At 48.5% G+C, this 57671-nt stretch carries 58 protein-coding genes, 1 tRNA gene and 2 pseudogenes; 18 read left to right on the top strand and 43 right to left on the bottom strand.

The window, feature by feature from the left end; translation table 11 throughout:
- The 23 genes and pseudogenes from Psfp_RS09945 to Psfp_RS10055 all read right to left on the bottom strand — a co-directional run.
- A pseudogene (locus Psfp_RS09945) lies at positions 1 to 3364 on the bottom strand (methyl-accepting chemotaxis protein); the annotation flags it as partial.
- A gap of 85 nt (positions 3365 to 3449) precedes the next feature.
- Positions 3450 to 4055, bottom strand: a complete 606-nt coding sequence (locus Psfp_RS09950) for a CheR family methyltransferase (RefSeq protein ID WP_134218392.1) — start codon at positions 4053 to 4055, stop codon at positions 3450 to 3452.
- A gap of 44 nt (positions 4056 to 4099) precedes the next feature.
- On the bottom strand, positions 4100 to 4597 hold the full coding sequence (locus Psfp_RS09955; protein ID WP_243120576.1) for a chemotaxis protein CheW: 498 nt from the start codon (positions 4595 to 4597) through the stop codon (positions 4100 to 4102).
- Positions 4598 to 4687: 90 nt separating this feature from the next.
- A complete protein-coding gene (locus Psfp_RS09960) occupies positions 4688 to 7870 on the bottom strand; it encodes a methyl-accepting chemotaxis protein (protein ID WP_134218394.1) in 3183 nt (1060 codons plus the stop codon).
- A 206-nt stretch (positions 7871 to 8076) separates the two neighbouring features.
- Complete coding sequence (locus Psfp_RS09965; RefSeq protein ID WP_134218395.1) at positions 8077 to 10392, bottom strand: chemotaxis protein CheA; 2316 nt, start codon at positions 10390 to 10392, stop codon at positions 8077 to 8079.
- Positions 10393 to 10649: 257 nt separating this feature from the next.
- Positions 10650 to 11015, bottom strand: coding sequence for a flagellar protein FlaG (locus tag Psfp_RS09970; protein WP_134218396.1), 366 nt, complete (start codon positions 11013 to 11015; stop codon positions 10650 to 10652).
- Positions 11016 to 11032: 17 nt separating this feature from the next.
- The gene (gene flgN, locus Psfp_RS09975; protein ID WP_134218397.1) at positions 11033 to 11518 is read right to left on the bottom strand and encodes a flagellar export chaperone FlgN; all 486 of its coding nucleotides are present in this window, start codon (positions 11516 to 11518) and stop codon (positions 11033 to 11035) included.
- A gap of 3 nt (positions 11519 to 11521) precedes the next feature.
- Entirely contained in the window at positions 11522 to 11917 is a 396-nt protein-coding gene (fliS, locus tag Psfp_RS09980) for a flagellar export chaperone FliS (RefSeq protein ID WP_134218398.1), read from the bottom strand.
- 23 nt (positions 11918 to 11940) lie between these two features.
- Positions 11941 to 13455, bottom strand: a complete 1515-nt coding sequence (gene fliD / locus Psfp_RS09985; RefSeq protein WP_134218399.1) for a flagellar filament capping protein FliD — start codon at positions 13453 to 13455, stop codon at positions 11941 to 11943.
- Between the two features lie 462 nt (positions 13456 to 13917).
- The gene (locus tag Psfp_RS09990) at positions 13918 to 14565 is read right to left on the bottom strand and encodes a lytic transglycosylase domain-containing protein (RefSeq protein ID WP_192895360.1); all 648 of its coding nucleotides are present in this window, start codon (positions 14563 to 14565) and stop codon (positions 13918 to 13920) included.
- A gap of 233 nt (positions 14566 to 14798) precedes the next feature.
- Positions 14799 to 16031: a flagellin gene (locus Psfp_RS09995; RefSeq protein WP_134218400.1), complete on the bottom strand. Its 1233-nt coding sequence runs from the start codon at positions 16029 to 16031 to the stop codon at positions 14799 to 14801.
- Between the two features lie 136 nt (positions 16032 to 16167).
- Entirely contained in the window at positions 16168 to 16395 is a 228-nt protein-coding gene (csrA, locus tag Psfp_RS10000; RefSeq protein ID WP_134218401.1) for a carbon storage regulator CsrA, read from the bottom strand.
- Positions 16376 to 16828 (bottom strand): flagellar assembly protein FliW, encoded by a 453-nt coding sequence (locus tag Psfp_RS10005; protein ID WP_190259202.1) that lies wholly within the window; start codon positions 16826 to 16828, stop codon positions 16376 to 16378. Before Psfp_RS10005 ends, csrA begins: the two co-directional genes overlap by 20 nt.
- A 43-nt stretch (positions 16829 to 16871) precedes the next feature.
- Positions 16872 to 17216, bottom strand: a complete 345-nt coding sequence (locus Psfp_RS10010) for a hypothetical protein (RefSeq protein ID WP_134218403.1) — start codon at positions 17214 to 17216, stop codon at positions 16872 to 16874.
- A 20-nt stretch (positions 17217 to 17236) separates the two neighbouring features.
- A complete protein-coding gene (gene flgL / locus Psfp_RS10015) occupies positions 17237 to 18226 on the bottom strand; it encodes a flagellar hook-associated protein FlgL (RefSeq protein WP_134218404.1) in 990 nt (329 codons plus the stop codon).
- 12 nt (positions 18227 to 18238) lie between these two features.
- On the bottom strand, positions 18239 to 19639 hold the full coding sequence (flgK, locus tag Psfp_RS10020) for a flagellar hook-associated protein FlgK (RefSeq protein WP_134218405.1): 1401 nt from the start codon (positions 19637 to 19639) through the stop codon (positions 18239 to 18241).
- A gap of 13 nt (positions 19640 to 19652) precedes the next feature.
- Positions 19653 to 20147 carry a flagellar protein FlgN gene (locus tag Psfp_RS10025; protein WP_134218406.1) on the bottom strand — a complete coding sequence of 165 codons (495 nt, stop codon included), beginning with the start codon at positions 20145 to 20147 and terminating at the stop codon, positions 19653 to 19655.
- 31 nt (positions 20148 to 20178) lie between these two features.
- Complete coding sequence (gene flgM, locus Psfp_RS10030; RefSeq protein ID WP_243120577.1) at positions 20179 to 20487, bottom strand: flagellar biosynthesis anti-sigma factor FlgM; 309 nt, start codon at positions 20485 to 20487, stop codon at positions 20179 to 20181.
- Positions 20488 to 20773: 286 nt separating this feature from the next.
- Positions 20774 to 21553 (bottom strand): flagellar motor protein MotB, encoded by a 780-nt coding sequence (locus tag Psfp_RS10035; protein WP_134218407.1) that lies wholly within the window; start codon positions 21551 to 21553, stop codon positions 20774 to 20776.
- A gap of 23 nt (positions 21554 to 21576) precedes the next feature.
- Positions 21577 to 22344, bottom strand: coding sequence for a flagellar motor protein (locus Psfp_RS10040; RefSeq protein WP_134218408.1), 768 nt, complete (start codon positions 22342 to 22344; stop codon positions 21577 to 21579).
- Positions 22345 to 22552: 208 nt separating this feature from the next.
- Positions 22553 to 23815: a GTPase HflX gene (gene hflX / locus Psfp_RS10045; protein WP_348981130.1), complete on the bottom strand. Its 1263-nt coding sequence runs from the start codon at positions 23813 to 23815 to the stop codon at positions 22553 to 22555.
- A 337-nt stretch (positions 23816 to 24152) separates the two neighbouring features.
- Complete coding sequence (clpB, locus tag Psfp_RS10050) at positions 24153 to 26741, bottom strand: ATP-dependent chaperone ClpB (RefSeq protein WP_134218409.1); 2589 nt, start codon at positions 26739 to 26741, stop codon at positions 24153 to 24155.
- A 100-nt stretch (positions 26742 to 26841) separates the two neighbouring features.
- Positions 26842 to 27294 carry an Hsp20/alpha crystallin family protein gene (locus Psfp_RS10055; RefSeq protein ID WP_134218410.1) on the bottom strand — a complete coding sequence of 151 codons (453 nt, stop codon included), beginning with the start codon at positions 27292 to 27294 and terminating at the stop codon, positions 26842 to 26844.
- A 580-nt stretch (positions 27295 to 27874) separates the two neighbouring features.
- On the opposite strand from Psfp_RS10055, the gene Psfp_RS10060 reads away from it, so the two are divergent.
- Together Psfp_RS10060 and Psfp_RS10065 are read left to right on the top strand one after the other, a co-directional pair.
- On the top strand, positions 27875 to 28291 hold the full coding sequence (locus tag Psfp_RS10060; RefSeq protein ID WP_134218411.1) for a hypothetical protein: 417 nt from the start codon (positions 27875 to 27877) through the stop codon (positions 28289 to 28291).
- 127 nt (positions 28292 to 28418) lie between these two features.
- Positions 28419 to 29051: a CBS and ACT domain-containing protein gene (locus Psfp_RS10065; RefSeq protein WP_134218412.1), complete on the top strand. Its 633-nt coding sequence runs from the start codon at positions 28419 to 28421 to the stop codon at positions 29049 to 29051.
- Positions 29052 to 29145: 94 nt separating this feature from the next.
- On the opposite strand, the gene Psfp_RS10070 is transcribed toward Psfp_RS10065, so the two are convergent.
- Positions 29146 to 29457 (bottom strand): hypothetical protein, encoded by a 312-nt coding sequence (locus tag Psfp_RS10070; protein WP_134218413.1) that lies wholly within the window; start codon positions 29455 to 29457, stop codon positions 29146 to 29148.
- Between the two features lie 169 nt (positions 29458 to 29626).
- Here Psfp_RS10070 and Psfp_RS10075 point away from each other — a divergent pair, with 169 nt between their 5' ends.
- From Psfp_RS10075 to acs, 3 genes are all read left to right on the top strand, one after another.
- Positions 29627 to 29833 carry a spore coat protein gene (locus Psfp_RS10075; RefSeq protein WP_134218414.1) on the top strand — a complete coding sequence of 69 codons (207 nt, stop codon included), beginning with the start codon at positions 29627 to 29629 and terminating at the stop codon, positions 29831 to 29833.
- A 17-nt stretch (positions 29834 to 29850) separates the two neighbouring features.
- Positions 29851 to 30258, top strand: coding sequence for a spore coat protein (locus Psfp_RS10080; RefSeq protein WP_192895361.1), 408 nt, complete (start codon positions 29851 to 29853; stop codon positions 30256 to 30258).
- 324 nt (positions 30259 to 30582) lie between these two features.
- Positions 30583 to 32559: an acetate--CoA ligase gene (gene acs / locus Psfp_RS10085; RefSeq protein ID WP_134218416.1), complete on the top strand. Its 1977-nt coding sequence runs from the start codon at positions 30583 to 30585 to the stop codon at positions 32557 to 32559.
- Between the two features lie 96 nt (positions 32560 to 32655).
- Here acs and larA read toward each other — a convergent pair whose 3' ends face one another.
- Positions 32656 to 33906, bottom strand: coding sequence for a nickel-dependent lactate racemase (gene larA, locus Psfp_RS10090; protein ID WP_134218417.1), 1251 nt, complete (start codon positions 33904 to 33906; stop codon positions 32656 to 32658).
- 285 nt (positions 33907 to 34191) lie between these two features.
- Here larA and Psfp_RS10095 point away from each other — a divergent pair, with 285 nt between their 5' ends.
- Positions 34192 to 35016, top strand: coding sequence for a carbon-nitrogen hydrolase family protein (locus Psfp_RS10095; RefSeq protein ID WP_134218418.1), 825 nt, complete (start codon positions 34192 to 34194; stop codon positions 35014 to 35016).
- 52 nt (positions 35017 to 35068) lie between these two features.
- Here the strand turns inward: Psfp_RS10095 and Psfp_RS10100 are convergent, their stop codons facing one another.
- Both Psfp_RS10100 and Psfp_RS10105 read right to left on the bottom strand, forming a co-directional pair.
- The gene (locus tag Psfp_RS10100; protein WP_153189516.1) at positions 35069 to 35290 is read right to left on the bottom strand and encodes a NifU family protein; all 222 of its coding nucleotides are present in this window, start codon (positions 35288 to 35290) and stop codon (positions 35069 to 35071) included.
- Positions 35291 to 35507: 217 nt separating this feature from the next.
- The gene (locus tag Psfp_RS10105; RefSeq protein ID WP_134218419.1) at positions 35508 to 35729 is read right to left on the bottom strand and encodes a NifU family protein; all 222 of its coding nucleotides are present in this window, start codon (positions 35727 to 35729) and stop codon (positions 35508 to 35510) included.
- An 871-nt stretch (positions 35730 to 36600) separates the two neighbouring features.
- Here Psfp_RS10105 and Psfp_RS10110 point away from each other — a divergent pair.
- Positions 36601 to 36686, top strand: a tRNA-Leu gene (locus Psfp_RS10110).
- A 168-nt stretch (positions 36687 to 36854) separates the two neighbouring features.
- On the opposite strand, the gene Psfp_RS10115 is transcribed toward Psfp_RS10110, so the two are convergent.
- The 4 genes from Psfp_RS10115 to Psfp_RS10130 form a co-directional block, all read right to left on the bottom strand.
- Positions 36855 to 38330 carry a tyrosine-type recombinase/integrase gene (locus tag Psfp_RS10115; protein WP_134218420.1) on the bottom strand — a complete coding sequence of 492 codons (1476 nt, stop codon included), beginning with the start codon at positions 38328 to 38330 and terminating at the stop codon, positions 36855 to 36857.
- Between the two features lie 102 nt (positions 38331 to 38432).
- Entirely contained in the window at positions 38433 to 38654 is a 222-nt protein-coding gene (locus tag Psfp_RS10120) for a helix-turn-helix domain-containing protein (RefSeq protein WP_348981132.1), read from the bottom strand.
- 554 nt (positions 38655 to 39208) lie between these two features.
- Positions 39209 to 39451, bottom strand: coding sequence for a helix-turn-helix domain-containing protein (locus Psfp_RS10125; protein ID WP_134218421.1), 243 nt, complete (start codon positions 39449 to 39451; stop codon positions 39209 to 39211).
- Positions 39426 to 39878 (bottom strand): sigma-70 family RNA polymerase sigma factor, encoded by a 453-nt coding sequence (locus Psfp_RS10130; protein ID WP_134218422.1) that lies wholly within the window; start codon positions 39876 to 39878, stop codon positions 39426 to 39428. The genes Psfp_RS10125 and Psfp_RS10130 overlap by 26 nt, the downstream gene beginning before the upstream one ends.
- On the opposite strand from Psfp_RS10130, the gene Psfp_RS21300 reads away from it, so the two are divergent.
- Entirely contained in the window at positions 39859 to 40065 is a 207-nt protein-coding gene (locus Psfp_RS21300) for a hypothetical protein (protein WP_153189517.1), read from the top strand. The genes Psfp_RS10130 and Psfp_RS21300 overlap by 20 nt on opposite strands.
- 53 nt (positions 40066 to 40118) lie before the next feature.
- On the top strand, positions 40119 to 40400 hold the full coding sequence (locus Psfp_RS10135; RefSeq protein WP_134218423.1) for a hypothetical protein: 282 nt from the start codon (positions 40119 to 40121) through the stop codon (positions 40398 to 40400).
- A gap of 86 nt (positions 40401 to 40486) precedes the next feature.
- On the opposite strand, the gene Psfp_RS10140 is transcribed toward Psfp_RS10135, so the two are convergent.
- From Psfp_RS10140 to Psfp_RS10150, 3 genes are all read right to left on the bottom strand, one after another.
- Positions 40487 to 40921: a hypothetical protein gene (locus Psfp_RS10140; protein ID WP_134218424.1), complete on the bottom strand. Its 435-nt coding sequence runs from the start codon at positions 40919 to 40921 to the stop codon at positions 40487 to 40489.
- A gap of 96 nt (positions 40922 to 41017) precedes the next feature.
- Entirely contained in the window at positions 41018 to 41782 is a 765-nt protein-coding gene (locus Psfp_RS10145; RefSeq protein WP_134218425.1) for a DUF4367 domain-containing protein, read from the bottom strand.
- On the bottom strand, positions 41775 to 42338 hold the full coding sequence (locus Psfp_RS10150; protein ID WP_134218450.1) for a sigma-70 family RNA polymerase sigma factor: 564 nt from the start codon (positions 42336 to 42338) through the stop codon (positions 41775 to 41777). The genes Psfp_RS10145 and Psfp_RS10150 overlap by 8 nt, the downstream gene beginning before the upstream one ends.
- 263 nt (positions 42339 to 42601) lie before the next feature.
- Between Psfp_RS10150 and Psfp_RS10155 the strand changes: the two genes are divergently transcribed.
- Together Psfp_RS10155 and Psfp_RS10160 are read left to right on the top strand one after the other, a co-directional pair.
- A complete protein-coding gene (locus Psfp_RS10155) occupies positions 42602 to 42859 on the top strand; it encodes a helix-turn-helix domain-containing protein (protein ID WP_134218426.1) in 258 nt (85 codons plus the stop codon).
- Positions 42860 to 43013: 154 nt separating this feature from the next.
- Positions 43014 to 43385 carry a sigma-70 family RNA polymerase sigma factor gene (locus Psfp_RS10160; RefSeq protein ID WP_134218427.1) on the top strand — a complete coding sequence of 124 codons (372 nt, stop codon included), beginning with the start codon at positions 43014 to 43016 and terminating at the stop codon, positions 43383 to 43385.
- A gap of 251 nt (positions 43386 to 43636) precedes the next feature.
- Here the strand turns inward: Psfp_RS10160 and tnpA are convergent, their stop codons facing one another.
- Positions 43637 to 44077, bottom strand: coding sequence for an IS200/IS605 family transposase (tnpA, locus tag Psfp_RS10165; RefSeq protein WP_134218428.1), 441 nt, complete (start codon positions 44075 to 44077; stop codon positions 43637 to 43639).
- A 203-nt stretch (positions 44078 to 44280) separates the two neighbouring features.
- On the opposite strand from tnpA, the gene Psfp_RS10170 reads away from it, so the two are divergent.
- A complete protein-coding gene (locus Psfp_RS10170) occupies positions 44281 to 44670 on the top strand; it encodes a phage holin family protein (RefSeq protein WP_134218429.1) in 390 nt (129 codons plus the stop codon).
- A 156-nt stretch (positions 44671 to 44826) separates the two neighbouring features.
- Positions 44827 to 45132, top strand: coding sequence for a hypothetical protein (locus Psfp_RS10175; protein WP_134218430.1), 306 nt, complete (start codon positions 44827 to 44829; stop codon positions 45130 to 45132).
- 175 nt (positions 45133 to 45307) lie between these two features.
- Here Psfp_RS10175 and Psfp_RS10180 read toward each other — a convergent pair whose 3' ends face one another.
- The 3 genes and pseudogenes from Psfp_RS10180 to Psfp_RS22235 form a co-directional block, all read right to left on the bottom strand.
- Positions 45308 to 46429: a DUF4179 domain-containing protein gene (locus tag Psfp_RS10180; RefSeq protein WP_134218431.1), complete on the bottom strand. Its 1122-nt coding sequence runs from the start codon at positions 46427 to 46429 to the stop codon at positions 45308 to 45310.
- Positions 46402 to 46977 carry an RNA polymerase sigma factor gene (locus Psfp_RS10185; protein ID WP_134218432.1) on the bottom strand — a complete coding sequence of 192 codons (576 nt, stop codon included), beginning with the start codon at positions 46975 to 46977 and terminating at the stop codon, positions 46402 to 46404. The genes Psfp_RS10180 and Psfp_RS10185 overlap by 28 nt, the downstream gene beginning before the upstream one ends.
- Before the next feature lie 218 nt (positions 46978 to 47195).
- Positions 47196 to 47324 (bottom strand): annotated as a pseudogene (locus tag Psfp_RS22235) (helix-turn-helix domain-containing protein); the annotation flags it as partial.
- A gap of 289 nt (positions 47325 to 47613) precedes the next feature.
- On the opposite strand from Psfp_RS22235, the gene Psfp_RS10195 reads away from it, so the two are divergent.
- Together Psfp_RS10195 and Psfp_RS10200 are read left to right on the top strand one after the other, a co-directional pair.
- Positions 47614 to 47997, top strand: a complete 384-nt coding sequence (locus Psfp_RS10195) for a sigma-70 family RNA polymerase sigma factor (protein WP_134218433.1) — start codon at positions 47614 to 47616, stop codon at positions 47995 to 47997.
- 119 nt (positions 47998 to 48116) lie between these two features.
- Positions 48117 to 48887 (top strand): hypothetical protein, encoded by a 771-nt coding sequence (locus Psfp_RS10200; RefSeq protein WP_134218434.1) that lies wholly within the window; start codon positions 48117 to 48119, stop codon positions 48885 to 48887.
- Positions 48888 to 48966: 79 nt separating this feature from the next.
- On the opposite strand, the gene Psfp_RS10205 is transcribed toward Psfp_RS10200, so the two are convergent.
- Both Psfp_RS10205 and Psfp_RS10210 read right to left on the bottom strand, forming a co-directional pair.
- Positions 48967 to 49560 carry a hypothetical protein gene (locus Psfp_RS10205; protein WP_134218435.1) on the bottom strand — a complete coding sequence of 198 codons (594 nt, stop codon included), beginning with the start codon at positions 49558 to 49560 and terminating at the stop codon, positions 48967 to 48969.
- A gap of 231 nt (positions 49561 to 49791) precedes the next feature.
- Positions 49792 to 50424 carry a hypothetical protein gene (locus tag Psfp_RS10210; RefSeq protein ID WP_134218436.1) on the bottom strand — a complete coding sequence of 211 codons (633 nt, stop codon included), beginning with the start codon at positions 50422 to 50424 and terminating at the stop codon, positions 49792 to 49794.
- 120 nt (positions 50425 to 50544) lie between these two features.
- Here Psfp_RS10210 and istA point away from each other — a divergent pair, with 120 nt between their 5' ends.
- The gene (istA, locus tag Psfp_RS10215) at positions 50545 to 51387 is read left to right on the top strand and encodes an IS21 family transposase (RefSeq protein WP_134218437.1); all 843 of its coding nucleotides are present in this window, start codon (positions 50545 to 50547) and stop codon (positions 51385 to 51387) included.
- On the opposite strand, the gene Psfp_RS10220 is transcribed toward istA, so the two are convergent.
- The 3 genes from Psfp_RS10220 to Psfp_RS10230 are packed head-to-tail and all read right to left on the bottom strand — an operon-like array spanning position 51379 to position 54960.
- Entirely contained in the window at positions 51379 to 52419 is a 1041-nt protein-coding gene (locus Psfp_RS10220) for a tyrosine-type recombinase/integrase (RefSeq protein ID WP_134218438.1), read from the bottom strand. The two genes, istA and Psfp_RS10220, sit on opposite strands and share 9 nt — an antisense overlap.
- Positions 52406 to 53383 (bottom strand): tyrosine-type recombinase/integrase, encoded by a 978-nt coding sequence (locus Psfp_RS10225; RefSeq protein ID WP_134218439.1) that lies wholly within the window; start codon positions 53381 to 53383, stop codon positions 52406 to 52408. The genes Psfp_RS10220 and Psfp_RS10225 overlap by 14 nt, the downstream gene beginning before the upstream one ends.
- The gene (locus Psfp_RS10230) at positions 53383 to 54960 is read right to left on the bottom strand and encodes a tyrosine-type recombinase/integrase (protein WP_134218440.1); all 1578 of its coding nucleotides are present in this window, start codon (positions 54958 to 54960) and stop codon (positions 53383 to 53385) included. Before Psfp_RS10230 ends, Psfp_RS10225 begins: the two co-directional genes overlap by 1 nt.
- A gap of 203 nt (positions 54961 to 55163) precedes the next feature.
- Here Psfp_RS10230 and Psfp_RS10235 point away from each other — a divergent pair, with 203 nt between their 5' ends.
- Positions 55164 to 55925 (top strand): hypothetical protein, encoded by a 762-nt coding sequence (locus tag Psfp_RS10235; protein WP_134218441.1) that lies wholly within the window; start codon positions 55164 to 55166, stop codon positions 55923 to 55925.
- Complete coding sequence (locus Psfp_RS10240) at positions 55926 to 56684, top strand: ATP-binding protein (protein ID WP_348981133.1); 759 nt, start codon at positions 55926 to 55928, stop codon at positions 56682 to 56684.
- The last annotated feature ends 987 nt before the right edge of the window (positions 56685 to 57671 follow it).

Below are 57671 nucleotides of genomic sequence, written 5' to 3' on the forward strand. Positions count from 1 at the left end.
TGGCAAGCTGGTTGGCCTGCATGGCGTTATCGGCGTTTTGTTTGGTCTGGGAGTTCATTTCATTCATGGAGGAAGTGAGCTGTTCCATGGTGCTGGCCGACTCTGCCGCGCCCTGCGACAGGGACTGGCTGGAGTCGGAAACCTGCCAGGCGCCGGTATTTACCTGTTCCATCGCGATGGTAACCTGCCCCATGGTTTCGTTTATAGCTTCAAGGGTCTTGTTTAGAGCGTCTTTAATGATAGCATGATCACCTTTATAATTACCGGTGACTGCGACGTCCAGATTGCCCCCGGCCATTTCTTTCAAGCATTCCACCGTTTCGTTAATCGGGTTGAGCACAGCGTCAAGGGTCTTGTTGAAACCGTCGATGATCTTGCGGTACTCACCTTCGTGCCTGGAGGCGTCTGCCCTGGTGTCAAGCTTGCCGTCTATGGCCGTCTGAACCAGTTCCTCCGCATCTTTGAGCAAGTGCCGGATGGCCTCGATCATATGAATACCGGCGGGCACTAATTTATCATTGTCGCTTCTTTGCCCGATTTTCTTGAGCCCATCCAGGTCATCCAGATTTCCATTTCCGATATTTACCAATACACGCTCTATATTCGCTACCTGGTCAATCGCGCTGTTGATATCGCCTTTCAGTTCATCCCATACGCCGCTGTACTCGTTCACCATCTTCCGGGTCAGGTCGTTAACCGCCAGCCGGTCCAACACCGCCTGCAATTCGCCGACCGGTCCGGCCACAGCCTCCATCAGGCCGTTCATCTCAGCGACCAGCTTGCCCCAGTGGCCGGCAAAGGCCGCCTCGTTGCCGCGGGTGTCAAGCTTACCCAGCCTGGCGTCGTGGACCAGGGTGTTGATCTCATTGATCAGGCTCAGGAGGTTGTTCCTGATCAGATCCATCTTTTCGTTGGCAATCACTTGCTTGCCCGGCAGCTTTTCCAGTATTTTTGAAAAGTCGCCCTCAGCATAAGCTGAAACTACTTTAAGGATTTTAAGGGTATTCCTGACGTGAATTTTAACCGACTGGTTGACGCCGGTGACCATTTGCTGGTAAAAGCCGCTAAAGCGCTCCTCCTGGATATAATAGTCGGCGTCGCCTGCGCTCTGCGCCTCGTATAAGTTGTTCATCTCGGTCACAACACTGCTGATGCTGTCGATACAGGTGTTCAGGTTGTTCTTGATCTCATTAAAGTCACCGCTGTAATTGTCGGTGATCTGCGGCGGCATCTCACCCTTGCTGATCCGGTCTATATACTCGGCTGCCACGTTCAACGGCCCGATCAACGCGTCGAGAGTGCCGTTGAACTCTTCAATGATCCTGCGGTACTCACCGTTGTGTTTGGTAACGTCGGCCCGGACATCCAACTTGCCGGCCATTGCCGCCCCGGTCAGCATCACAGCGTCGTCGGCCAGCCCCCGGATAGACTCCATCATTTTAATCATGGCCGGCATCAGCTCGTCATTTTCGCATCTCCGCCCAATCTTTTTATCGTTTTCCAGCTCGCTTACGTCACCGCGGCTGATTTTAATCACCGTATTTTGGATGTGTGTTATAATTCTTATGAAGCTGTTAACACCGTTCTTCAGGTCGTTCCAGGCGCCGCGATACTCTTTTTCCATCTTAAGGGTCACGTCATTCAAGGCTACCCGGTCAACCACCGCCAACATCTCATTTACCGGTTCGGAGACCGCATCCATGGTACGATTGAGGCCCTCGACAACCATGCGGAAGTCACCGCCATGCTTGGCATCATCGGCCCGTACGGCCAAATTGCCGGCCGCCACCGCCTCAGCCACCATGTTAGCGTCAGCCACCAGTTCTTTGATGGCTTCTATCATCTGAATATAGGCGGGCACCAATTCATCATTGTCACTTCTTTGCCCAATTCCTTTAAGCATATCCAGGTCGCTTAAGTCACCGTTGCTGATTTTTTTCGTTGTATTCTGGAGATCCCTAATCGCTGCGGTAACTCTGTTGGCATAAGCTTTCAGTTCATTCCAAACCCCGCTGTACTCTTTTTCCATGTTCAGGGTGAAATCATTTACCGCCATCCGGCCAAGCACCGCCATCAGTTCGTCAACCGGTTCGGCGACAGCTTCCATCAAGCTGTTCATATCGCCCACCAGCTTGCCCCAATCACCGTTAAAGGCCGCCGCGTCGCCGCGGGTATCCAGTCGGCCGTCTCTAACGGATAAGATCAGGTTTTCAGTTTCCTGCAGCAAGCCGTTTACGGCGTCAATACAGCCATTCAGGTTATTCTTGATCTCGTTGAAGTCGCCGCTGTAGCTGTCGGTAATTTTCGGCGGCATATCGCCCCTGCTGATCCGCTCTATATACTCGGCGGCCACGTTCAGCGGCCCGATCACCGCGTCCAGGGTATTATTGAACCCGTCAATGACCTTGCGAAAATCGCCCGTGTGCTTCGCAGCGTCAGCCCGGGCATCAAGCTTGCCCTCTACCGCCGCTTGAGCCAGAGCGTTCGCATCGGTTACCAGGCTGCGGATGGACTCCATCATCTGAACAAAGGTGGGTACCAATTCATCATTGTCACATCTTCGCCCAATTTGCTTCAGCTTGTCCAATTTGCTTAGATCACCGTTGCTGACCCTTTTTGCCGTATCCTGAATGTCGTTTACGAGCCAAACGACTCTGTTGCAACCGCTTTTCAGGTCATCCCAAATACCTACATATTCTTTATCCATCTTTTTGGTAAAATCATTTTCCTGGATCCGTGCAAAAACCGATATGATTTCGTTAACCGGTTCGGCTACGGCCTCCATTAAACCGTTCATGCCGCTCACCAGCTCGCCCCATTCGCCGTTAAAGGCCTCTGCGTTGCCGCGGGTATCCAGTTGGCCTTCCCCAACAGCCCGGATCAGGTTTTTAGCTTCTTGCAGCAAGCCCTTTACGGCGTCAATGCAGCCATTCAGGTTGTTCTTGATCTCGTTGAAGTCGCCGTTGTAGCTGTCGGTAATTTTCGGCGGCATGTCGCCCCTGCTGATCCGTTCTATATACTCGGCGGCCACGTTCAGCGGCCCGATCACCGCGTCCAGGGTATTATTGAACCCGTCAATGACTTCCCGACACTCTGCATTGACTTTTTTTGCATCCCCCCGGACATCCAGCTTCCCTTCCTGCGCTGCTTTCGCCACCCGGCCGCATTCTGCCGCCAGGTCACTGATGACGCCGGAAATACCGCGATTTAGGGAAAAAACCATGGCAAGCGCTAACGCGCTGCCGCCAACGAGCACCACCGCTAAAGCTATTCCGGATAACCCTAAATAACCTGCCAGGCTGATTAACATGGCTAGAGCAATGATTGCACAGAATGTCAAAATTACTCTGGTTGTCAGTTTCATTAAGGAGCTCCCCCATTTCTTTCTCGCTTAAAACTTATCGGCTTTTACTTTACACGTCCCCCGGTAAGGGCCGCGTCAGCGTTATTTAGACGCTTTTCCGGAACAATTGCCCGTCGGACGTTACCTGTTCGAACAAATGCTCAATCTCCTGCGGCATTTTCTGCGTCTGCTCCATGGCAAAGTAGCCGCCCGGCGCCAGGGCGCCATGGAACATCTTGATCACTTCAATCCGCTCGGAGGGCTGGAAATGCAACAGTACATTCTTGCACAAAACCAGACTGAAACCGTACCCAACCGGCTGCAAGGAGAGCAAATCGTGCCTTTGGTAAAAAACCTTGCTTCTAATCAGCTCGTTGATCTTGAAACAGCCGCTCATCCCGTCCGGCTGGAAATACTTTTTAAAATAATCCCGCGGGATCCGCCTGAGAGCGTCTTCCTTATATACTCCTTCGCAGATGCTCTTGCCAAACTGGTTGCTGGCATCCAAATCTGTGGCGTCAATATGAAAATTGCGGAAGGCAAAGTGTCCTAAATTTTCGGCAAACAGCATCGCCAGGGAATAGGGTTCGGGACCCATGGCGCAGCCGGCGTCCCACACGCGAACCTTGCTGCGTCCGGCAATATATGGGACCACATGCTTAATAATCAGTTCAAGTGTGTGCATATCCCGAAAAAAATACGTAAAAGCCATTTTTCTGTGTCACCTGACCTCAATTTTTTTTAAAGCAAGTGACACTAGTGATCATCTCCCTGAGTAAAATCAAAAAGCAATTGGTTGGCGTTTAATAAAATTATTACCTGTTCGCCGGCTTTGCCCATCCCCTGGATAAAACGGCTGTTTTCGCCTCTCTTCCCCTTTGGCGGCGGCTCAATATTACCCTTGGGGATATCCAGGACTTCGGACACACGGTCGACAATCAGCCCCACCGATTGCTCGTCGATACAGATCACCACAATACAGGTTCGATCGTCATAGGCGCGTTCCTCCATCTCGAAACGCAGCCGTACGTCCATGACCGGGATGACCTTGCCGCGCAAGTTGATTACTCCCTTGATATAGCGGGGCACATCCGGAACTTCAGTAATATTCTGTATTCCGATTATTTCCATTACGTAGCGGATTTCGATGCCGAATTCTTCCCTGTTTAGAAAAAAGGTCAGGAACTTGTCCTCCTGAGTGTCCTCATCATCGTCTTCCAGGGGCTCATCGTCCCATCTTTCTTTTAAACTCACAGATTTCACCTCCTTAATAAACTCCATAGAGGGGCAAGATAGCGCACGGCCAGCTTGCCCCAACCGGTATGGCAACGTTGAAATGGTTGTCTAAAAATTGCCGAATTCCGCATCGTCCAGGGAAATAATGTGTTGCGGCTTTACCCCGTCATCTTTTGTGGCGGCAACCTCCAGGGCGCCCATCCTAACCGGTTTATTCTTGCTGCTCCAGGTTTCTTTCTGAGAAGGACGCAAGTGTGACATTTGAGGGGCTCTACCTGCCGGCACATCTGGAGAAGCTTGTTTTTTAAGTTTAAACTTATCCAGCATTTGTTTTACTATGGCGGCCTGGCTGGACATCTCTTCGCTAGCGGCGGCCAGTTCTTCCGAGCCGGCCGAGTTCTGCTGCGTGACCTGGTCAACCTGATTTAAACCCTCGTTTATTTGCCCGATACCCAAAGCCTGCTCTTTCGAGGCAGAGGCTATTTCGCTGATCAGGTCAGTTACCTTGGTGGTGCCCAGTACGATTTCCTCCAGTGCCCTGGAGGTCTCTTCGGCGATCCTGGCGCCTACTTCGGTCTTCTTGATCGAGCCCTCGATCATCTCGGCAGTTTCCTTGGCCGCCTTGGCGCTACGCTGGGCAAGATTTCTCACTTCCTCGGCTACGACGGTAAAGCCCTTACCGTGCTTGCCGGCACGGGCTGCCTCAACCGCGGCATTTAAGGCCAGTATGTTGGTTTGGAAAGCGATCTCGTCGATCGCCTTGATTATTTTAGATATATTAGCAGCGGATTCATTAATGTCGCTCATGGCCTTGACCATCTGCGCCATCTGCTCATTGCCTTTCTCCGCGGTGCCTCTGGCCTGGGTGGCAAGCTGGTTGGCCTGCATGGCGTTTTCAGCATTTTGTTTGGTCTGGGAGTTCATTTCCTGCATGGAGGAAGTGAGCTCTTCCAGGGCGCCGGCCGACTCTGCCGCTCCCTGCGACAGGGCCTGGCTGGATTCAGACACCTGCCAGGCGCCAGTGTTTACCTGTTCGATAGCTATGGAAATCTGTCCCAAACTCTCATTAAGGTCGTTAACAGTTTTGTTAAGAGCATCTTTAATACAAGCGTAGTCACCCTTATAGTCACCGGTGATAGCAACGTCCAGATTGCCTTCAGCTATTTCCTGCAAGCATCTGACCGCCTCTTCTTTGATGATTTTATTAAGCGCTTCAAGTGTAGTATTGAGAGCATTTTTAATGATGGCATGGTCACCCTTATAATTACCTGCGACTCGCACGTCCAGGTTGCCGTTGGCCATCTCCTTCAGGCAACCGGCTGCTTCATGAATCGGGTTGATTACGGCGTCCATCATCCTGTTGACTCCGTCGATGATCTTGCGGTACTCGCCGTCGTGCCTGGCCGCGTCGGCCCGGGTGTCCAGCTTGCCTTCCACTGCCGCCCCGGCCAGCATGTTGGCGTCGCCGGCCAGCTTTTGGATGGCTTCTATCATCTTGATAAAACCGGGAACTAATCCGTCGTTTTCGCTTCTGCGCCCGACTTTCTTATAATCTTCCAGGTCAACAAGACTACCGTTGCTGATATTAATTACAGTTTCACGAATTTTTGTCATCCGCATATTAACATCATTGGTGGCCTTCTTCAGGTCGTCCCAGGCGCCGGAATATTCTTTGTCCATCCTTTTGGTTAAATCGTTAACCGCCATCCGTTTCAGAACAGCAATAAGTTCATTCACCGGGCTGCATACGGCCTCCATCATGCCGTTCATACCTCCCACCAGTTCACCCCAATCGCCGGCAAAAGCCGCTGCCTGGCCGCGGGTATCCAGTTTGCCATCCTGGACGGCCTGGATAAGGTGATCCACCTCTTTAAGCAGGCCGTTCACGACATCTATGCAGCCATTCAGGTTGTTCTTGACCTCGTTGAAGTCACCCCGGTAGGTATCCGTTATCTTCGGCGGAATGCTGCCCTTACTGATCAGATCCACATATTCAGCCGCCACGTTTAAAGGCCCGATTACCGCGTCCAGGGTCTTGTTAACCCCCTCGACAACCTTGCGGAAGTCGCCGTTGTGCTTCGTCACATCGGCCCTGGTGTCGAGCCTGCCTTCCACCGCAGCCGCTGCCAGCTTATTGGCGTCGGCCACCAGATTCTGGATTGCCTCCATCATCCCGACAATAGCAGAAATCAGTTCGTCGTTGGCGCTTCTCTTCCCAACTTTCTTCAGTTCGTCCAAGTCACTGAGATCGCCATTGCTGATATTATCTAAAATTTTCTGAATGCGAGTTAACTGTGCATGGACCAGGTTTGTCGCTTCCTTGAGGTTGTTCCATGCGCCGGCGTAATCTTTGACCATTTTCTGGCTGAAATCATTTACTGCCATTTTTCCGAAAACTGCCAGCATTTCATTAACAGGATTGGCTACCGCTTCAATCAGGCCGTTCATACCACCCAACAGTTTCCTCCAGTCGCCGGTATAGGCTGCCACGTTGCCGCTGGCGTCCAGCCTGCCGTCTTCGACGGCTTTGATCAGGCTGCCCGCTTCATGAAGCAGGCCGTTTACGGCGTCAATGCACGCATTCAGGTTGTTCTTAATCTCGTTGAAGTCACCGTTGTAAGTGTCTGTGATCTTCGGGGGGATGTCGCCCTTGCTGATCCGGTCCACATACTCGGCTGCCACATTTAACGGGCCGATTACCGCATCCAGGGTATCGTTTATACCCCGGAGGATCTTGCGATACACACCGGTTGTCTTGTCGGGATTTGCCCTTATATCCAGTTTGCCTTCGCGGGCGGCGTTAATACCCACGCCGACCTCACCGACAAGAGTAGCTATCTCCTGGATGCAGGCATTCAAGCTGTCCTTAATCCTATTGTAGTCACCGTTATAGCTTTCGGTAATCTTCGGCAGCGCTGTTTCACCCTTGGCGATATGCTCCAAATAATCAGCCGCCAAATTCAGCGGGACGGTCACCGCGTCCAGGGTTTTATTAAATCCATGGATAACTTCCTGAAACTCTGATTTGACTTTTTTTGCATCCCCCCTGATATCCAGCTTTCCTTCCTGCGCCGCTTTCGTCACCCGGCTGCACTCCGCCGCCAGATCACTTATGCTGACGGAAATGCTGCAATGTAAGAAATACCCCATTGCAAGCACCAATGCGCTGCCGGCGATAAGCGCCATCGCTAAATTTATCCCGGATAGCCACCAATAACCTGCCAAGCCGATTACCACGTTTAGAACAGTAATTGCACAGAATGTCAACATTACCTTAATTCCCAGTTTCATTAAGCGATCCCCCGTTCTTTCTTGCTGAAAAAGCAAATTGGCTTTACTTTTTACGCGCACCTGAGGGCCACTGAGTTAAGGACCTCGACGTTCCGCAATTATTGCGCGCCGGATGTCACTTGTTCAAGCAAATGGTTATTTTCTGACAGGGGCTCATCGTCCCGTCTTTCTTATAAACTCAGATTTCACCTCCACAAAATAACATTTTAGTTATTGGCGCCTTCTGCAGAGTTAATCAAATCGTCTACGTCAAGGATCATGCTTATATCGCCGTCACCAAGGATGGCGCACCCCGACACGCTTTTGACGTGCCCCAGGTAACTGGACAGCGCCTTAATCACTATTTGCTGCTGACCCAGCACTTCGTCCACGAACAGGCAGCATTTTTTTTCACTATTCTCCACAACGACCAAAATTCCACTGTCAAGGCTCCGGCAGTCCGACGCTACACCATAGAGTTCATGCAGGCGGATTACAGGCAAAAGTTCTCCGCGAATACTTACCACTTCCTGATTGTCCGGCATACAGGTAATCTGGCCGCCGGTAGGCTGCAGTGATTCCTTAATCGAATTGATCGGGATGGTGTACCGGTTGGGGCCAACTTTTACCACCATTCCCTCAATTATGGCCAGGGTCAGGGGAATGCGGACGGCAAATACGGTTCCGGCGCCTTTCACACTGCGGATATCCACCCTGCCTCGCAGTTTTTCGATATTGCGTTTTACAACATCCATACCGACACCCCTGCCGGATATGCTCGAGACTTTATCAGCTGTGGAAAACCCGGGTTCAAATATCAGCCGCCACACGTCCTCGTCTTTCATATCACGATCTTCGTCAATGACCAGACCTCGTTCTATAGCCTTTTGCAATATTCTTTCCCGGTCCAACCCTCTGCCGTCGTCTTCTATGGTGATCCACACCTCGCCGGCTGAGTGCTTCGCTTCAATGGTCAACTGGCCCGACTCCGGTTTTCCCGCTGCGATTCGTTCTTCGGGCTCTTCGATGCCATGGTCCACCGCATTGCGGATAAGATGCACCAGGGGATCGGAGATCTGTTCAATAATAGTCTTGTCTACCTCGGTCTCCTCTCCGATGATTTCCAAGCTAACTTTCTTGTTTACTTTTTGGGACAGGTCGCGTACCAGACGCACCATCTTGCTGAAGGTTCCACTAAGGGGAATCATCCGCATGGACATCGCCACTTCCTGGATATCCCTGGTTATTTTATCAAGATGTAATACGGCTTTTTCAAATCGATCCAGTTGAAGCCCTTTCAAGTCCTGGTTATTGGCCACCATTGCTTCAGAAATGACCAGTTCGCCAACAAGGTCCAGAAGTTTATCAAGTTTTTCAAGATCTACACGGATTACCTGCTGCTGAGCGAGCCTTTTTTCTTTTGCAACGCCCGGCTCTTGTCTCTCTCCAGCTTTCGCAGCTTCTCCATGTGCAGGAGTATCCTGCTGCTGCTTTTCCTCTACTGAATGCTCCTTTATATTTTCTTCTATTTGCCAGTTTTCAAAGTCCCCCGGTTTTTCGAGACAGCCCGGTTCGGATTCCTGCCCATCTTCACTTGCATCTTCGCCGGCGTCCCCGGCCATATTTTTTAAATACATGCATATCTCTTGTTTTCCAGATAATTCAGGGGTAATATTGTTTTCGATCTGGCGGACTCCGTCCCGCAGAACATCTATGGCAATCAGCAGGAAAGATACCGCCACCGCGTCACAAACTATGGCGCCTTCTCTGATCCTATCAAGGAGCGTCTCAGCATGATGGCTTACCTCCTCCAGTTCCGCGTACGCCAAAAAGCCTGCATTGCCTTTAAAACTATGCAGATCGCGGAAAGCTTGACCGGCGCTTTCCAAATTATCCGGTGTCTTCTCAAGTACCAGTAAAGCTCTCTCTGCGTCATCCAAAAGTTCTATACTTTCTTCAACAAAACGCCCGGTCATTTCCGGGACAATAGACAGGTCCATTCCTTCCAAACTATCATGGGGGATGTTTTCACCGGCTTCTCCGGCGCCTTCTGCGGGGTCAGGAGATGTATCTGCATCTATTTTAGGGCCGGCGACGTTTAAAGTCGGCTGTCCTCCGTCAATAGCTTGAATCGCTTTTTTAAAATCATCTATAATCACTTCCGCGCCGGCCTCGAAGCCCTCATCGCTTCGCTGCCGCTCTACTGTATCCAAAATATTTCTGATAAAGTCACTGGTACGGATGAGCAGGTCAATATGCCCGGGCTCCAAAACAGCTTGTCCATTGCGAAAAATATCCAGTAAAGTTTCTGCTTCATGTGTTACCCTGATCACTGTTTGAAGATCTAAAAAAGAAGCCGATCCTTTTAATGAATGGAAGAGACGAAATATCGCATTGAGTATTTCCTCGTCAATTTTTCCGAAAGAGACCGCGTCCCTCTCCAAAGCTATGATTTGTGGTTCAACGTCATCCAAAAGCTCCCGGCTTTCAGTTACAAAACAATTTACCATTTCTAACTTTTCGTTCAGATCGTCGTCAAACATATTTATGGCACCTCTTCAGCAGCGATGGATTACCCTAAGATCAATGGACCGCCTGCCGGCCTTTCCCTCCGCATTTGCCAATCACATTCTTATATCCCACTAAAGACAAAGTTTCCTTGAAAAGCTCAAGGAAACCAACATGCCCGGAGATTTCCCGCCGTACCAAGCAAGCGTCAATAAACGACCACTTCCGGAGACCAAAGGAAACTTGCTTTATATGAGCGCTGCCGTGCCAGTGAAGTTCACCAGGCACAGCGTTAAATCAATTTATCGATAATAATCCCCAGCATCTTCTTCACGTTCGCCACAAAATCGAGGACCCGCTCGGGCGGAATTTCCCTGATAACCGAATCATCCTTGGTATTGATGACTCTTACCATTATTTCCCCACTGGCTTCATGGATACTGAAACGCAGTTCGGTACCGTATGTTTCCAGAGTCCGGTTTGCTTTATCAACTGCTTCTTCCAATACCTCAGGGGAAGAAGTTTTTTCAGACTCGTCCTGGCTTTGAAACTGCGACTTAACATCCGTCGGATTTGTTTCCTGCCTTTCCGGAAAAGTTTTTGTTTTCAGATCCGGCTTCAGGGGAAGGGAAGTGGAGTCAATACTCTGAACTTTCATTGTAATTCACCCCGGAACTATTTTTTTTGATCTATAAAATATCCATCAGGCTGTAAGGCCGTCACGTGATAAGCTCTTAAGGATACCTTCCTGTCGCGCAAGGATTTTATACTTATTTTTAATTCCTCACACTTTGTGGAAATAGCCAGTCTATTGCTTTTATCCAAGATTTGCGTTTCCCGTAACAGCGCCTGGATGTCCCGCCGCAGGGCGTCGATTTTCTGCCAATCCGAGTTGTAAACGGTTTTTCCTGCCGGCCAGAACGTTATGCCGCATGCATCCAGGATTTTTGCTTCCGTCTGCAATAACTCAGCTTCAATTACAGTAATATCGTCGACGTACTTTTGCCTCTGCTTGACAAGCGTCAAAAGCTCCTGAACTTGACCTGGCTCCAATAACTCTGCTTGCGCGGCGGTCAACTGCAAAATTTCTTTTAACAGGTCTTTTTTCCTGTCCGTAAGCTCAATGGTTTTCCTTAGCCAGTCACTCAAATATTGTTCCATCACTCATTGCCCGCTGGCCATATTGGGTTTGGACAGTTTCAGAGACCCCGCCCACGCATTCCGCAAATCTTCCACCAGGCCCAGCGCCTCGCCTAAAATATCCTGATCTTTTTTCAGATTGCCTTCCACTAAGCGCCTGTTTATGTACTCATACAGCGAGGCCAGGCCCGCCGATAATTCATAATCCATATTCAACGTTTCATTGAGATGGGTAATGATTTCCTGCGCCCGGACAATTGCGTTATGCGCCCCCTGGATGTTTTTTTCCCCGGCCAGTTTCATTCCCAGCTTGATAAATTTTATAGCGCCATTATACAGCATCAGGGTCAACTCACCCCTGCCCGCGCTCTTCACTGCATTTTGCTGGTACTGCTGATACGGATTCGCACTATCGGCCATTGCGCCCTACCTCCCAAGCAATATTAGTCGGCGCCAAGCAGCGACGACAACGAGGCGCTCTGCTGGCTCAACTGGCTCAAAGCAGTCTCCAGGGCGGCGTACTGCTTATAATAGCGGGCCTCTATATTCTCCAGCCTGTCGTCCCACTCTGCAATCAGCTTGCTGTAACTGGTAATTTTCTTTCCCAAAACACTATTGTCCACCAGGCTGTAAGAGTCCTCGGCGCCTGCCTTATCGATAATCTGTTCGATTCCGCCCGTCAGATTATCATATAGCCTTACCGCCAGGCCTTTCTCGCCGATGACGTCGGAAGTTTTGGTAAACAGATCCATGACTGCCTGGGGATTGGTATCTATGGCTTTTTTGAGTTCCTCATCGTTTATTTTCAACTTGCCTTTTTCATAGTAAAGTTCCGTGGTGATCCCTATATCCGCCAGGCAGTTATAATCCGCATTCACTCCGCTAACAACGGAAGATAAGCTATACCGCATGCTACGGACAACTCCGCTTAAAATGCTATCGTTACGCAGCAGACCGGTTTTGGCTATCTCTTCCCATTTTTCCTGCTGCTTCTCACTGAGTTCTTCCCGCTCGTCATCGGTTAAGGGCAGGTAACTGGTGTCTCTTTCTTCGAATAGTTTGGTGTTCAGTTTATCGATGGTGGTATTATAAAGGTCTACAAATGACTTAATGTTTTCATAGATCCCATCGGTGTCATTGGAGAGGGTGATGTTTACCGTTTCAGTGTCCGACGTGCCGGTAAGGGTATATGTCACCCCGGCAATGGTAAACCGATTGCTGGCTTCTTCCAGGGTCATGCCGTTATAAACAATTATGGCGTTGGCGCCGTTTGATTCCAGTGTTGGCGGAGTTCCGGTGGGGGTTCCAAGGTTCAATGAGGCAAACAATCCGCAAGGATCCGTAATATTTTCGAACTTCACCTGCGCAGCCGAGCCGGTGGCCGTGGAAGAAATAAACATGCGCTGCAGGGTCTTGTCAAAAACGGCGCCGACTCCGGCGCTGCTCCCGTCGGCGGTTTTGGCCCCGTTTATTTTGCTGACCAGCGTATCGATATTGTCTTGACTGGTGTCGATGGTAATACTTTCGCTGCCGTTTACTGTAAAAGTAACCGTGCCGGCAGCCAGGCCCAACTGATCCGCCAATGTCGTCTTGCTAGAATCAAAAGCCACAGTGGAAGCGCTGTCCAACCTGGCGTTGGAAGCCAGCTGGGTCACTCTTATGGTATTCGACCCGGCCACGGCAGAGTTGGCTACCGTGACCTTGACAATCCCTTCGTTTGAAGAGGTCGCTTTCTTGGCCAGGTAAGTACCCTGCAGCTTCATCTGAAAAACGCTGTCCCGCAGGGTGCGCAGGGAATTATTCAGATCGCGGTAATCGCTTTTCTGCCACTCTGCAATTTGTTTGTTTTGCTTGATTTTGTCCTGCTTCATACGCTGGACTTTCATCAAATCCGAAACAATCTGGTCGACGTCCAGGCCGGACCCGGACAAGCCAAAAATTCTATTAATCGAACTCATCGACTTTCCCGCCTTTCCAGGCCAACCCAAAGCCGCATCACTTAGTTTTAATACGGAATCGCATTAGCGGCATGGGTTCCTATTGTAATATTCCTATTTTATTTATCGGTTAAATTTATCTATTCTTTAATAATCATGTCAAAATAATGTGTATTCTTTTAGGCTGCTTATCTCCACTGTTCCAACAAAATCTTTTTCCCACCGGTGGTAGTGAGCGTTATACTAACATCCGTAACTTCAATACCTGTTTGGGGCCGCTCCGGCCCCTATGGCTTATGTTGTACGCATGCCGGTTGGGGTAATCAGCATCCTGGGAGTTGAAGAAATAGTAAGAAGGTTAGCCCCGGCCTAAACCGAACTAGCCTTCAATAATCCTATCGAAACAATTTACCAGTGTTTCCCTTTCTCTCTATACCAAAGTGTTTTATCACACAGCCTGCCGTGCTCCTGTCACCCCTGCCGTTAAACAGTATAGTTTAATCTGTTGCCCAATACCTTTTGGACGTAATCTCTGGTTTCCCGGTAGCCCGGTATGCCGCCCGCCTGATCAACGGCGCCGGGACCGGCGTTGTACGCGGCCAGGGCCAGGGCGGCGTTGCCGCCGTAGCGGTCCAGCATCTGTCTTAGGTACCGCACGCCGCCGTCTATGTTCTGGGCTGGGTCATAGGGGTTCCTGACTCCCAAAGAATATGCCGTTTCGGGCATGAGTTGCATTAAACCCATTGCTCCTGCTGGTGACTTGGCATTTGGGTTGAAATTGGATTCTGCCTGGACAACCGATTTAACCAGGGCCGGGTCGACGCCGTACCTTCCGGCCGCTTCCTCAATCAAAGCTTCCAGTCCGGCGCCGCCACGCGCCCCGCCGCCTGTGCGGCCGGTGAGCGGCGCCGCGGCGGCCTGTCCGCCGGACGGGAACCCGGAGGCCCCGTGCTGAAGACCCGTCGCGCCGCCGGATTGCGGCGGCGTCCGCAGGCCGATCCCGGCGAGAGCAAGACTGAGAAGCGAAGCGAACTGATTTTCGTCTTCTGTTTTATGGACCCGGGCCGTTTTACCCTGCGCCGCGGCCAGGTATTCCAGCAGGAAAGCCCTGATGAACACGCTGATCTCCAACGGGAAAATCCTCCTAAACTTTGCTTAGAGAGCAGCCCCCGGCCTAAGCTCCCGCATGACGGAGACTGCTCTTTCAAGTGCGCCTTTTAATTTTTCTTCATCTGTAAAGATGGTTGGCCGGTTAATTCCCCTTCGCCACCACGGGAACCGCCCCCCTGGTTAGACGCATGGTTAACAGTGTAAAAAAGGCCCCAGGACGAGCCTGAGACCCCTTTTTGGTTGTTTGATAGCAATTACCGCAGGAGCTGGAGTACGCCCTCGGGTTGCTGGTTGGCCTGAGCTAACATTGCCTGAGCGGCCTGGGAGAGGATGTTGTTCTTGGTGAACTCCATCATTTCTTTGGCCATATCTACATCACGGATACGTGATTCAGAAGCAGTTAAGTTTTCGGAAGCAGTACCCAGGTTGTTAATGGTGTGTTCTAAACGGTTTTGGTAAGCACCGAGTTTAGAACGTTCGGCAGATACGCTTTCGATAGCACTTTGGATAGTGGTGATAGCTGCGTCGGCCGATGCTTGGTCGGATACGTTGATACCGCCGACGGTGATATTCATGTCACCAGTTGCGGCTGCATCTAATGTTAATACAGTATCTCCATCTACATTTGTGAATACTGTGTCATCAGCGGAAGTGGCAACAGTTTTGCCGTTGGAGTCTACAAGAGTAGATTCTCCAGAAACAAATTTAATGGTATAAGAACCTGCTTCTAATCCACCATTAACGAATTTAGACGTACCAGTAGCTTTCCCATCTTTAATTACGATTTTTCCTGAATCTACCTCTTGTGTGAACACGATTGTTTCGCTGTTAGCCGAAGAAGTGTAAGTTAAGCCATCAGCAGTCGTAGCAACCACATTTCCATCAGCATCCATTAAATCAGTTCCAACAATGGTGTATACCCCGTCTACAAAATCAGTAGTACCTGACGGTGTAACTGTTTCAGTAAATTCCACATCACCAGCAACTCCCAAACTAAATCCTCTCATATCACCAATTGCGAAAGAAATTGACTGGCCTTCATTAGCTCCAATGTGGAATTTACCACTAAAGCTACCATCTAACAGGCTTTTGGTGTTAAATTCGGTAGTATTACCGATACGACCAAGTTCTTCAGTTAACTGGTTAACTTCTTTTTGGATTTCGGCACGGTCAGTAGCGGTCAGAGTGTCGTTAGCACTTTGGTCAGCCAGTTCACGCATACGTTGCAGAATGGAGTGGGTTTCGTTCAACGCGCCTTCTGCAGTCTGGATTAAGGAAATACCATCTTGGGCGTTGCGGGTAGCTTGGTCTAAACCACGCACCTGGGCGCGCATTTTTTCTGAGATGGCCAGACCTGCCGCGTCATCACCGGCGCGGTTGATACGCATACCTGATGATAGTTTTTCCATTGATTTTGAAGCTGCAGCATTACCGGCATTCAACTGACGATAGGTATTCAGCGCCGCAATGTTGTGATTGATAATCATTTTCATTCCTCCATGAATTTTTCTTTTTACACCGCATCCATGCGGTTTGAGCAAACCGGGTCGGCCGCCCCGGTTTTGTTCTAGTATATATATCGGCGGTAAACGCCGGAGGTTTAGTAATCTAGGTGGATTTCTTTTATTCTTTACTGTTATTCTTCAGAAAACGTATTACTTCTTCAGTACTGGTAATGGCCTTTTTATTTTCTATTTGCAAATCCCTATATAATTCTTCACGAAAAATCTCCATATCCGGGGGGGCTTCAATGCCCAGCCGTACTGTTTCCCCGGTAACTTCCACCACAACCATTTTAATATCCCGGCCAATCATGATTGACTGCCCTTTTTTACGCGCCAGCACCAGCATCTTTGCGCTCCTCCTTTTTAGCCCCGCAGTTTAAAGGGGTGCGGAGGGAATACTTCTGATCATTTAAGACCACCTGTTTGGCCAGCAATTTTTCTCTGTTTATGATTATCGGCGCCAGCAGATTTACCGTAGCCGCACCATAACCCTGGCTGGTGTTTACGGTACATAAAACCGCTACCTGGTTCTCGTCATCTATCTTAAGTTGGCCGGCTATTTCTTCGCTAAGCTCAAACTCATAATGCTCAAAAAAAACATAAGGATTGACCAGCAATAATCCAATCTCCTGCTGTCCGGCAGCTTGCAAGAAACCAAAGGGAGAATCCTGGCCCAACGAGTTCAAGGTAAATTCGTGATAATCCTCCAGCCCTGGTAATCCCCAGGGAAATAGTAAATTTTCATATTGCCGGTTATTAACCCGATCAGCGTCCGCCACGATCCGCCCTCCTTGAGCAAAAAGTGACCATACGGTCACTTATTTATGCATATCCGTTTAAATTTCTGCCTTTGTTTTCATATAACTCCGCCAGCCAGGCTTCGGCCTCTTCCAGGGTAAATTCCCTGCCGGCCCCGCTGCGCCGGTCGCGCGCTTTGATCTTCGGTTTATCCTTTTGAACCTTAAAGTCCAGGGGCTGGTTATAGAATTCCGCCGCCCGGCGCATCCGCTCCACCGCCTGGTTTAATTCATACCGCATGCGGCGCATGGCCAGGTCCTCACCCTGCAGCAAGGCTTCTTCCATAGTTGGTTTTGAGCCGCCGGCGTTCAACGCCCGGGACACCTCCTGGGCGGCCATTGCCTGCAATCCCCCGGCCCCTATTTTCATACCGGATCACTCTTTTTTATTTAATCTAAATAATTCAAAAGGCTGGTCTGCAAGAGCTTCGTAGATACCAGCAGCGATGCCTGGTACACCAGGTCATTCTCGGCCGCTTCGACGGTTAATTTGGTAAAATCCGCATCCTGTATATTCGAGAGCACCTCTTGCAGCTTCGCGTTCTGATCATCCAGTTGACTCTGCACTGCTTCCAGGTGTTTGGTCCTGGCTCCCACGGCGACCCGCTGCACCAGTTCGGCGTCAATGGCCTCGTCCAGTTCCCCCAGAGACTCGTTGATACCGGTCATATCGTCGTTTTGCAGCCTTTCTCTGAGGTTTTTCAAAACCTCCAGCGGGCCGCCGGTCACTTTGGTCATCTTCTGGCCCGGATTCAGGGGATCGTCGATTTGGTTGGCCGGATCGGTCGGGTCTGCCAGCGTACCGAACACGCCGGCATTCGCTGAGCCAAAATCCGTAACCCCGGCAGCGTCCACCTCATAGCTGGAACCGAACACAATCTCTCTGGAAACCCGCTGGGTGTCCCCCCGGTAGTACACCTCGCCGGTAGCGGGATCCCGGTAAAACGGAGGCTGGCTGTTCTTTTTCCCGGCAAACAGATATTTCCCCCCCAGGGAACTGTTGCCGAGGTCTACCAGCGCATCTATCAGTTTATCGATTTGCTCGGCTATCGCCTTCCTGTCGTCGTTGCCCAGGTGACTGTTGGCGCCCTGCGACGCCAGCGTTTTGGCGTCGATCAGGGTCTCTCCGATGGTGCCGAGGGCCGAGTCGGCCTGGTTCAGGTAGGCCAGCCCGTCGTCGATATTGCGGGAATACTGCTCATTTCTTGAAATGGTGGAATTTACGGCCATCACGTGGCTGATTTGCCCGGGATTGTCGCTGGGGCGGAGGATGGTTTTTTCAGCCGCGATCTGTTCCTGCAAACGGGCCGACCGCTGAAGGTTATTTTGAATATATCGAATCGAGTTATTGGTTATCATCATATTAGACACGCGTCGCATTGAAAATCCCCCCTATATTATCCTGTTAATAAGATAATCCAGCATCTCATCCTGCATGCTGAGCATGCGGGCGCTGGCCTGATAGCCGTAATTGATCTGGATCACCATGGTTAATTCCTCGTCCAGGGATACGCCTGAAACCGATTGTCTAAGTGAGTCGATTTGCTGGGAAATGGCCTGCTGGTTATCGAGCATTCTGTCGGCCTTCTCTGCATTCGCCCCCACCTGGGCGACAATACCCTGGTAGTAATTTTCAAATGTCGCAGTTGCTGTGCCAATCGTTACAGGGGTACTCTGCAGTTGAGCTACCGTCAGCGCGTTTTCACCAATGATAATGTCGCAATTGTTTTTCACGCCGTCGTCCAGGGCAATATCGGCAGCTCCCGCGCCGGTGAAGAAAGTCAAGCCCGACTTATCGTTGATGTTATCAATGACAGCCACTGCTAGGTTATCCAACTGCTCCAACAAGTCTTTATTCTCCAGTCGCGCCGACTCATTGCCCAGGATAGCGCCCATACCTGCTCCTTCCGGGGCGCCGGTGTAGTAATCCGCCAGGCCGGTCAGATTGATCACGTCCACACCGTCAACAGATAAATGGTTCTCATCGCCTCCGGCGCCTGCCCCCGTGATCAGGGCCAGTTGAGAAGCAGTCACTTTACCGGTGCCGTCGTCTTGTAAAACTGTAGCGGTACTATTGATGAAATTCACAGTAATCATGCCGCTGTCCTGCACATCTACGTTGATCGGGCCGAGCGCTGCCAGTTGATCCAGCAATTGATCGCGCTGGTCCAGCAGGTCGTTGGGCTGCGCGCCATTTTTGATGGTGAAAATAATCGCATTGGAAACATCGGCTATTTCGGTCAGCAACTTGTTTGCCTGATCCACCTGATCGCTTATTGCACCCGTAATACTTTCGCCGATACCAACAAGCTGACTGTATGTTTGTCGAATAGTAGCCGCCAGTTCATCGCCCGACTCCTTTACGGCCGCTTTGACACCGGAGTTTTGCGGGTCATTGTTTAAATCCTGCCAGTCATTAAAAAAATCGAGTAACCCGGCCTGAATGCCCTGGCCATCCGGTTCAGGGAAAACAGTTTCTATCCGCTGGGCGAAATCCAGTTTTTGTTCCCAGTAACCTTCGTAGCTGCCGGCCTGGCGATATTGCACATCAAGATAGTAGTCTCTGATGCGTCTGACTTGCTCAACCTGAGCGCCTGTACCCATTTGCCCCGGCTGTAAACTTGTCGCCAGGTCAGGTACGGTCCATGGATCCGAAGCCTGAATGACGGCCGCCTGGCGTGAATAACCAGGTGTATTGGCATTGGCGATATTATGGCCGGTGACGTCCATAGCCGCGCGGTGTACGTTGATACCCCTGCGGGCGATTTCCACGCCGAAAAAAGTTCCGGGCATCGCTACAACCCCTTTAGACGATTTTATTGATTAATGACGAAGAGCAACCCACTGGAGAAGTCGACTTCCCGTCGGGCTGATAGGTATTGTTATGTATAGGTTTGAGCAATCTCAGCAATCGTTCATTAAAATGCATGGCCTCCCGGGTAAGGACACGGTTTAACTCCACCAGCCGGGCAATTTGCCCGGCAATATTTCTCATCTCTGCAGTGAGCTCGGCCAGCCTGGCGCTTTGTTTTTGAGGCAAGTCCGGCAACATCTTGCTCAAGGAAGCGTCTCCCGGCAAACCCAGCCTTTTTCCCAGGGCTTTTTGCAGGCGATCCCGCTGCCGCTCCTCCGCCTTCAACCGGGTTGAAATTTTTTCCTCCCGGATGATGATTTCTTTCAAGACAACTATGTCGTTTTGCCGCAGAGCATGGTTATGGTTACGGGCTGCGGTCAGCATTTCTTTCAGAATTTCCCTTTGTCGCTCCAGCACCTGGAATAAATCAAAAACTAAAGACTCCATGCGGCACCTTCCTATATAACCTTCATGACATTTATTTAATCTTATCTGAAAGATTTTCTTCAATCAGCCCGGCGGCGATTTTTTCGCTGTCGGGACGGTAGGAGCCGTCCTTGATCCTTTGCTTCAGCGAGTCCACAAGCTCTTCCCGCACTGCGGGGATTTCAGCAAGCATCCCCTTATATCTTTGCATTCTTCTGGCCTCTGTTGAGATTTCCAAGGTATCACCACGGATTTGACCGCCTGGTTTATTCTTCACCTCATCGGTTTCCTTTTGTTGCTGTTTTGTATAGGCTTTGATATGGTCAATTCCGCCCGTTCCGTTGATTTTCAGCGGGCTCACCTCTTTTTCGGTTTCTGTAATAAATCTCGTCAGAATTCAAAAAAACTTTAGCATGATCTGAAGCCCAGAATAAATTTGGCGGCTCATTACAAGACGAAATCAGCAATCCGGGTGTGATTTCAACGCACCCCGCGCTTTAGCGCCAAACTTGTTGGATCTAATGTAACATATGTGCGAATGAATTTGCGCCTGCATTTTTGGGATATCGCTTCGTATGCCGGCTTCTCATTTTCATGGTAGTTCCACACGCCGCTATCGCGGCGCCACGTATGATGAAAATGTATTTTTAGGGTAATATATTTATGTTATCAAAAGACGGTATTTGCGACCCCGGTTCAGCCGTCTCATACTTACTCTTTAAAATCACGATATCCACCCGGCGGTTTCGTTGGCGTTGGGCTTCCGAGTCGTTGGGCTCCCGCGGGCGAAACTCGCCGTAACCGGTGGCGGACAGGCGGTAAGGCGCGAAATTCAGTGAATAAATTAATTCCTGGACCACGCTGGTTGCCCTCGCTACGGAAAGTTCCCAGTTGGAAGGGAATGATCTGGTGTTAATAGGAAGGTTGTCCGTATGTCCCTCAACTCTTATGTAATGAGTAGTCTTCATTAGAATCTGGCCAATTTTGTTTATCTTCTCTTTGGCATCCGGCAAAAGCCCAGCTGAACCCAAGGGAAACAGGGCTACATCCTGAAAGCTCACCACAACCCCTCTTTCTTCCAAATTAACCGTTACTTTCCCGTTTAAACCGTTTTGATCTATATAGGCCTGCAGCTCATTTTTAATCCGCTCCATTTCACTGAGCTCTTGCATCTCTTTGTCTATCTCAAAACTACTGCTGGAGATACCCGGCGCCAGGGCTGCGCCTGGTTCACTAAGCACCGACTGCCCGCCGCCCCCCATCGCCATTGCTAAAGAAAGGGCTACTGCCTGAAATTTTCGCGCGTTGATGCTGCTGAGCGCGTAAAGCATCACAAAAAAGGCCATGAGCAGGGTAATCAAGTCGGAATAGGTCAGCAGCCACCTTTCTTTGTTGTCCTTTCTTTTTGTGAGCCCGCGCCGCTCCATCCAAACCTACCTTCCTTCCGTGCCTACTCTTCCCCTGCGTATTGTGTCCTGGGCCTCAAAAAGGCTGTCAGCCTCTCGCGCACCAGCAAGGGGTTGTAACCGGACTGGATGGATAGAATCCCCTCCAGCATCAATTCTCGCAATATATCCTCTTTTTTGCCGATATTTTTTAACTTTTCAGCGATGGGAAGCCACAAAATATTGGCTGAGCCAATTCCATACAAGGTGGCGATAAAAGCCAGTGCAATCGCCGGGCCCAGAGTTTCCGGACTGTCAAGGTTCCCAAGCACATGCACCAGACCCAGCACCGTTCCAATAATCCCCATGGTGGGGGCGAAGCCGCCGGCTGCCTCAAAGACACCGGCCCCGGCGCTGTGGCGCTCCTGCATGGCATACAATTCCGTTTCCATGATCATGCGAACCAGCTCCGGGTCGGTGCCGTCCACCACAAGCTGAATCCCTTTGCGCATGAAATCGTCATCGATTTGGGGAAGCTGTTTTTCCAGATACAAGACGCCCTCCCGGCGAACCTTATCCGACAAATCCACGATCTGTTCGATTAACGCGACCTCGTCCGGGTGCTTATGAAATAAAATGATTTTGATGAGCTTGGGAACAGTCTTTAGCTCCTGTAAAGAAAAACACATTGTGGTTGCCCCGATGGTGCCTCCAAAAACAATCAACGCTGCGGTGCCTCTGAATAGAGATGAGATGTCCCCGCCATCCAGGATATAAGCCAATACCAGACAACCGGCGGCAATTATAAAGCCGATAATAGTGGTTACGCCCACGCAACAAACCCCTTCCCTTGGCTTGACTAAACAAAATACGGGGCAAGAACTTTTAATAAAAAAGGCTGCCCAGTAAGCGCCTTGGTACAATCAGAAAACTACATCCAGTATGTTATTCGGCTTTTTTGATTGTTTATTGATACCCGTTATGAAATTATCTCAGAAAAATAAAAATACAGGCTCATTGGCCTGCATTCATAAGTCCTTATTATTCACACAACTTCGACTCTACCCTTTTGGCCCAAACCGCCTCAATCTCCGCCTCTACAGTTATACCTTCCTGACCGTGCTCCTGATGTAAAACCCGGCCCTTTTCGTGCAATATGGCCAGCATGCCGCTCCTTTTGTATGGGATGAAAAAAGTTGTCCTCATCCGCCTGGCTGCAAGGAGCCTGTCCACAGCCGCCAACAAATCAGAAGCGCCCCGGCCGGTTATAGCGGAAATCAGCACTGCCGGCGGCCCGTTGCCCGTGCGCGGCAGTGCCGCTGGTTCCACCAGATCAATTTTATTATACACCATAAGAGTTGGTTTAGCAGCCGCCCCAAGGGCTTCCAGGACCTGGTCGACTGCCTCGATTTGGCCTTTGATATCAGGATGGGAGGCATCTACAACATGCAACAGGAGATCTGCTTCCACCACCTCTTCCAGAGTAGCCCGGAAAGCTGCCACTAGGTGGTGGGGGAGGCGCTGAATAAACCCCACGGTGTCCGTTAACAGGACGGCTTCGTTATTGGGTAAAACCACCCGGCGGGTAGTTGGGTCGAGGGTGGCAAAAAGCTTGTCCTCCACCAGCACGTCAGCCCCGGTCAGCATCCTTAGTATAGTTGATTTTCCGGCGTTGGTGTAACCTACCAGGGACACCAGCGGTATAGGCGCCTCCTTGCGGCTCCGGCGCAGCAGGTCACGGTGTTTATGAACAATTTCAAGCTCTGCTTTTAAATCATTGATGCGCTGCCTGATACGCCGGCGGTCAACCTCCAGCTTGGTTTCACCAGGTCCTCTGGTCCCAATACCGCCACCCAGGCGGGAAAGCGCAACACCCTTGCCGGTTAAACGGGGCAAAAGATAGTTAAGCTGAGCCAGTTCAACCTGAAGCTTCCCTTCACTGGTCCTGGCCCGGCGGGCAAAAATATCAAGTATCACCTGGGTCCGGTCAATTACCCTGACTCCCGTAATTGCCTCCAGGTTGCGAGCCTGCCTCGGCGACAATTCGCGGTCAAAAACAACAAGGTCGGCGGTCAAGGAACGGCAGAGCTCCGCAACTTCCTCAGTTTTCCCGCTTCCCAAAAAAGTAGCGGCATCCGGCCTGGACCTTTTTTGAGTTAATTGACTTAAGACCTCCGCCCCGGCAGTGTCAACCAGCCTGGCCAGTTCTTCCAGAGAATAGGAGGCATGTTCAGGATCATCGCCAGGTGACTCGACCCCCACCAGGATGGCTTTTTCCAGCATCGCGCCAGGTATATTTTTCAAAAAGGTCGCCCCTTTTTCGCCCTAATTCCGGTTTGAGTGCGCTGTTTAGAGGCAGGATTGACAAAAAAAGCATCATCACTCACTAATATAACACAATCCAAACACGCCTGCCAAATTTAGACACGTAAAGATTAGCCATCCGCTCTCATACAATATGAAACTTGCGCAATGTTGTATCTAATGATTTCACATCCAAGAAAAGACCCGCGGGATTATGATTTTCCTGTGCTGCCGGCAGCGCTTCGCTCAGTCAAGAGCATTCTGAAGGATAAGTTTCTTGCGCCGTCAATTTGGAAGCAAAAGAACCGTCCCCCTGCTTCCCGTCCCCCTGCTTCCTTTAGCGGTCTTCGAAAACCAGGCTGTCGCCGGTGGTACCGGTTTTAACCAGAATGCCGGCCCGCTGGTCCTTTCCGCCTTCCAGAATGTGCACCGAAAGCGGGTTTTCCAGCCGTTTCTGGATGGCCCGCTTGAGCGGCCTCGCCCCGAATACAGGGTCATAACCTTCCTCGGCCAGGAGGGCTCTAGCCTCCGGAGTAACCTCCAGATCAAATCCCAGCTTGTTCAGCCGTTCCTGCAGCAAGGCCAGCTGGATATCTACAATCCTGATGATTTCTTGCTTGCCAAGGTTGTTGAAAATGACCACCTCGTCGATACGGTTCAAAAATTCCGGCCGGAAATTATCCTTCAGCTCACCCATCACACGGTTTTCCAGCTCCGAGCGTCGATCAGGGTTAATTTCGCGGAACCAGTGGCTGCCGAGGTTGGAGGTCATAATCACCACGGTATTACGGAAGTCCACGGTGCGCCCGTGGCCATCGGTCAACCGGCCGTCGTCCAATAGCTGCAGCAGGATGTTGAACACATCAGGGTGGGCCTTTTCAATCTCGTCAAATAGTATTACCGCATAAGGACGTCGCCGCACAGCCTCAGTGAGCTGGCCTCCCTCATCATAGCCGACGTAGCCTGGAGGAGCGCCTACAAGGCGGGAAACGGTGTGCTTCTCCATATATTCACTCATGTCATAGCGCAGCATGGCCCGCTCGTCATTGAACAGAAAATGGGCCAGCGCCCTGGCCAGCTCGGTTTTACCCACTCCGGTAGGGCCGAGAAAGATGAAGGAACCCATAGGCCGGTTCGGGTCCGACACTCCCGCGCGAGCCCGACGAATAGCGTTTGAAACAGCCTCGACCGCGCGGTCCTGCCCGACCACCCGCTCTTTAAGCAGCCCTTCCATTTGCAAAAGTTTTTGAATTTCCCCCTCAAGCATGCGTGACACCGGAATTCCCGTCCACTTGGACACGACCTCGGCGATATCTTCTTCATCCACTTCTTCTTTCAGCATCTTGTGGGACTTCTGCAGCCCTTCCAACTTCTCGTTATACTGCTGCAGGCGCTTGTTCAGTTCAGGTATGACCCCGTAGCGCAGTTCGGCTACCTTGCCGAGATCCGCTTCCCGTTCGGCTGCCTGTTCCGCCAACCTAGTCTCCTCAATCTTTTCCTTGATTTCACGGATGCCCTGGATGTGCTCCTTCTCTTTGCGCCAGTGCTCCTTCATGTCCTCCATCCTGGCCTTAAGTTCTTTGAGTTCATCTTCCATTTTCTGCAGCCTCTCCGCGCTGGCCCGATCCTGTTCTTTGGAGAGCGCCTGCTTCTCTATTTCCAACTGCCTTACCCGCCGGTCGATTTCGTCTATTTCCGTAGGCATGCTGTCGATTTCGATGCGCAAGCGGGAAGCCGCCTCGTCCATCAGGTCGATGGCCTTATCGGGCAGGAACCGCTCCGTAATATAGCGGTGAGATAGCGTCGCTGCGGCCACCAGGGCGGCGTCTTTGATACGCACCCCGTGGTGCACCTCGTATTTTTCTTTCAGCCCCCGTAGAATAGCAATGCTGTCCTCGACAGAGGGCTCACCCACGTAGACCTGCTGGAACCTGCGCTCCAGGGCTGCGTCTTTTTCGATATATTTGCGGTACTCGTCCAGGGTAGTGGCGCCCACGCAGTGCAGTTCCCCCCTGGCCAGGGCAGGTTTCAACATGTTGGCCGCGTCAACCGCGCCTTCCGCCGCTCCGGCGCCCACCAGGGTGTGCAATTCATCGATAAAGAGGATGATTTCACCCTGCGCCTCGGCTATTTCCTTTAATACCGCCTTCAGCCGGTCTTCAAATTCACCCCGGTACTTCGCGCCCGCAATGAGCGCTCCCATATCCAGGCTTAAGAGACGCTTGTTCTTTAGTCCCTCCGGCACATCCCCGCCTAAAATACGCTGGGCCAGACCCTCCACAATAGCGGTTTTACCAACGCCGGGCTCGCCGATTAAAACAGGGTTGTTCTTGGTGCGCCTGGATAGCACCTGCACCACCCGGCGGATTTCTTCGTCGCGCCCGATCACCGGGTCCATCTTGCCTTTGCGGGCCAGGTCGGTAAGGTCCCTGGTGAAACGAGCCAGAGACTGGTACTTATCCTCAGGGTTCTGGTCGGTAACCCGCTGGGTACCGCGAATTTCCAGCAGGATCTTGTAAACCCGGTCCGGTGAAACTCCATGTGAGCGTAAGATCCTTCCAGCTTCCCCTTCCCGCCGGGCAACCATCCCCAGCAAAAGGTGCTCGGTGCTCAGGTATTCATCCTTGAGCCTTTCGGCTTCTTTCCAGGCCAAATCGATAATTTCGGATAGCTCTTTAGAAAGGTATATACCTCCGGCGCCCTGTACTCTGGGCAACCGGCCGGCGGCAGCCTGCGCTTCGACCTTTAACTTGTTCAAATCAATCTCAAGCTTTTGCAGGATCTGTTTAACGATCCCCTCTTCCTGCTGCAATAAGCCCAGGAGGAGGTGGACACCCTCCATCTGCTGGTGGCCGTGCTGAGACATAATGCCCTGAGCAGCTTCAAAGGCCTCCTGGGTCTTTAGGGTAAATTTATCCGTTCTCATGACTGTTTCCCCCCTGTTGTAAAAACTTTTGATTTATAAAAAAGCGAGGGTTTTCCCTCGTTTCAGCCGTAAAATATCAACCTGCCGGGAGCCTGTATAGTTAACCTTCAATTTCCACGTTAATTTCTTTCTTTGCGGCCTCATCCTGCTTGGGCAGGGTAATTTCCAGCACACCATCCTGGTAGCGAGCTTTAATCTCACCTTGTTTTACCGGTACATCCACAGAGAAGGAGCGGCTGAAAGAACCATAGCTGCGTTCAACCCTGAGATAGTTTTCGCCCTCTTCTTTTTCTTCCCTGTTACGCTCTCCTTTAATGGAGAGCATGTTGTCGGTGAAGTTTACTTTAATATCTTCTCTGTTGAAGCCGGGCAGCTCCGCGGTAACCAATAGAGCCTCAGGGGTATCCTTGATATCAACGGGGAAGGCCCCTCCTCCCTGGGCCAAAGCCGTCTCAGGCGCCCTCAGGAAGCGTAAGTTATCGTCAAAAAGCCTGTTAATGGAATGCTGCAGAGTGTTCAGTTCACGGAAAGGATCCCATCTTACAATAGCCATAAAGAGCACCTCCTGTGATATTCTGGCGGGGGTTGCGATCCCGCAAGTCAAACCTTACCGGACACACTCAATAGGCTCCCGGCAGTATATTTAAATGTGTCCGATAATCCTCCGGGGGATTATCCCGAAAAGTTGATTTTGACTTTCTTTGACCTTATTATAAGTCACGTTATTTCCGGTGTCAATATTTGCATTGGGTAATCTTATGAAAATTTACCCGGATAAAAAAAAATATATGCATTGCCTTACTCCCGCCCGGTTTGCCTGCACTACCGAATCGGAAAAAGGTGTGGTATAATGCAAGCAAAAAAGGAAGGCGTGATCGGAAGTTGCCTGTAATTATAGGATCGATCCTTCTGCTGGGTTTTTTTATCGGCGTGGTCACTGTCCTTTATTTCCAGAACAGGCCTCCCCGTCGCAGAAAACCATAAATATAATACCGGCCTCTATCAGGTCGATGTATATTTGCCCTTGGGACCTTACACGAGGTCTTTTTTTATACCCCGGGCCACCATAAAAATGGAAATATTCGTGTTGAGACAAGCATAGACTTACAGCAAAAAGGAAAGGAGGGAAAGTTATGAAAATCTTTAATGCTATCGTTGCGGGGTTAATAGCCGGTCTGCTTCTTTACCTGTTGGTCTCCCTGGCAGCTATCAAGGCCACTTGGCCGGTATTCCTGGCCGGCTGGGCGATATGCGCTTTTCTCTTTTACAACAATGCTGCGTCGGTGCAAAAAATCTGGTCCAGAGCCTGCCTGTTATTGGCTGTGGAATGTCTGGCCATACCTGCGGCATCCTGGATCCTGCCGGTTTTTTACGGTCCCCAGGCGGTTCAAACCGCAAAGCAGGGGGCTCAATCGGCCGGACAGGCCGTTGGCTCGTTAATCGGCGGCGGCGTGGTCAGCGTACTGGCAAGTTACGCCGGCCTGGCAATTGGTTTTGTACTGCTTGCCACCGCCTATTTTTCTCTGAAACCTGCCAGGAGAAGGCGCTAATGCTCTAATCAAGGCCGGGGTTTTTGCACAACCATGCCGGGAGGCAGCGCCAAACCATTTTCCATATTGCCCCATAGACCAAATATGCATTACAATGGTATAAAGAGATATAAAGGGGGTATGCACGTTGTTTGTTAAAAATTACATGACCAGGATGCCTGTCACAATCAGCAAGAAAATGACTGTCTTTGACGCTCTGGCTATTATGAAGAAGCATAAAATCAGACAACTGCCGGTAGTCTCAGGAGAAAAACTGGAAGGTCTGGTTACCGAAAAAGACCTTCTGACAGTGTCCCCGTCACCCGCCACCTCCCTTAGTATCTTTGAGCTGAACGAACTCCTGGCTAAAATGACCGTGGCCGAGATTATGGTGAAGGCTCCTATCACTGTTCAACCAAACACTACCCTTGAAGAGGCTGCGCTCTTGATGCGGGAGCACAAGATTGGCAGCGTTCCCGTCTTGGAAAAAGACAAACTGGTGGGGATTATTACCGTAACTGATATCTTTGACGCTCTGATCAGATTTTTCGGTTACGGCAAGGCTGGCACCCGCCTGTTGCTGGAAGCGCAGGACCGGGTTGGCTTGCTGGCCGATATTACCCAGGTGGTTAAGGATTTTGGAGTGCTTATAAAGGCGTCAATCGTCGTATATAAAGACAATGAGAACGTTGAAATAATGCTGCGCCTGGGGACAATTGACCCGGGGCCGCTGGTGGCCGCACTGCAGGAAAAAGGCTATAAGGTAACCTTTGAAGGTTAACAACAAAACGCAAAGAATTGCAGGTTAAATTATCAATTGCCTGCAATTCTGCTTTTCATGCAAATTAATTTTGCAGCTCCAAGAGAACCCTTGCTCAGCGCTGACAGCAGGCGGCTTTATTCATTAATTCCCTTCTGTAAAGCTTGCCTGTGCCGCTCTTCGGCAGGCTTTCCCGGTACTCGATGAAGCCTTTAAGACCGTAATTCTTCAGCTTGCACTGGAAAGCGAGTTCCAGCCTTACCGGATTGAAAACACCCGACCGGGGTACTATGAAGGCATACACCTCACCACACACGTCAGGTCCAGGGACCACCGCGACCTCCAGCACTTCAGGGCTGTTGAGCAAAAAATCCTCCAGTTCACGGTAAGTATAGTTAACCCCACAAGCACAGTCATTCTGATCCATGCTATCCCTCCTAAGAAGTCAGCCCTTTTATCCATTATATTCTGAATATTTACAAAAAATCCTCCTATTGAATTAATTTTTATTAAATTTTTTTGAAATTTTAACTATTTGAATTAATTCCCCCAATTTTAGCCAAACTAGCCCTGACAACAAAGGGGGTTAATTATCAATGCAGTTGACGGAAGGCGAACTCCTCCACATTGGTGAACAGCTGAGGGCTGAGGCCGTTGCTATCGCCAAAAGCGACGCCTGGGCACAGCAGTCCGGCGACCCGGGGCTGCGGCAATTATATAAAGATATCGCCAACAGGCACCGTACTCACTACGAGAAGATACTTCAAAGCGTACAAAATCTGATTCCTCAGTCCCAATTATAAAGGAGGAAGTGTCGATATTGGACGAGAAAGAACGTCTTTCAGATGCCCTGATAACCCAGAAATACATCACCGGAGGCTATAACCTGGCCATAATGGAATCAGCCGATAACCGGCTTAGAGAAACCTTTATGGGCATACTCAAAGATGAGCACCAAATCCACTTTGAAATATTCAATGAAATGAAAAACAGGGGCTGGTACCAGCCTGCCCGGGCCGGTATAAACCAGGTCAGCCAGCATATGAACAGCTGGAATCAGGAACTCCGGAAGATACAGCGAACCGGAGCAAAGCCGGCTGGCATACAGCAGCATACCCAGTCAAATATCCCGCTTTATACGTACCAAACCGGATTGGGGCTGCCGCAGACGGCTGGAACATCCCAACAGCAGGTCTTTTACCGTCCTCCCCAGGGTCCGCTAACCTGATGACAGCTGTCTTTTTTTGCTTGATATTCCCAAAGGCAATATACCATAACGCAATATACCACCGCTCACTAAATCGCCATTTTCTCCGCCCCCTTTTCACAGGGGGTTTACCTTTCTTTTTCCAAATAGTTCAACCATTTAACTGCCGATAATGCATTTGAACTTCCTATTATGATTACTGAAACCAAAATTATTACATACAGAATCATAATCGTGTACTATAAAGAGAACCTATAAGCTCTCTCATTACAGACTTACAGCTGACCTTAGAACACAATGGAGCAGCGGCTTGCATGGCCGGCCGTTAAGAGGAGTGAAAAAAGAGTGACTGAAAAGAAAAGCGGAAGTGTAGATACCCTGCTCATTGAAAAAAGGATTATCTCCCCGCCACAGAGCTTTATAGAGAATGCCCGCATTAACAGCCGCAAGCAATATGAAGAAATGTGGCGAAGGTCTATAGAAAAGCCGGATGAATTTTGGGGCGAAATGGCTGAGGAGCATATTGACTGGTTCAAAAAGTGGGAGGCTGTTGAAGAGTACAGCTTCCAGGATGACGTATTTGTACGCTACTACCGGGGGGCCAAACTGAATGCCTCTTATAATTGCCTGGACCGCCACCTGAGGTCATGGCGGAGAAACAAGGCGGCCCTGATCTGGCAGGGCGAGCCACTGGAGGAGAGCAGGACTTTTACTTACCTGCAGCTCTACCGTGAGGTCTGCAAATTTGCCAACGTGCTAAAAGGTCTTGGCGTAAAAAAAGGCGACCGCGTGTCTGTCTATATGCCGATGATCCCTGAACTGGCCATCGCAATACTTTCCTGTGCCAGGATCGGGGCCATCCACAGCGTGGTATTCGGGGGGTTCAGCGCCGAAGCGTTGCGGGACCGGCTCCTTGATTCCAAGGCCAATGTACTGGTTACCGCCAACTACGGTATGCGCGCCGGTAAGTTGATCCCCAGTAAAACTAACGTGGACCTGGCCCTTGCAGGCTGTCCTGACGTAAAGAACTGTATCGTGGTAAAAAGAGTTGAAAAAGATTGCAACATGGTCGAAGGGCGGGACCAATATTGGGATGATTTGATGAGCGCGGCTTCCCCTTTCTGTGAAGCAGAGGTTATGGATGCCGAAGATCCCCTCTTTATCCTTTATACCAGCGGCAGCACGGGAAAACCCAAAGGGGTGCTGCACACTACAGGTGGTTATATGGTCTATGCCGCAACAACGTTCAAATACGTCTTTGACTACCGTGATGAGGACGTTTACTGGTGCACGGCCGATATCGGGTGGGTTACCGGGCACAGCTACATAGTCTACGGCCCGCTGGCGGCAGGAGCAACTTCCCTGATGTTTGAAGGGGTGCCGCACTATCCTGAACCGGACAGGTACTGGGAAGTCGTAGAGAAATATCGGGTCAGTATATTATATACAGCTCCCACCGCTCTGCGCTCCATGATTAAATCCGGAGACCACTGGCCGCTGGGACGTGACCTGAGCAGCCTGCGCCTTCTAGGCTCAGTGGGTGAGCCCATAAATCCCGAGGCCTGGATGTGGTACCATTATGTCATAGGCCGTGAAAAAGCGCCTATTGTCGACACATGGTGGCAGACTGAAACCGGGGGAATATTAATCACACCCCTGCCCGGATGCATCTCCACCAAACCAGGTTCCGCAACCCTGCCGTTTTTTGGAGTCAACCCGAAAGTTATCCGCCAGGACGGCAGCGAGGCTGGGGTAAACGAGGGCGGCTACCTGGTCATCACCAAGCCCTGGCCGGGAATTATGCGCGGGGTCTACGGCGATCCGGAGAGGTTTAAAAATACTTACTTTGTCCAGTATCCCGGCGTTTATTTCACAGGCGACGGGGCCCGGCGGGACGAGGACGGCTACATCTGGCTGATGGGCCGTGTGGACGACGTAATCAACGTTTCAGGGCACCGGTTGAGTACCGCTGAGGTAGAAAGCGCACTGGCAGCGCACCCCAAGGTAGCGGAAGCGGCGGTAGTAGGTTATCCTCATGACATCAAGGGTGAGGGCATCTACGCCTATATAACTCTTAAAGACTCTGTAGAACTAACAGAAGAGCTCAGGTACGAACTTACCCTGCATGTTCGTCAAGAAATCGGTCCCATCGCGTCACCTGACGTAATTCATTTTACCAGCGCCATGCCCAAGACCAGGAGCGGCAAGATCTTAAGGAGAATTCTGAGGAAAATCGCCTCCGGCGACATTGATCAACTTGGTGACACCACTACCCTGGCAGATCGCGCCGTAATCAATGACCTTTTGAATACGGTAAACTGATCGTGAATCAGGCGAGCCTGTTAATAACATGAAAATACACACAAGCAGCCTGACCACTTAAATAGCGCATCGTGCGTGAGTTGCCAACCTGAAAATCTACCAACAAAAAGTCAACCCCGCGTAGGGCATTATCACCACGTCCGGGTTATCTGTTTTCACCCGCCCCAAGGCCCCCTCCACGGCCTCCTGCAAGGACCTGTAAGGCCGGCAATGCAGCATCTCCGCCACCTGGCCCGGCAGACCGGACACCAGGTGAACGCGGCACTTCTGAGTTACTCTGGCAGCCGCTGCCGCCTTATGCCCGCCCAGGACAAAGCCGCGGGAAAAACGCTCCAGGGTCTCAGCCTCGCTCCGCCCCGCCTCCACCCAGACACGGAAGACATGGTTGCCGTAGCCTTCCCGGCAGCGGGCAGCCAGAGCCACCGTGCCGCCTGGCTTAACCACTGCGGCGGCATTTTGCAGAGCCTTAATAGCCTGGTAAAGGTTCTGGTCCTTGGGCACGCCTCCCGCTGAGGCGACTACTATATCGGCAGGCGGGCCCGGATCGGCATAATAAACCCGGCCCGCAAGCAGGCAGCCGGCCCGGTGCGCCTGTACCGGGTGACCGGCAAAAGCCTTGAGCAGACGGCCATGGTGGTCGACCACAACATTGAAGACAAATTCCAGACCGGCTAAAGCCGCGGCCTCTTCAAGGTCGGCCCTGACCGTGTTTTGGCCGGGGTCCCGTGAAATATGCCCTACTACGCTGAGAGCATGGTTTTTTTCAATAGTAACCCGGGAGGCGGTTCCTGGCACGAGCGCCTTCGCTCCTCCAGAGAAAGAAGCCATCCAGTGGGGTTCTATGTTGCCGGTGGCAACCTTCATATCAGCCTTTGCCACCCGGTGAAATACCTGCACAGGAGTCCCCCGCGAGGTCCTTCCCACTTCCACACAATCCTGCGGCTCTTGCGAACTGTTCAAACACTCCAGAGTGTTATAGATTTCCGCCCCCACTATCTCCCTCACCTCAGCGCCGGCAGCAGGCCGGTGGGCGCCGGTGGCAACCACCACGGCTATGTCATCTGTGCTGATACCGCCCCTGACTATTTCCTCAACCAGGTAAGGCAAAAAAATTTGGGTTGGGGCCAGGCGGGTGTGATCACTGACAATAATAACAGCATTTTTTTTGGGGCCGGCAAGTTCAGACAGGCCGATACTGCCTATAGGTTCATTGAGTGCCCGTTTAATTTCTCTTATGGGGTTTTCCGCCGGTTCAACCCGGTTAGGAGTAAGTAAACGGGCTTTACAGTTGGGCGGCAGGCTGACCTTCTCAAAAGTACTTCCGTAGGGCAACAAATAGCTGCTCAAAAAAGCTTACCTCCAGATAGATACTGTATGTCTAATAGCTAACCTAACTAATATTGAGAGTTATCTTAACATATCACTTTATACTATAATTCTCTGCCGGCACTTTGATTGAGTCATATTGAACTACCCGAGATGGAGTATACCCCTAATACTTACATTCAAAAATGCAAATATAAGGAAGCCGGCTATAACGGGTTTTATCATCCAGACTTAATGGGGTTGACTTTTTTAATTGTTGAGGATATTTTTGTTGGGGATATTTTGTTATAAAAAGGTGGGTATGAATTGAGGGAACCTTTAAAAATCGGCATCTGCCAGATGCCGGTAACAGAGGATAAGGATATCAACAACGCTAAAGCGCGTTCCATGATCAGGGAGGCGGCAAAACAGGGCAGCCGGCTTGTGATCCTGCCGGAAATGTTTAACTGCCCCTACAAAACATCGGCTTTCCCAATATTCGCCGAAGAGTACCCGAATGGCAAAACCACGGCCATGCTGTCAGAGACCGCCCAGCAGGAACAAGTTTACCTGGTCGGTGGCTCAATTCCCGAGTTGGAAGACGGCGTCATTTACAATACCAGCTTTATTTTTGGCCCCGGCGGCGAACTGTTGGGCAAGCACCAAAAGATCCATCTTTTCGATGCGGGCATTGAAGACGGCCCATGTTTCCAGGAATCAAAAGCACTCGGAGCCGGCAGCGAATCCACTGTTGTCGAAACCCCGCTGGGTACGATCGGCGTATGCGTCTGCTACGACATCCGCTTTCCGGAACTCAGCCGAATGATGGTTTTGAGGGGAGCCGAGATAATTATCATCCCGGCCGCCTTCAACATGACCACCGGGCCGGCGCACTGGGAACTACTGCTAAAAGCACGGGCGGTTGACAACCAGGCTTACGTTGTAGGCGCTGGGCAGGCCACAAATGAACAAGCTTGCTACATCTGCTATGGCCATTCAACGGTAGTCGACCCCTGGGGGCACATAACCGCGCGTGCCGGCGGTGAGGAAACCATTATCTATGCAGATATTGATTTTGACCTGGTGGCCAAAATAAGGAAAGAGCTGCCTTTACTAAAACACCGGCGACCGGACCTGTACCAGATAAAATAGCTCTTGAAGATACGAAAAGCCCCCTGCTTGTTCAACAGGGGGCTGTAACTATTTAAACCCCAATCACGCTTTTAACCTCGGGAATCTCCTGCTTGAGCACCCGCTCAATCCCCTGCTTGAGGGTGATTGTCGCGCCCGGTCAGCCACCGCAGGCTCCTTTCAGGCGTACCTTGACCAGGCCATTTGCATCTACATCAACAAGTTCGACATCACCGCCATCCCTTTGCAGGTAAGGGCGAACTTTGTTTAAGACTGCTTCAACCTTCTCCTTCATGGTTAAACCTCCTTTCCACATAGAGATATTATTATTGTCTAAACCTCTTTTTATGTAGCCTGTCTGCCAATAACCCTATTTTACCTGCTGAAATGATTTAATACAAGAAGAAAACCTTATATTCTCAACATTAAGCATAAGTATTTTTAATTATAAGCTGTCGAAAAAAATAAAACCCCTGCACTGGTAGAGCAAGGGTTTTTCTTCCTTATTAAACTCAAACGGGAGTTACTCGTTTTACTTCAGGAATTTCCTGCTTAAGCACCCGCTCAATGCCCTGCTTGAGGGTAATCTGTGCGCCAGGACAGCCGCCACAGGCGCCTTTCAAGCGCACCTTGACTTCCCCGTCGTCCGTAACATCAATAAGTTCAACGTCTCCGCCGTCTCTTTGCAAATAAGGACGCACCTTATTTAGAGCCTCCTGTACTTTTTCTTTCATATTCCCGCACCCCCTTTTGGTCTACCTTACAAGTCGGTAATTGAACCAGCCGGCCCTGTGACCTTTGTCCAAACCTCATTCTACAGGCTACCACAGTCTATGACAAGAAAATAAATATAGTCACTACTGCGGACAACTATAAGATAATTTTATAAGGCAGCAGGGGGACGGTTCTTTTGCTTCCTTTCCTTGTCTCTACCTGCCGCCGCGGCCGGCGTTCGCCAAGACGAAGACGTAGAATATCTTGCTTCGCTATGGTCGTTTTTCTGCCAGAAAGCAACGGGCGACATAAAGCTTGTTTCGTTCATCCTGTGTCATTGATAATATCATCCTCCCATTTTACCCAGAGAGGGGGTGACATTTTCTCAGAAATATTTCAGGGTGACATTATCACAGAACAAACACAACCACCTCACCAGGCCCATTGACTGGGGAACTGATTTCTGCTAAAATAGTCATTGCTTATATATGCCGATGTGGCGGAATTGGCAGACGCGGCGGTCTCAAAATCTACTGCGTGAAAAGCCCTTTTCGACCGGTCGGCGGTTCCCAAACCCGCGTGGTTGCTGGGTTCTTGATAACTGAATAGTCTTAGGGTTTTTAATATCCCTCCACCATATCCCTCCAAATTCCAAAGTCGGATTATGGAGAGGGAAATTGAAATAAATTTGCCGATGTGGCGGAATTGGCAGACGCACCGCACTCAAAATCTAGTGCGCGAAAAGCCCTTTTCGACCGGTCGGCGGCTCCCAAACCCGCGTGGTTGCCGGGTTCTTGACAATCGAATAGCCTCTATGGTTTTTAATATCCCTCCACCATATCCCTCCAAATTCCAAAGGCGGATGATGGAGAGGGAAATTGAAATAAACTTGCCGATGTGGCGGAATTGGCAGACGCGGCGGTCTCAAAAACCGTTGGATAACCTCCATGCCGGTTCGACTCCGGCCATCGGCACCAGAAATAATCGCTCTTGAACCGCGATACAAGCGGATTCGAGGGCTTTTTCTTTTCTCGCGGCACCTTCCTGTTTGCCGCCCGGCATATCGTCACATAAACCGTTTTAGCGCAAATTTGCAGTGCTCTTATCTCCCTATTTACCTGGCATTCCGCCGTTTTGGAGGGATGTCAGGAGGGATATACGCCGATGATGGCGTTGGCTGAAGCGACCTTGGAGCTGAAATCCAAATGCGTGTAGATGTTCGACGTTGTTGATATGTCGCTGTGCCCTAGCCATTCCTGGATCTCTTTCAGGCTGACCCCGTTGGCATACAACAAACTGGCGCAGCTATGGCGCAAGTCGTGAAAACGGATTTTTTTCAAGCCATGGTTTTTCAGCATGAGCGCGAAATTCTGAGTGATATAGCCCGGCTTGACCCGCTCTCCCAACTCGTTCACGTAAATGTAGCCCAGATACTCCCGGCAATAGTCTTTTCCGCATACTTTTTGATTGCGCTCCTGCTCCGTCTTCATCTGCCGGAGAAGCTTTTCAAAGGGCTCTACCAGCGGCAGGGTGCGGCGGCTCGACTTGGTCTTGGCGCGGTCCTTTTCCACGATGATGGCTTTTCCGTCCACCCTTACCTCGGTTACGGTGTGCTTGATGGTCAGCGTCTTTTTTCCAAAGTCAATGGCGTCCCATTTCAGCCCGACGATCTCACTGCGGCGCAACCCGTAAAACGCGCCCAGGATAACGGCCAGCTCTATCGGCTTGTTTTTCACGACAGCGAACAGGGCTTCCAATTCGTTGGCATCGTAAATACTACCTACGAATTTTCCGATTTTGGGGCGCTCGATCCGGTCGGCGGGATTAAAGGCGATCAGGCCCACCTTGAACGCGTACTGCAAGGCCTTGCGAATGTTGGCGTGGCGATGGATTACCGTGCAGGCGCTTACGCCTTTCTCGTTCAGCTCGTACTGGTAATAATCCTGAATGTGCTTGGGCGTCACTTCCTTCAGCGTAAGCTTGAACTCCTTAAAATAAGGAATAATGCAGCTCTTGATGCACATAGCGTAAGAGGCGTAGGTGGTCATTTCCACATTGTGCTTGATCATCTCCAGCCATTCTAGCAGGAAGTCGGTAAACAGTATCCGCACCTCGCCGGAGATCGGGTTTATCTTGTCGGCCGGATTGTCCCGGATCAGTTCAAGCTCCACGGCATAGGCCAAGGCTTCCTTGATGACCTCGTGATATTGGAGCAGGGCGGTGTTCAAGGCGTTTTTTTCTGTTCTCTCATACTGATAGTAGACTTCGATATCCCCCGGCTTTATTTTCGCCACCGTAACGGCGGTATCCTTAAAGTAAGGGATGATGAAGGTTTTGGCAGCATACGCGTAGAGTGCGTAAGTGTCGGCGTCCACTCTGTTGATAACCTCCTGCAGCCATTTGTTTAAGAAGACTGCAAACAACATGTTTTTGTCACTCATTGCCGTGTCGGGATTAAACTCTTGCCTGGTTTTCCAAAGCAGCGTTTCGGCGCGCTTTTTATTCCCCTTGACGGGAAGTCCCGTGCTGACGGACTTAGTTTTGCGCTTTCCGGTCCCGTCCTTATAGGTGAGGATTATGTGGAAATAGCCGTTTTTTTCTCGTAGATGTCCTGTTACCATGAATTCTTGCCTCCTTAAATCAGTAACAGCCTATATTCACCTACCATTGACGGGTTTAGTGTAACAGGCTCTAAAACGATTTACAAATGTGCGAACGATGTTTTACGCATCGGATTCCTGCACGACCGCCAGGTATTCAAAAATATGAAGCTTGGGGATTTTATACGTTCTGCCTATCTTAAAATGCTTGATCTGATTTTGCCGCAAAAGGCGGTATCCTGTTTTTGTGCTGATACCGCCAAGCATTTCACACATTTGCTCAACATTGACCACATCCGGGTAATCCCGAAAGACCAGCTTATAAGCTTCACTGTTTTTCAGCAAGGTATCAGCCCTTTTCTGCTCGGAAATACAATGCAGGCAGCAGGGGTGCACCCATGATGTTACGCATATCGCTCGTGCAAAAGGGCGACCCCTGACCTGCGGTTTTGTTTTGGTTCTATCGTTTTATGGGCTTATCGGACAGACGGCGGCTAACCGTTCTCATAGGAATTTCACCTTCCCCCATACTGGCGGGCCGTCCCCATTGCCTGCGACGCTTTTAACGCTCGGACTGTGGCTGGACGGAAGTATCATTGTACCGGCCTATGCGTCGTCGCCCTATAAGCTGCCATGCTTATTTTGCGGCTCTGGGTGGTTTTCGCTCGTTCCCTTGGGGAAGTCGTGGCGCACCCGCCGTCCGGCTCGGCATAGACCGAAAGTATCCGATTTGCCCTGCACTGCGCGTGGTTAGCGCGCTTTCTTTGTCAAAGAACAAGGGGCTGTTGTCAACCTGTAAAAGCTCACCGACAACCAATGGACTTTTATAGACCGGCAACAACACGAAAAACCCGCAATCGGGAAGGTGGAAAGGGGACACATTCCCGCGCGGGCAAGACTTATGCTACCTTGAATGTAAGGATTTTTGTAATGAGCTTGGTTTCCAGTCTGCGGCGCAATTCTTCATCCACACACAGGAAAGGGATGCCGTTCCGGTCATAACTTCTCCTGGTGGACAACACGGCTATATACCCTTCGTAGTGTTTCAGCACGGCATTGATTGCGTCGATGTTGCCGCCTGCCGCCGCCGCAATGACGGGAAAAGGCAGCGGATTTTTACGGCTCGGACTTGTTTTCACCATCGGCTTTTCCCTCCATATACTTTTTGATTTGTTGCAGTGAGCTTGTCCTATGACGGTAGATTGTGGTGCGCACAAGGTTCATCAGTTCCCCGATTTCCGCATCCGACATATCCAGGAAATAAGACAGCAGGATAATGTTGCGCTTTTTCTCGGGCAGAGCTTCCAACGCTTCACCTATCAATGCGTCCTTGACGTCGACATCGTAGCCCATTGCTTGGAACAAGTAATAATCAGTCGCATATTCATCCATAACATAAAGCTGTCTCAACTCCTTTTCCGACAGCTCGGAAAAGCTCACTTCGTACTGCAAGCTCCGTGCAAGTGCCTTGCGGTAATTGCTGGCTTCGCCTTTCAGGACTTTCCTGCAAAAGCTGTCAAACTGATGCCGGACAGTTTTTCCCTTGTTATTGGAAGAAGATCGCTCCAAAGAGTTCACCTCCTTCCTGTTCCGAATGGAGGAAGTAAAACTCGTCTCTTTTTCCCTTTCACTCTCTATCCCAACCGGCAAGGGCTGTTTGTTGCGTTTTTCAGATGATGCTTGGCTAAAAGGCACAAAAAAGCCCGACTGGAAAACATCCAATCGGGCAGAAAGACTTAGACCTTTTATTATGTAATGTGTGCATATACCTTGTTGGCCGTAAGAAGGCCATCTCAGATAAGGCTTTTTTTGAACAGTCAAATGGCGTTAGATAATGTCGGCAAAAATATAGCACGGCGGCATCCTCCTAACACCGCCATATCCTTAAAAAAGGGGAACTTAATACACCCTCCGCTATGCTATTTTTTAAAAAGGAAAACGGCGGCCTTGATTTTTATTTTAAAACCGCCGTTTGGCATTGAGAATTTTATACGTATGATTATTACCGCCGAAACAACGGTTTTTTATAGCTTTCAAGAAGTAAACCAGTGTAGTGCCGCAAAAAAAACCACTCCCAACAAAAATTCTTAGCAATAATTTCATCGCCGTTTCTCATTCATACTCCAGACTAGAAGATCCTTGATATCCCTGTTCTATTGATATGATAGCAACCCAATTCAATATATTACCGTGTCAGAATATAACGATTTTCTCTCCAACAGAACGCCGGAAGCGTTATAAACTTCAGCGGTAGCGCATACCCGATAGGTGCCGTGGACAACATAATAATTCTCTTCTACAACGGCAACGGAGGTCCCGGTCGATGACGCGGACCACGACTTGATTGTGCTCCAGCCGCTGCCGGTGTATTTTTGCAATTCGACGGTCAATATTGTTGTGTGCGAACTGTCATAAGCTGAAGCAAGCCCTATGCAGGTGGCTTTCCCTGACGAATTGATTGATAGGCCCGGACTTAACAACGAAATGTAGGTGAATTTAGGCGTTATCACTCCTTGTGCCCCTGCGTTTTCTGTCCCATCAGCCGCGTAAGCCGGAACGGGAGAGAGCACGGCCATTAGGACAAGAAGCCACATACAGATGAATTTTTTCATAAACAAAAACCTCCTTAAAATATCTTTCATTTATGAAAGACAACCAAAGGAGGCTTTCTGCAACATATTTTTCTATTTTTTGAAATATCTTTTTAGTTAATCTATATATTTCACTCCCTCGGCCATTTTAACCGCAGTATCCTTTTCCATCTGTCCCCGAATCATGAACATACGGTCATTCATGGCCCAGATCACTGTAACTAGAGAGTTTTTCACAATAAGCGATCCCTCATGCCCGTTGATGCTGACTGGTTCAAAGGCGGAGGCATCCTCCGTGTCCAACGCAGGCTTGTTGCCTTCGCTTAATTCTATATAAGTGATAAGCACCCCCTGCGGATTTTTAAATTCGATTCGTTTTAAAGGTTCGCTGTTGGAAATAGCACTGACTTCATATCCGTCCGGTATATAGGTCGGCACATAAGCTTTGTGCCAGTTAATGGCTGCACTGTTACCCTCCGAACCGCTGCTGCTGTCCTTCAGCTGAAAAGATGTATATTCCTGCTGAATATCCATTAAAAAATTCAGCACCCTGACTCTAACTGCCTGCACGGTCGCCACGCTGGCAAACAATATAACAATAACAGCCAGCATGGCAAGAGCAACTCTATTTAATGCCTTCAAAACGCGTTGCCTTTTGGCATAAGCCTTTGGCTTTTTTAAGTGAGCGTCCAATTGTTGGCTAAACCTTTTCAATCCCGAATCACACGGCATACAATCCAAGTCATTTTTGAGCTTTTCTTTTTCTTCCAGAAAAAGCTTGCCTTCTTTTTCCGCGGCATCGTGCATGACTAATTTGAACAGACTGTCTTCATATTCCTCATAAAGCCTTTTCCGAATTTGCTCCGGGCTGTTATCAGGCATGCTTATTCACCTCCATATCCATGAGCTTTTTGGCTTCTCTTCTGGCTCTTGTCAAGTATTGCCGGACACTGTCGGGAGCTATTCCGAAAATTTCCGCTATTTCAGCATCAGCCATTCCCAATATGTACTTAAAATACAACAGATCTTTCTGCTTCTCCGGAAGCCTCAATATGGCATTCCCCAGCGCCTCAATCTCTTCCTGATGGATGATCCTGTCTTCCATGGCGTCTTCAAGGCTGGGAACCTTTTCCGCCAGATCCATGTCTTCTCCATAATACGCATGCTTTTTCTGTACACTTTGGTGTTTTATAAAGTTTATTGCCACGCTCCTGGAAGTATAAACAACATAAGCGGCTGTTTTGTAACTGTCCAAAGTTCGAATTAAAGATATCTTTTCAATTAATTTTATGAAAGTATCGTTAATCAAATCTTCCGCATTGTCCGCATCATGTGTAATATTATAAACGGTCTTCCGCACCAGACCATAATAATCGTTATATAAACTCAGCATAAATGCCTTATCATCATCGTCTGCCATTGCGGCGATTATCATCATGATCACTCAAATCACATCCTCTGTTAATGATTATACAGGCATTTAGACGAGAATTGGCGGCAAAAAAATAAAGACATTTTGAAATACGCTAAAGTATTGCATGAAAATATTTTTAGCATCACTGTTGCAAAATTCTTTTTAGATTGTCTATTTATGGTAAGAAAAACTTTTAAAGGTAAATCCCAGTTGCATATTCCCGGTGGTAAGGCCTGCCCTTTAATAAATGCTGGTAGGTCTTTTTATTTCTAAAGGAGGCGAGAAGATTGAAGTCTGAGCCGAAACTAAGGGAACTGATCATTAAGGCAAAAAGCGGTGATGCCGAGGCCACAGCGCAATTGGTTTGCCGTCTTGCTCCTCTTGTGAGGAAACATAGCCGCCGATTGGGTTACGACGAAGCCCATTCGGATCTAACAGCATGGATCGTGGAAGCAATTCAGCGTTACCAGCCGAACACAATGTGGGGAAGAGATGAGTTGGAGAAATGTTTCTCCGCCAAACTGGATGAGAATGAGAAAAAATAAATAAAAAAATTTCCTATGATAGGGGGTTATTAAAATGACCTCCTATTTTCTCTTTACATAGTAGAGGGGAGAAATAGACAGGCCGAAAGGAGGCGGACAAGTGTGATTCCCGACACCTAGCGCCTATGACAATGATCTTGAGGAAGCCCGGATAATGGCTTGGTTTATGACCGGCCTGCGTCGCGAAGCCATCAGACTGGCAAAGAAACACAAGCGGTTGCGGGAACATGAACTACTTATCCTTAACGACCCAATCAGTCAGGATGCTGAAGATGAGGTGACGGAGATGATCGATACCATAGCTTCTAGCAATGATGTCTTTTTGGAAGTGGAGGATTCTGTATTTCTTCGGGAAGCACTCTCACTGCTGACACCCCAGCAGCAAAAAATCATTACGGCAACAGCCCTGGAAGAACGACCGGAGAACGAGGCGGCTATAAGATTTGGAATGTCACAACCGGCGGTGCATCAGATGAAAGAACGTGCGTTAAAAAAGCTAAGACGGCATTTTATTGAGGACAATTAAAGTCAAGATCCATATTATATCAACGGAGCCATTATTAACCTCAACTCGGCCATGATGTCTGCACTTGGGGCGTCAGGATCAATCTCTAATGTATATTGGAGATTTACTTAATGTGATTAGTAATGGTGGAGCCGCAGATAAATTCTGCGGCTTCTAAGTATTGAATAAAGAATAATGGCTATCTTCTAAAAATAATTAACTCAACCACAACCTGCTGAAGCAGGTTGGTTGGTAATGGCCGCTAAAGCGGCTTAAAAATCTCCTAGCGTAAAATTATCTGCTTTTTGGTTTTCTTCTATATCCTGGGTCTTTATATACTCCATAATTACTTCATCGGTGACATTTCCGCTGCTTGCTGCAAAATATCCTCTCGCCCACAAGTGTTGTCCCCAGAACTGTTTGTTTAGTTCCTTGTATTCCATCAGCAATTTCCTTGAGCTATACCCTTTTATATATTGCACAAGCTTGCTCACTGATAGATGCGGTGGCACTGATACCAATAAGTACACATGATCTTTTGATACGTGCCCCGCCAATATCTCAACCTCGTTATTTTTAGCTACGAGCCTAATGAGTTCCCTTGCCCTCTCTGCTATTTTTCCACCCAATACCGGTTTTCGATATTTTGTTATCCAGACCAAGTGGACCTTGATATCATACGTTACATGTGATGATTTTCTATAGTTTTGCATACTCTCACCTCTAGCTTAAGTATTCCTTTTGCTAGAAGTGATGATTCTATTCCGGGTTGACCTAAAGGTGTCGGCTGGAAGCCGAGGGATTTAACCCCATTATACAGACATTAATTCTTTAGGTTATAAAAGCGATCATCTACTTTTTCATTAATATAACTTTAACAAAAAATATCAAACGAAAATGGAGTGTAAATAACGGAATGCTTATAAATTTGAAAAAATTTTTAGTTTTATCTAGTGGTGTTATAGGTTGGTATTTTGGTGAAATAAATTCTCTATTATATGCACTTATTGCTTTTGTAACTATCGATTATGTTTCAGGTGTACTATTGGCTATTCTTGAAAAAAAATTATCAAGTGAAATTGGATTCAAAGGAATTTCCAAAAAAGTAATGCTATTTGTCTTAATCGGTTTAGGAAATATTATCGATCAATACATAATTGGATCGGGCAGCTCACTTAGGACAATGCTAATCATGTTTTACCTTTCTAATGAAGGTATTAGTATACTTGAAAATGCAACTAAGATAGGACTTCCGCTCCCGCAAAAACTCAAGGATATACTTTTGCAGCTTAGTAAAACCGATTAATAGTAAATGGAGGAAACAAAAAGAAAAATAAAAAAATTTTTTCCAATAGGGAGTTATTAAAAAGACCCCCTATTTTCTCTTTATATAGTAGAGGGGCAAAACAAGCTATCCTCTAGCCGGCCGGCCAAACAAAACATATAGAAAGGAGGTTTTACATTGGCTCAATATCAGTATTCTTTCTATGCATATCCGACTGATACAAAACCATCTGCTAGCTCTACGTTTTATGTGGATGATGGTGACGTGTCGGTAGTCATTTCAAATGCCCAAAGCGACGTATCGAACTGGACACTTGGATTAGTATTGTATAACCCGTATACTGGACATGCTACCGATCCTCATTCAGTGACTTCAAGTAACCCGTCTACCGTATTTACGGACATGATCGGTGCAAATTATCGACTACTTATGAGAAGTGTTTCTGAGTGGGTAAGAGGTACTGTCACCATCCAAACCAGTTAAATCGGCGTGGCATCCCAGAAAGCGGCCTGTTCACCTGTGGTGAACGGGCCGCTTCTGTGACTCCCCAAAACCACACTAAATCATTTATTATGTCTAACATACATCCAAGCATAATGACATTCCTTGTGGTCATCGGCTAATTCAAGTACTGCCGGAAACGTTAATCGAGAAATATTCAATTGAGTGGAACAGTAACCGCCAGTTGCGGTATATCTGGACAGTTACCTGTTACACCTTCTTCGTGGAGAATGAGTAAAACAGGTTCAATAACAATGGACTCTACGTTGTTTGATGGGGTTATGCAATGAATTGTAAAGTCCCAAATTTTTTCATTCCCGACCTCTTGAAAATGTTGGTGGTGAATGTCTGTGCTCTCCATGAATTGGTGATTTATGTCGAGAACATTAAAAAGCATTGGTACACCAAAAGAGTATTGAATATTAAAATCCGTTGGCACACCAAAAGAATTGTCAAGAGTCATAGTGCCTTTTGGTTTGCCATTTGCCTGTAACGTCTGGCGTAATTGCATCGAAATGTCGGTATATACCAGCCCTTTGCTTACCTTATTGGCGGTGAGCGTAATTCCATCGTAGGTAGCGCTTGAGTTCTCTGGAAATACAGTTTCAATAGCCTCATTTATCTCAGTACCAGAAACCGGAACAGATAACGTCCAGTTTCCTTCTACTGTACCAACCTGGTTAATAGTAATCGTCAACATAGCGTTCTGGGGTATCTGATCAGACGCCAGGAAATAATAAAGCTCACCGCGGTACATATTTGTCGATACCAATGAATCATCCGTCCCGGCGCTTTCAATTTTAAAACCAGAAAGCGGTGTACCATTCAGTTGAACACTATCAGGGATGTAAACGGGGGTAGTAATCTGTGGAGATTCTAAAGCCGGTTCGTACCCTTCCGGCACCTGAATGGCATAGATTATATCCAACCGCATGCCATCGTAATAGACTTTTGGTATAGAAACGGTAATTCCCTTGTCAGTTGCCGATGAATTAACATATGATGCATATTGATCGAGTTTTAAGTTATTAAACGAGTATAACTCACCAATAATCGGTACTTTTTGCAACATCTTAGCCATTACAGGTGAAACGAATCCTGAAACGCCAATCACCATAAGTACTAATATTGCGGCGACCCCATAAACGAGCGGCCGACGTTGCCAGGCCGCCTTTCCACGTGTGCGTCTGTGGCCCTGTTTTACTTGTTTCCATGTCATTTGAGATACATTTATACGGGCGGCATCTTCCATTAACGCCTTGCGGAATATGTCAGACATACTGAACCCCCCTCTTTGTCAACCCCGTTTTTTACTTCCTCATTTATCTCCCGGGCGAGAACACGTCGTGCACGATTCAGGCGATATTTGAGCTTTCCCAGTTTCCATCCGGCAACCTCGGCAGCCTCGGCCTCCGTATATCCAATAAAATGTACGAGGACAACGGCGGTTCTCTCGCCATATGAGAGATGCCTCATGGCCTCGTCAATGAGCATTCGGCGCTCAGCTTGCAAAATATCGTTGTTCTGGTTGGAAATACGAATCTCGTCAATGTCTATAACGGTTTTCCGTTTGCGCACTTTGTCCAATGCAGTATTTACCAAGATTCGGTAGAACCAGTTACGAAACGCCCGTACATCTTTCAGGTGTTGCCGGTGTACATAAAGTTTTATAAACGCATCCTGGGCGGCCTCCTCCGCATCGTGTTGATGCCTGAGAATCAGCCAGCAGGTTCGAACAGCCTGATCCCAGGCAAGCCGGAATAATTCCTCGTACGCTCGCTCATCTTTATGGCATACGCGCTGGATAATTTCCTCTGGTACATCCACTCGGTTCACTCCCTTTCTATAAGAATAGACGTTAGAAATGAAGAAATAGTAGGATGCAATTTAATTTTTTTTATTTGATTATTCCTTGTGTATGCAAATGACGAACTTGAACAATGAGTCAGGGAGCAAAAACAATGAACCTCCCCTGATTCACAAAATGAGCGGATTTCCCTTGGTACAACAATCAATTTCTTTCAGTGCTCTCTTTCTCTCGGTAGTTACCGGAGATAATACATGCAACTGCTCTTGCCGCCGTTTTCCCGCCACCTTTGCTCCTTGCGAATCTGGCCGCTTTTCACAAGGTCGGCAATCGCCCGCTTGACCGTACTGCGGGACAGCTTCAGCTTGGGTTACGACGAAGCCCATTCGGATCTAACAACATGGATCGTGGAAACAATTCACCGTTACCAGCCGAACACCATGTGGGAAGAGATGAATTGGAGAAATGTTTCTCAGCCAAGCTAAATGAGGATGAGAAAAAATAAATAAAAACTTTCTGAGATAGGGGGTTATTAAAATGACCCCCTATTTTCTCTTTATTTAGTAGAGGGCGAAATAGATAAATTTAACGGAGGTGGACCATGATGATTCCCTACACCTAGCACCTGCAACAATGACCTTGAGGAAGCCAGGATAATGGCTTGGTTTATAACCGGCCTGCGTCACGAAGCCATAAGACTGGCAAAGAAACACAAGCGGTTGCGGGAACATGAATTACTCATCCTCAACGACCTTATTAGTCAGGATGCAGAAGATGAGGTGACAGAGATGCTTGATACCATAGCTACTACCAATGATGTCCTTTTGGAAGTGGAAGATTCGGTATTTCTTCAGGAAGCGCTCTCGCTGCTGACGCCACAGCAACAAAAAGTCATTACGGCAACAGTCCTGGAAGGGCGACCGGAGAACGAGGCGGCTATAAGATTTGGGATGTCACAACCAGCGGTGCATCAGATGAAAGAGCGAGCGTTAAACAAGTTGAAAAAACATTTTGTCCTGGACAAGCCCACCGGCAAGTAGAGCCTTATCCAGGACAAGCAATCGTCCCGCACCCGAAGACAGGGAGTATGCTATTTTTATTTTACTCTTTCCTGGGATTTGGGTGCAACAAAAGATTAAATTTTTCAGGAGGGATTCGCATGGCTAATTCAGCGGATTGGGCATATAATGAGAGTACTGGTTACGGATATGTCTATGTTAACGGTGTTCTTGTAATAACTTTTAGGGTTGGCGCTGGGGGGTATTATACTGGCTATAGAGCGCAGTTAGCTGCTACCCGATTAAATGATGATGTTTTCTCTGATTCAGATAGGGACTTGGATTTCATTACTCCTGGATGGTCAGGAGATTATGTGGTATTGTCAGCTCAAGTTAGAAGAGGTGGTGGAACAACATATTTTTATGAGGATAATCATCCACCTATTAATGAGAATCTTTATAGTAGGTCAGTAAACCTTATTTGTACTGCAACAACGAATGATGCTACTTCATATGGCACAACTCAGGCAGCCTTAGCTCTTACTTGGGCGAGAAATATCCGTGCTGCTTTATCTAGCAGCGACTTAAATTGCCTTGGAACTCAGGTTAAATCTTCCAGACAACTTGTGTTTCCTACAGGGAACTATTCTGGAAATCGATCTGTAGCGGCAACTCACTATGGCGCGGGGGAATTAGTTATGAATCCCATGACTAGCAATGGGGAAATTTTCCATACATGTGATTTAACTATTGCAGCAGATCTAAATATTATACCAAGAAACAGATGGGTAAAAGTGACGTATGGTAGCAAAAGTATTATAGCTCGTTGTAATGATACTGCTCCTTCCGGCACAGTTGATTTATCTTATGGGGGAGTTAGTCAGGCATTAGGATATCCTGGTGGCGGTAATGTTACTATCTCAACTCCCTAAAGAGGGATAATAAATAACAAGCGCCACAAATATTTGTGGCGCTTGTTATTTATTATCCCTCTTCTAATTTTTTTTAGAGCTATAAATATACTCTTTCTTTGTGTAAAATGTCACCTTTGCCATTTGTATAAATATAATTATAAATTTCAACCCCTTCAGTATTTATATCGTGCGGAAGACGAGACATTTCTGTACGTAGAATAACCACAGTATCGTACCCTGCACTTTTTGGTTCTATCGTAACAAGTATATTATTTTCATCAGTTTTTATTGAATTAATGTTACTATATAAAGTAAGCATCATAACAGATTCAGAAACATCAAAATACGCGTTATCCTCCTTAGATTTAAATCTTTCCATACCTATTGCCTCACAAATTTTAGTCCCTTGACTATTTCCTGTTATAATAAAATAGTTTTGATCATACCAAGATTGCCAAAGATTTTTATCGATATCAGGTAACCATTGAAGCTTATTTTTTTGCCAAGTATCCGACCTTGCATATCTTGTAAAATTAACATATGAAGAATTAAGTTCATTTAATGAGTCGCTTTTTGCTGGTTCGGTACTGCTTGTTTTTATATTACTTGAACAACCAGAAGCGCCAATCAATATGGAAGCTGTAAAAAAGAATAGTAGAATAATGGATTTCCATTTACCTGACTTACTCATTAATATAGACGTCTCCTTTTGGTTTCACTTACTTTCGTCAAATTATTTTAGACATGTTATTCTCCAAAGTCAAACAAAAATGGAATTTTGCATTGGTTGAAATAGCCTGGAACAACCAAACATAGCTGCTGTTCAGGTGTAATTAATGTACATTAATTACACACTTAATCAAACAAATAAATTACTTTTCACATACATGTCATTATTAATTTACGATGGATTTGGTGAATATTATGAGTGATGGGAGCCATGCGTACGGAGTTGAGTGAGCCAGGGGCTCGGTAGAGAATGAGCCACTGTCACGGAACCAGATGAGCCATCGGCATGCAACATTTCTGAGGCCAATTCGGCAATGCGCTGGCGACGCTTCATGTCGCCCTCGTAGTCGAGCAATTTGCCGTTCCAGTAGTTGGCATACTCCTTGTATCCCCTGAAGATGAAGCCGACGTGGTGCTCCATGGGGAGTATGTAGGCCGGGAGTTGCTCCACGCCATGCCGGTACGCTTTCTCAAGGCGATGATGGCCGTCAATAAGGTTATAGCCCCGTGCTATCCAGTCCACAGGGTCGATGTCAGGATAAAATTCAAGTCTGTCAGGGGCGATCTCAGCAAGTATAATGGGCTGTGTCAAATCCGCCAGTTCTACGTACTCATCATCAGGGCCGTTCTCCTTACGCCAATCAGATACGGCAACAGAGACTTGCAGCAACTCATTTTTGTGCTCAGCCACATATGGAAGAAGTTGCTCAATGTTAAAGTGGAAATAGCCATTTGGGAACGTTTCGTCATAATCATTAGGCAGACGCGGCTCGAAGTTATCCGGAATTACCAGTTTCCTTGGATGTATCAGTTTCGGCCTTCTCATACTCTGATCGTTTCCTCCCTCAGGGCTGTCATCAGCATCTTACCATATTTCGGGCTGAAATGGCATGCCTTAGAATGGATTCATGTGCACAGCACAAATTCATTCTGAGGAGGTCATCACATGACGCCATACCGGGAGATCCTGAGGCTCCACAGCCAGGGAATCAGCCAGCGGAGCATTGCGGCAAGCTGCAACTGCTCCAGAAACACCGTGGCAAGGGCAATTGAGAAAGCCTATGAGCATAACCTCACTGCCCCTTTGCCAAAAGAATTTACCGATGAGAAACTGGGGGAATTATTCTATCCGAAAAAGCCCCTGACCCCATCAAACCGGCGGATGCCGGATTATGCATGCGTCCATAAGGAACTTGCCAGAAACGGGGTAACGCTCAGCCTTTTGTGGACGGAGTACTGCGCGGAGTGCAGGCAGTGCGGCGAAGTACCGTTCATGTACACACAGTTCTGCCACTACTACCGCGAGTACATCCGGAAGAACAAGGCCACCATGCATATTGACCGCAAGCCCGGCGAGATCATGGAAGTCGATTGGGCAGGCGATACGGCAACAGTCACTGACAGCACCGTTGGCAAAGAACTGCCTGCGTATATCTTTGTCGCTGTGCTGCCGTACAGTCAGTACGCTTATGCCGAAGCGTTTCTCAAGCAGGATCAGGAAGTCTGGGTATCTGCCCACGTCAACGCCTACAAGTACTTCGGCGGCGTCACAAGGATATTGGTCTGTGACAACCTCCGCACCGGCGTTGACCGCGTATCCAAAAGCGAAGTGGTCATCAACAGAACGTATCAGGAGCTGTCCGAGCACTATGGTACCGCAGAGTTATCCCTGCCCGAGTCAGAAAACCGCGGGATTATCTTCAAAACCGCATTATCTTCAAAATACGGCAGGACTACCTTCAATTGCAAGGCAGTACCGCTGTATTTTGAAGATAATAAATCAGCTTAATCCGCAGTACTCAAGCAGATACTGCTCCTTGCCCTTCCAATTTTTCTGTTTTGCAACTGTCTTACCAATGGTTCCTTCAAGATCAACAGACTCTAATGCCTTTGTGATGGTTTCTTCGTCAGAATAGGAATAAACACTCGTTGTTTCAATACTGCTGTGGCCAAGGAAGTCTCTTATGTAAGAGATAGGAATCCCTTTTTTATGCATCGCCATTGCAATGCTGTGCCTGAACATATGTGCATGCAGACCTTCCGGAAAAGCAGTATCGGCTTCATGTGCGCGTTTTCCATATTTCTTAAGGAAATAATCGACTGTTCCAGGTTGCATCTGTGTTTTTTGTGAATCATGTATGGTGTAGAACAGGAAAGCATCCATAGAATTGCTTTTATGAAATCCTGCAAGATAGGAATTCAGGTGCTTTACCGTTGATCCAAGAAGCGGGACATACCTTGTTTTATTCCCTTTGCCATGGATTCTGACCCGTACACTGGTATCGCCGCGGATGATACAGTTCAACCGTAAGTCAAGTAATTCCTGAATTCTCGCACCCGTTTCATAAGCAAAGATCATGAAAAAACGGTCACGCCTGCCAAGCCTTGTTGTCATGTCGGGCAATGAGAATAAAAGTTTCAGCTGTTCCTGTGTCAGATACTCGACGCACGGCTGCTTAACGCCCTTGAATGCGTGGATGCTGGCAACATCAAGATATACCGGCATCAGTTCCATGTCTTCCTCACTACAGTATTTCAGAAAGGATTTAATGGCTGACAGCCTCAAGTTAAGTGTCTGAGCGGAATTCTTCTGGGTGTTCTTAAGCCACATCAGGAAATCATAAATGCCGCTCCTTGAAAAACAGAAAAAGTCCATCCGATCAAAGCTGATGCTTTTTCCCTCACGCAGATAATTCCGCAGAAGATTTAATGATTGCCGGTAAGCTCTGGCTGTCTTGTCGCTGAAGTTCCTTTTTGTTATGAGATAATCGGTCAGAAAGTCGCGCAGCAACTGGTAAAAATGCATTTCATTCCGCTTCATGATGCACCTCCGGCAGGATGGCATCATTCACTGAAGAAAGCCGTTTTTCCATTTCAGGGTAAAAATCTTCCACAAGGGAAAGATAATAATCCGTATCAGCATAGTTGGAGTGCCCCATATATTCGCTCAAGTAAGGATAAAGGGCGTTTATCTCCTGACCTTCCTTTACCCACTGATTCAGTCGGTGAACCGCGTACCCATGCCGGAAGTCATGAACTCTTGCTGGATTTCCTGTAATTGCACCAGATTCAGGCAGTTTATCCCAGAACTCATGAAACCAGTAGTCAAGTATTGATTTATTAAAACAGTTTCCGTTTTTGTTGGGGAAAAACACCTGTCTGTCTGGAAACATGGATTTCATGATAGAATCATACTCTCTGCATACTTCCTGCAGATCTTCGCTCATGTATACGATCCTGGCTTTCCAGCCTTTGGATTCCCGGACTGATATCTTTCCTGTTTCAAGGTCAACATCCTCTTTTTTCAGCAGGCGTGCTTCCGAGGATCGCAACCCGCAGCAGTACAGCATGCGGAAAATGACCGGTATGACATACCTCCTGGTCGGAGAAAACGGTGAAGGAGGGCAGTGGTCAATGGCATTGAAAAAGGATTTCAACTCGGCGGTCGTATAAATATGGGCCTCATACTTAACCTGCCTATCCGGGATGTGACCGGGAATGACATAAACATCGTATCCAAGCCCTTTCATGTATTTACCAAACTGCCTTACCGGAGTAACCCTCCTTAAAAGGCCGTTTGGATGCTCTCCAGGCTTTGACTGGATCCAGGCAGAGCACATTTCCCGTGTGATTGTGCTTTCTCCAGGGAACTTCTCAGCCGCAAGTAAATCAAAGTGATACAGTATTCGGGCTGAAGACTGGTAAGGATAACCCGATGCTCGTTTCTGGCTGATAAAGTCTTTAATGCAGGTACCAAGGAGACTTTTAAATGTATAATCAGTCATCAAGAAGCACCTCCCCTCCATGAAACCCTGCCTATCACGGACAGATTCAGCGCGCACATCCGGAGCATGGATTCCTCCATGGACAGATAAGGCTTGTCAGATTCCTTTGAGGTGTGTCCAAGTGCATCGGTAATGACCTGGTGAGGTACTTTAGCAGCCAGAAGTTTATGTACCATGGAATACCGAAAAAGGTGCACGCCCGTAGCAGTACCGTTTACCGGCTTAATCCCCAGGTAGCCAAGCAGTCTGGAACAGGTTGAGTAAACAGAAGTCAGTTTATTGTAAGGTGCCTGTTTCCGTAAAAATATATATGGGTAATGGTCGGCTCGTTTCGGTCTCTCATTCAGAATGTAATCCATCAGTGCGTTGCCTACATCCGGGAGCAATGGCAGTACGAGAGGCCCGCCAGTCTTTTTCTGGATCAGCCTGATTTTATCATTCCGCCAGTCAATCCCCTGAAAAGTGAGATTGCAGATATCACAATCACGCAATCCCAGATGCATAGCAAGAAGGATTACTGCTTTTGTGCGTTTAGACTCTTTAGCCAGTTGTGCAACCAGTTTTGCCTGATCTTTTTCAGAAATATATGCGGCAACCGAGCCCCGCTGTACAAAGCCTCCCATTACAATGCCGGACAAATCCTTTCTGATCAGGCCGGCTGCATGAAAGAATACCAACAGTGAACGCAGGATTGGAAGTATGGTTGCCATGCTTCGTCTATTGCAGATGCCTGCAAATTTTGTAATGACAAGATGAATCTTTTCGGGTGAAAGAGACAGTAAATCTTTCGGTGTTTCTATCCCAGTGAACTCCACGGTTTTTCGGAATACATAATCGTGCAGGTCGATTGTGGATCTGCTGAGGTTGCGCTGCTCCAGCGACTCAAGGTACTGTGAACGAATGGATTCTGCCTCCAAGCTGTTGCAGCTGGCATCTCGGCTGATCCTTCTCCAAAGGAAGCGACCTGTATTTGCAACTTCTATCAAGACATGTGCCGCCTTACGGTTAATTTTCCACTTCCATTCCTTCATGGATCCTTTATTACGCAGGTTGTTTATTTCTTGGATGAAGTATTTCATCAATGTTTCATCATATCCAGAGACACCAGCATCATAAAAATAGCGCCGTATGTCCATCCAGGAATGCTTGTATTGCCCGATAGTAGAATCCGTGAGATTAAGGTATCTCATTTCAATCTCAGCCTTGACAATGAGGTGATCAATACGCACGTCTGCTGCTCTCGGGAACTCCCGGCCCTGAAAAAACTCATGGACTTCTGCAGCATCCGGCATGGGTGGTTCGTTGAATGGTATGCCGTGTTCATCTCGGGCTTGTGTACATGCTAATGCGTCAACCAGTCTTACGCAGCGAACATGCAGTGCATGGCGTTCCGGCGAACCATTGTCATCTGTAATGAATGCATCATACAACTTAGCGCATGGTTCCGTAATGCCAAGCAATTTAGCACACTTTACCATCTGGTTGAAGTAGCGACGTCTGGACTCCCAAGTTTCATTAGCAAGTTCAGATTTCAACCGCTTCAAAATGGTATTGATGACAGTTTCCAGTTTTGTCATATGTTATCCTCCTTCTGGCCTGTGTCAGGCTGTCTAAAGGATAACTCTATATGGATTATTATCTTTAATTTCATGCTATTGACCGGCTGTATGCTTAAGCAGTTCTGCTGATTTTGAAGATAATGCGGTTTTGAAGATAATGCTTTTTATCATAAATTTATGATAAAAAGCATAAAAGCTCTGTTGAGGCTGCTGTCGGCAATGTGTCCACATGGGTCATCGCGGCGCTGAGAAAACAGACATTCTTTTCCCTGCACGAACTCAATCAGGCGATGCGGGAGAAACTGCGGGAATTCAACAACAAGCCTTTTCAGAAAAAACAGGGCAGCCGCAAAAGTGAATTCCTCGAAAATGAAAAAGACTATCTGCTCCCATTACCGGCAACGCCCTATGAGCTGGCATCGTGGAAGATTGCTGCTGTTATGTTCAACAGCCATATCTCCGTGGACAAGCAGAATTATTCCGTTCCCTTTGAGTATATAAAGCAAAAAGCCGAAGTGCGGATGACAAAGAGCACGATAGAGGTTTTCTATGGCGGCAACAGGATATGTTCCCACCCAAGGCTGCACGGACGCTCTAATCAATACAGCACCGTCAGTGAGCACATGCCTGAAAACCAGCAGAAATATGTGGAGTGGACTTCCGAGCGTTTTGTCTCGTGGGCTGAACGCATCGGCGAAAATACGACCGTGGTCATAAAGCACTTGCTGTCATACCACAAGGTACCTCAACAGGGATACAAGACGTGCATGGCACTTTTAAAGCTCGGCGACAAATATTCCGTGATCCGACTTGAGGCCGCCTGCAAAAAAGCCCTGTTCTACACCTCCACTCCCAGCTTCAAAAACATCCAGACGATTCTGGCCAATGGCCAGGACAAGCTCTCCGACGAGCCTGTCAGAAAAACACCCTCTGTTGAATACAGCTTCACAAGAGGCGCGGATTATTATGATCGGAGGGGATAAATGATGCTGGACATGACCACCGTCAATAAGCTCAATGAGATGCGTATAACAGCCATGGCCCGTGCGTTTACGGAACAGCTCAGCGACCCTCAGTACAACGAGATGTCTTTTGAAGAACGCTTCGGGCTCCTTGTGGACATAGAATGGAGTCGCCGCAAAAACAACCAGCTTACCCGGCTCCTGAAGAACGCCTGTATACAGGATAGTAACGCCTGTATTGAGAATACCCGCTATGACGTGGATAGGAAGCTGGACAAGTCCCAGATATTGAGGCTGGCGACGAACAACTACATCGCTGAAAAGAGGAATATCATCATTCTTGGTGCAACAGGCGCGGGCAAGTCGTTCATGGGAAACGCGTTCGCTGTCGCAGCCTGCCGCGGGTTGTATACCACAAGGTGCGTTCGGCTTCCGGATTTGCTGGACGAGCTTGCTATCTCCCGGGGCGAGGGAACTTTCCGAAAAACGATGAAGGCTTACAAGAAGGTGGCCTTGTTGGTCATTGACGAGTGGCTCCTCTCGCCGCTGAAAGACGTTGAGGCGCAGAACCTGCTCGAAATCATTGAGGCAAGGCACCAGACCTGCTCGACTATATTCGTCTCTCAATACTCGCCGGCCGGATGGCGGGCGCAGATCGGCGAGGGGGCTATTGCCGAGGCCGTGCTGGACAGGATAATCCATAATTCCCATACAATTTTCATAGATGGGAAAATCTCCATGCGTGAACGGTTCGCCCTGGAACGGCAGAACAATCTTTAAGAAAACACAGGGGTGTGGGGGATTAACCTCCCCCGCATATTCCCACAAGGTGGCTAACCGGTCACCGTGACGGCGGCTCATTTTGCCACGCACGAGTGGCTCACTCACCTCCGCACGAGTGGCTCACTCGGGACGAAATATGCATTTGGTTTAAAAGATATAAAAAAGTTAACCAATAAACAGCATCAGTAAAAATCAGCAAACTTCAAGCATAGACAGCACCTCCCTTAGACAAGATTAGGTTTTTTCAAAGCAATATTGCAAAAATCAGCCAAATCATACTTATCCAGCTCTTGATTTTTCTGTGAGCATTTACAGGATTCAGAAGAGAAATATTTCCCTATATAATGTATAAGACAATTCTTAAGATATTTTGCAACACTTTCATTACACTTCTTTACGCTTTTTCAATCGGGTTCCTGAGCTTCAGATATGACACTGACTTCCAGCCCGCCATATGCTGGACGGGGGGCAATCCTGGACAAAGTTTTATATAAAGCCGCCAGAAAGATTCGACGCATATAGCAAGATACCCCTTTCCCCGGTTTTTGACCGGAGCCAACGGGCTTTTTCCCATACTGCTGAGTAAAGACGGTGCGAGCGATGTCGTTGGAACAATTTATTGACAAGCGACAATTACGGCAAAACGTGGGCATACGATTAACATACGATGATTTTAAAAGCGGCACCTGAAGGAAGCAGCAAAAACGACTGGACCACCAAAAAGCCTGTGGATTATCTACATATACCTGATACGGCGGAGGTGATCCCCTTTACGCTAAAGTTTAGAGATAGATTGTTGTTCTTTCTCTACCGTTAAAAAATTTTTAAGTGAGAGGTTCCCGCAGGGTTCATCATGCCCCTTCCCTGAGTTCACCGAATGGATAGACTTCCCCCTTGGTGTAACGATAGATTTTTTAAGGGTTCTCCATCTTCCGGCAGCTTATCGCACATAATAAATGCAACTGCTCTTGCCGTGTCGATCTG

This window comes from Pelotomaculum sp. FP (assembly GCF_004369245.1).
GTDB lineage: Bacteria > Bacillota > Desulfotomaculia > Desulfotomaculales > Pelotomaculaceae > Pelotomaculum_C > Pelotomaculum_C schinkii.

Bases quoted from the DNA above. Each gene is read 5' to 3' on its own strand.
- Psfp_RS09950 (WP_134218392.1), bottom strand. From the start codon at position 4,055: ATGGCTTTTACGTATTTTTTTCGGGATATGCACACACTTGAACTGATT.
- Psfp_RS09960 (WP_134218394.1), bottom strand. From the start codon at position 7,870: ATGAAACTGGGAATTAAGGTAATGTTGACATTCTGTGCAATTACTGTT.
- Psfp_RS09965 (WP_134218395.1), bottom strand. From the start codon at position 10,392: ATGTTTGACGACGATCTGAACGAAAAGTTAGAAATGGTAAATTGTTTT.
- Psfp_RS09970 (WP_134218396.1), bottom strand. From the start codon at position 11,015: ATGAAAGTTCAGAGTATTGACTCCACTTCCCTTCCCCTGAAGCCGGAT.
- flgN (WP_134218397.1), bottom strand. From the start codon at position 11,518: ATGGAACAATATTTGAGTGACTGGCTAAGGAAAACCATTGAGCTTACG.
- fliS (WP_134218398.1), bottom strand. From the start codon at position 11,917: ATGGCCGATAGTGCGAATCCGTATCAGCAGTACCAGCAAAATGCAGTG.
- fliD (WP_134218399.1), bottom strand. From the start codon at position 13,455: ATGAGTTCGATTAATAGAATTTTTGGCTTGTCCGGGTCCGGCCTGGAC.
- Psfp_RS09995 (WP_134218400.1), bottom strand. From the start codon at position 16,031: ATGATTATCAATCACAACATTGCGGCGCTGAATACCTATCGTCAGTTG.
- csrA (WP_134218401.1), bottom strand. From the start codon at position 16,395: ATGCTGGTGCTGGCGCGTAAAAAAGGGCAGTCAATCATGATTGGCCGG.
- Psfp_RS10010 (WP_134218403.1), bottom strand. From the start codon at position 17,216: ATGAAAATAGGGGCCGGGGGATTGCAGGCAATGGCCGCCCAGGAGGTG.
- flgL (WP_134218404.1), bottom strand. From the start codon at position 18,226: ATGCGACGCGTGTCTAATATGATGATAACCAATAACTCGATTCGATAT.
- flgK (WP_134218405.1), bottom strand. From the start codon at position 19,639: ATGCCCGGAACTTTTTTCGGCGTGGAAATCGCCCGCAGGGGTATCAAC.
- Psfp_RS10025 (WP_134218406.1), bottom strand. From the start codon at position 20,147: ATGGAGTCTTTAGTTTTTGATTTATTCCAGGTGCTGGAGCGACAAAGG.
- Psfp_RS10035 (WP_134218407.1), bottom strand. From the start codon at position 21,553: ATGGAGCGGCGCGGGCTCACAAAAAGAAAGGACAACAAAGAAAGGTGG.
- clpB (WP_134218409.1), bottom strand. From the start codon at position 26,741: ATGAGAACGGATAAATTTACCCTAAAGACCCAGGAGGCCTTTGAAGCT.
- Psfp_RS10055 (WP_134218410.1), bottom strand. From the start codon at position 27,294: ATGGCTATTGTAAGATGGGATCCTTTCCGTGAACTGAACACTCTGCAG.
- Psfp_RS10060 (WP_134218411.1), top strand. From the start codon at position 27,875: ATGAAAATCTTTAATGCTATCGTTGCGGGGTTAATAGCCGGTCTGCTT.
- Psfp_RS10070 (WP_134218413.1), bottom strand. From the start codon at position 29,457: ATGGATCAGAATGACTGTGCTTGTGGGGTTAACTATACTTACCGTGAA.
- Psfp_RS10075 (WP_134218414.1), top strand. From the start codon at position 29,627: ATGCAGTTGACGGAAGGCGAACTCCTCCACATTGGTGAACAGCTGAGG.
- Psfp_RS10105 (WP_134218419.1), bottom strand. From the start codon at position 35,729: ATGAAAGAAAAAGTACAGGAGGCTCTAAATAAGGTGCGTCCTTATTTG.
- Psfp_RS10115 (WP_134218420.1), bottom strand. From the start codon at position 38,330: ATGGTAACAGGACATCTACGAGAAAAAAACGGCTATTTCCACATAATC.
- Psfp_RS10125 (WP_134218421.1), bottom strand. From the start codon at position 39,451: ATGGTGAAAACAAGTCCGAGCCGTAAAAATCCGCTGCCTTTTCCCGTC.
- Psfp_RS10140 (WP_134218424.1), bottom strand. From the start codon at position 40,921: ATGAAAAAATTCATCTGTATGTGGCTTCTTGTCCTAATGGCCGTGCTC.
- Psfp_RS10145 (WP_134218425.1), bottom strand. From the start codon at position 41,782: ATGCCTGATAACAGCCCGGAGCAAATTCGGAAAAGGCTTTATGAGGAA.
- Psfp_RS10150 (WP_134218450.1), bottom strand. From the start codon at position 42,338: ATGATGATAATCGCCGCAATGGCAGACGATGATGATAAGGCATTTATG.
- Psfp_RS10160 (WP_134218427.1), top strand. From the start codon at position 43,014: ATGGCTTGGTTTATGACCGGCCTGCGTCGCGAAGCCATCAGACTGGCA.
- tnpA (WP_134218428.1), bottom strand. From the start codon at position 44,077: ATGCAAAACTATAGAAAATCATCACATGTAACGTATGATATCAAGGTC.
- Psfp_RS10170 (WP_134218429.1), top strand. From the start codon at position 44,281: ATGCTTATAAATTTGAAAAAATTTTTAGTTTTATCTAGTGGTGTTATA.
- Psfp_RS10180 (WP_134218431.1), bottom strand. From the start codon at position 46,429: ATGTCTGACATATTCCGCAAGGCGTTAATGGAAGATGCCGCCCGTATA.
- Psfp_RS10195 (WP_134218433.1), top strand. From the start codon at position 47,614: ATGGCTTGGTTTATAACCGGCCTGCGTCACGAAGCCATAAGACTGGCA.
- Psfp_RS10200 (WP_134218434.1), top strand. From the start codon at position 48,117: ATGGCTAATTCAGCGGATTGGGCATATAATGAGAGTACTGGTTACGGA.
- Psfp_RS10205 (WP_134218435.1), bottom strand. From the start codon at position 49,560: ATGAGTAAGTCAGGTAAATGGAAATCCATTATTCTACTATTCTTTTTT.
- Psfp_RS10210 (WP_134218436.1), bottom strand. From the start codon at position 50,424: ATGAGAAGGCCGAAACTGATACATCCAAGGAAACTGGTAATTCCGGAT.
- istA (WP_134218437.1), top strand. From the start codon at position 50,545: ATGACGCCATACCGGGAGATCCTGAGGCTCCACAGCCAGGGAATCAGC.
- Psfp_RS10220 (WP_134218438.1), bottom strand. From the start codon at position 52,419: ATGAAGCGGAATGAAATGCATTTTTACCAGTTGCTGCGCGACTTTCTG.
- Psfp_RS10225 (WP_134218439.1), bottom strand. From the start codon at position 53,383: ATGACTGATTATACATTTAAAAGTCTCCTTGGTACCTGCATTAAAGAC.
- Psfp_RS10230 (WP_134218440.1), bottom strand. From the start codon at position 54,960: ATGACAAAACTGGAAACTGTCATCAATACCATTTTGAAGCGGTTGAAA.
- Psfp_RS10240 (WP_348981133.1), top strand. From the start codon at position 55,926: ATGATGCTGGACATGACCACCGTCAATAAGCTCAATGAGATGCGTATA.